The organism is Rhodococcus sp. YL-1, assembly GCF_001942025.1.
Taxonomy (GTDB): domain Bacteria; phylum Actinomycetota; class Actinomycetes; order Mycobacteriales; family Mycobacteriaceae; genus Rhodococcus_F; species Rhodococcus_F qingshengii.
On the sequence record NZ_CP017303.1, the window covers coordinates 287,512 to 345,182 of the forward strand.

Annotated in this window: 46 protein-coding genes and 2 pseudogenes (1 of these 48 running past the window's edge); 24 read left to right on the plus strand and 24 right to left on the minus strand. The window is 61.5% G+C overall.

All coding sequences use genetic code 11. From position 1 onward, the window contains the following. The first annotated feature begins 1,116 nt into the window (after nucleotides 1-1,116). Together BH682_RS33565 and BH682_RS33570 are read left to right on the plus strand one after the other, a co-directional pair. Nucleotides 1,117-1,446, plus strand: a complete 330-nt coding sequence (locus tag BH682_RS33565) for a recombinase family protein (protein WP_083954819.1) — start codon at nucleotides 1,117-1,119, stop codon at nucleotides 1,444-1,446. Between the two features lie 184 nt (nucleotides 1,447-1,630). After that, nucleotides 1,631-1,876, plus strand: coding sequence for a hypothetical protein (locus tag BH682_RS33570; protein WP_075836301.1), 246 nt, complete (start codon nucleotides 1,631-1,633; stop codon nucleotides 1,874-1,876). Between the two features lie 15 nt (nucleotides 1,877-1,891). On the opposite strand, the gene BH682_RS33575 is transcribed toward BH682_RS33570, so the two are convergent. From BH682_RS33575 to BH682_RS33585, 3 genes are all read right to left on the minus strand, one after another. Then, nucleotides 1,892-3,178, minus strand: a complete 1,287-nt coding sequence (locus BH682_RS33575) for a hypothetical protein (protein WP_075836303.1) — start codon at nucleotides 3,176-3,178, stop codon at nucleotides 1,892-1,894. Nucleotides 3,179-3,607: 429 nt separating this feature from the next. Continuing rightward, on the minus strand, nucleotides 3,608-3,928 hold the full coding sequence (locus BH682_RS33580; protein WP_075836305.1) for a hypothetical protein: 321 nt from the start codon (nucleotides 3,926-3,928) through the stop codon (nucleotides 3,608-3,610). Further along, entirely contained in the window at nucleotides 3,925-4,422 is a 498-nt protein-coding gene (locus tag BH682_RS33585) for a hypothetical protein (protein ID WP_075836307.1), read from the minus strand. Before BH682_RS33585 ends, BH682_RS33580 begins: the two co-directional genes overlap by 4 nt. Before the next feature lie 1,104 nt (nucleotides 4,423-5,526). Between BH682_RS33585 and BH682_RS33595 the strand changes: the two genes are divergently transcribed. Together BH682_RS33595 and BH682_RS33600 are read left to right on the plus strand one after the other, a co-directional pair. After that, nucleotides 5,527-5,973, plus strand: a complete 447-nt coding sequence (locus BH682_RS33595) for a helix-turn-helix domain-containing protein (RefSeq protein ID WP_223304596.1) — start codon at nucleotides 5,527-5,529, stop codon at nucleotides 5,971-5,973. Nucleotides 5,974-6,191: 218 nt separating this feature from the next. Then, the gene (locus BH682_RS33600) at nucleotides 6,192-6,557 is read left to right on the plus strand and encodes a helix-turn-helix domain-containing protein (protein ID WP_075836309.1); all 366 of its coding nucleotides are present in this window, start codon (nucleotides 6,192-6,194) and stop codon (nucleotides 6,555-6,557) included. Here BH682_RS33600 and BH682_RS33605 read toward each other — a convergent pair. Genes BH682_RS33605 through BH682_RS33615 form a run of 3 tightly spaced genes read right to left on the minus strand, consistent with a single transcriptional unit; the run spans nucleotide 6,554 to nucleotide 8,723 of the window. Next, entirely contained in the window at nucleotides 6,554-7,156 is a 603-nt protein-coding gene (locus tag BH682_RS33605; RefSeq protein WP_075836311.1) for a phosphatase PAP2 family protein, read from the minus strand. The genes BH682_RS33600 and BH682_RS33605 overlap by 4 nt on opposite strands. After that, the gene (locus BH682_RS33610) at nucleotides 7,153-8,238 is read right to left on the minus strand and encodes a hypothetical protein (protein WP_143542568.1); all 1,086 of its coding nucleotides are present in this window, start codon (nucleotides 8,236-8,238) and stop codon (nucleotides 7,153-7,155) included. Before BH682_RS33610 ends, BH682_RS33605 begins: the two co-directional genes overlap by 4 nt. After that, nucleotides 8,235-8,723, minus strand: coding sequence for a hypothetical protein (locus BH682_RS33615; RefSeq protein ID WP_075836315.1), 489 nt, complete (start codon nucleotides 8,721-8,723; stop codon nucleotides 8,235-8,237). Before BH682_RS33615 ends, BH682_RS33610 begins: the two co-directional genes overlap by 4 nt. Before the next feature lie 158 nt (nucleotides 8,724-8,881). Here BH682_RS33615 and BH682_RS33620 point away from each other — a divergent pair, with 158 nt between their 5' ends. After that, nucleotides 8,882-9,928 (plus strand): DUF3068 domain-containing protein, encoded by a 1,047-nt coding sequence (locus BH682_RS33620; protein WP_075836317.1) that lies wholly within the window; start codon nucleotides 8,882-8,884, stop codon nucleotides 9,926-9,928. Between the two features lie 123 nt (nucleotides 9,929-10,051). Here BH682_RS33620 and BH682_RS33625 read toward each other — a convergent pair whose 3' ends face one another. The 8 genes and pseudogenes from BH682_RS33625 to BH682_RS33660 form a co-directional block, all read right to left on the minus strand. Continuing rightward, on the minus strand, nucleotides 10,052-10,648 hold the full coding sequence (locus tag BH682_RS33625; RefSeq protein WP_075836319.1) for a hypothetical protein: 597 nt from the start codon (nucleotides 10,646-10,648) through the stop codon (nucleotides 10,052-10,054). A gap of 14 nt (nucleotides 10,649-10,662) precedes the next feature. Further along, nucleotides 10,663-11,247 (minus strand): hypothetical protein, encoded by a 585-nt coding sequence (locus BH682_RS33630; RefSeq protein ID WP_075836321.1) that lies wholly within the window; start codon nucleotides 11,245-11,247, stop codon nucleotides 10,663-10,665. Between the two features lie 220 nt (nucleotides 11,248-11,467). Continuing rightward, nucleotides 11,468-13,078, minus strand: coding sequence for a peptidoglycan DD-metalloendopeptidase family protein (locus BH682_RS33635; protein WP_075836323.1), 1,611 nt, complete (start codon nucleotides 13,076-13,078; stop codon nucleotides 11,468-11,470). After that, nucleotides 13,075-13,908: a hypothetical protein gene (locus tag BH682_RS33640; RefSeq protein ID WP_075836325.1), complete on the minus strand. Its 834-nt coding sequence runs from the start codon at nucleotides 13,906-13,908 to the stop codon at nucleotides 13,075-13,077. Before BH682_RS33640 ends, BH682_RS33635 begins: the two co-directional genes overlap by 4 nt. Further along, nucleotides 13,908-16,067 (minus strand): hypothetical protein, encoded by a 2,160-nt coding sequence (locus tag BH682_RS33645; RefSeq protein ID WP_075836327.1) that lies wholly within the window; start codon nucleotides 16,065-16,067, stop codon nucleotides 13,908-13,910. The genes BH682_RS33640 and BH682_RS33645 overlap by 1 nt, the downstream gene beginning before the upstream one ends. Next, nucleotides 16,064-19,137, minus strand: a pseudogene (locus BH682_RS33650) (ATP-binding protein). The gene BH682_RS33645 and the pseudogene BH682_RS33650 overlap by 4 nt, the downstream one beginning before the upstream one ends. Further along, nucleotides 19,134-19,532 (minus strand): hypothetical protein, encoded by a 399-nt coding sequence (locus tag BH682_RS33655; protein ID WP_075836329.1) that lies wholly within the window; start codon nucleotides 19,530-19,532, stop codon nucleotides 19,134-19,136. Before BH682_RS33655 ends, BH682_RS33650 begins: the two are co-directional and overlap by 4 nt. A 32-nt stretch (nucleotides 19,533-19,564) precedes the next feature. Further along, complete coding sequence (locus BH682_RS33660) at nucleotides 19,565-19,873, minus strand: hypothetical protein (RefSeq protein ID WP_075836331.1); 309 nt, start codon at nucleotides 19,871-19,873, stop codon at nucleotides 19,565-19,567. Between the two features lie 1,164 nt (nucleotides 19,874-21,037). Here BH682_RS33660 and BH682_RS33665 point away from each other — a divergent pair. From BH682_RS33665 to BH682_RS33725, 12 genes and pseudogenes are all read left to right on the plus strand, one after another. Beyond that, nucleotides 21,038-23,188, plus strand: coding sequence for an FtsK/SpoIIIE domain-containing protein (locus BH682_RS33665; RefSeq protein WP_075836333.1), 2,151 nt, complete (start codon nucleotides 21,038-21,040; stop codon nucleotides 23,186-23,188). 41 nt (nucleotides 23,189-23,229) lie between these two features. Then, nucleotides 23,230-23,577 carry a hypothetical protein gene (locus BH682_RS33670; RefSeq protein ID WP_075836335.1) on the plus strand — a complete coding sequence of 116 codons (348 nt, stop codon included), beginning with the start codon at nucleotides 23,230-23,232 and terminating at the stop codon, nucleotides 23,575-23,577. A gap of 2 nt (nucleotides 23,578-23,579) precedes the next feature. After that, a complete protein-coding gene (locus BH682_RS33675; protein ID WP_075836337.1) occupies nucleotides 23,580-24,986 on the plus strand; it encodes a hypothetical protein in 1,407 nt (468 codons plus the stop codon). A 105-nt stretch (nucleotides 24,987-25,091) separates the two neighbouring features. Then, a complete protein-coding gene (locus tag BH682_RS33680; RefSeq protein ID WP_075836457.1) occupies nucleotides 25,092-26,276 on the plus strand; it encodes an insoluble domain protein in 1,185 nt (394 codons plus the stop codon). Between the two features lie 22 nt (nucleotides 26,277-26,298). Beyond that, nucleotides 26,299-27,015, plus strand: a complete 717-nt coding sequence (locus BH682_RS33685; RefSeq protein ID WP_087503850.1) for a hypothetical protein — start codon at nucleotides 26,299-26,301, stop codon at nucleotides 27,013-27,015. 24 nt (nucleotides 27,016-27,039) lie between these two features. Beyond that, complete coding sequence (locus BH682_RS33690) at nucleotides 27,040-27,564, plus strand: hypothetical protein (RefSeq protein ID WP_075836339.1); 525 nt, start codon at nucleotides 27,040-27,042, stop codon at nucleotides 27,562-27,564. 299 nt (nucleotides 27,565-27,863) lie between these two features. Further along, entirely contained in the window at nucleotides 27,864-29,870 is a 2,007-nt protein-coding gene (locus BH682_RS33695; protein WP_075836341.1) for a cutinase family protein, read from the plus strand. Between the two features lie 571 nt (nucleotides 29,871-30,441). After that, nucleotides 30,442-31,242, plus strand: coding sequence for an N-formylglutamate amidohydrolase (locus BH682_RS33705; RefSeq protein WP_075836461.1), 801 nt, complete (start codon nucleotides 30,442-30,444; stop codon nucleotides 31,240-31,242). Beyond that, nucleotides 31,235-32,398 carry a hypothetical protein gene (locus tag BH682_RS36955; RefSeq protein WP_223304594.1) on the plus strand — a complete coding sequence of 388 codons (1,164 nt, stop codon included), beginning with the start codon at nucleotides 31,235-31,237 and terminating at the stop codon, nucleotides 32,396-32,398. Before BH682_RS33705 ends, BH682_RS36955 begins: the two co-directional genes overlap by 8 nt. A gap of 98 nt (nucleotides 32,399-32,496) precedes the next feature. Continuing rightward, nucleotides 32,497-32,619: pseudogene (locus BH682_RS37235) on the plus strand (Lsr2 dimerization domain-containing protein); the annotation flags it as partial. A gap of 43 nt (nucleotides 32,620-32,662) precedes the next feature. Then, nucleotides 32,663-32,854, plus strand: a complete 192-nt coding sequence (locus BH682_RS37240; protein ID WP_332328463.1) for an Lsr2 family DNA-binding protein — start codon at nucleotides 32,663-32,665, stop codon at nucleotides 32,852-32,854. Between the two features lie 12 nt (nucleotides 32,855-32,866). Beyond that, the gene (locus BH682_RS33725) at nucleotides 32,867-33,526 is read left to right on the plus strand and encodes a TetR/AcrR family transcriptional regulator (RefSeq protein ID WP_190287637.1); all 660 of its coding nucleotides are present in this window, start codon (nucleotides 32,867-32,869) and stop codon (nucleotides 33,524-33,526) included. Nucleotides 33,527-34,328: 802 nt separating this feature from the next. Here the strand turns inward: BH682_RS33725 and BH682_RS33730 are convergent. Next, the gene (locus BH682_RS33730) at nucleotides 34,329-34,739 is read right to left on the minus strand and encodes a hypothetical protein (protein ID WP_075836345.1); all 411 of its coding nucleotides are present in this window, start codon (nucleotides 34,737-34,739) and stop codon (nucleotides 34,329-34,331) included. A gap of 126 nt (nucleotides 34,740-34,865) precedes the next feature. Between BH682_RS33730 and BH682_RS33735 the strand changes: the two genes are divergently transcribed. The 3 genes from BH682_RS33735 to BH682_RS33745 all read left to right on the plus strand — a co-directional run bounded on the left by BH682_RS33735 (nucleotide 34,866) and on the right by BH682_RS33745 (nucleotide 39,041). Further along, nucleotides 34,866-35,741, plus strand: coding sequence for a hypothetical protein (locus tag BH682_RS33735; RefSeq protein ID WP_075836347.1), 876 nt, complete (start codon nucleotides 34,866-34,868; stop codon nucleotides 35,739-35,741). A 325-nt stretch (nucleotides 35,742-36,066) separates the two neighbouring features. Next, complete coding sequence (locus BH682_RS33740) at nucleotides 36,067-36,324, plus strand: hypothetical protein (RefSeq protein WP_075836349.1); 258 nt, start codon at nucleotides 36,067-36,069, stop codon at nucleotides 36,322-36,324. 1,655 nt (nucleotides 36,325-37,979) lie between these two features. Then, entirely contained in the window at nucleotides 37,980-39,041 is a 1,062-nt protein-coding gene (locus BH682_RS33745; RefSeq protein WP_075836351.1) for a hypothetical protein, read from the plus strand. Nucleotides 39,042-39,531: 490 nt separating this feature from the next. On the opposite strand, the gene BH682_RS33750 is transcribed toward BH682_RS33745, so the two are convergent. The 5 genes from BH682_RS33750 to BH682_RS33770 form a co-directional block, all read right to left on the minus strand. Continuing rightward, nucleotides 39,532-39,813 carry a hypothetical protein gene (locus tag BH682_RS33750; RefSeq protein WP_075836353.1) on the minus strand — a complete coding sequence of 94 codons (282 nt, stop codon included), beginning with the start codon at nucleotides 39,811-39,813 and terminating at the stop codon, nucleotides 39,532-39,534. Between the two features lie 52 nt (nucleotides 39,814-39,865). After that, complete coding sequence (locus BH682_RS33755) at nucleotides 39,866-40,249, minus strand: hypothetical protein (protein WP_075836355.1); 384 nt, start codon at nucleotides 40,247-40,249, stop codon at nucleotides 39,866-39,868. A gap of 251 nt (nucleotides 40,250-40,500) precedes the next feature. Beyond that, complete coding sequence (locus BH682_RS33760) at nucleotides 40,501-41,097, minus strand: hypothetical protein (protein ID WP_232354275.1); 597 nt, start codon at nucleotides 41,095-41,097, stop codon at nucleotides 40,501-40,503. 532 nt (nucleotides 41,098-41,629) lie between these two features. After that, nucleotides 41,630-42,913 (minus strand): IS256 family transposase, encoded by a 1,284-nt coding sequence (locus BH682_RS33765; RefSeq protein WP_075832375.1) that lies wholly within the window; start codon nucleotides 42,911-42,913, stop codon nucleotides 41,630-41,632. Nucleotides 42,914-42,949: 36 nt separating this feature from the next. After that, on the minus strand, nucleotides 42,950-43,240 hold the full coding sequence (locus tag BH682_RS33770) for a hypothetical protein (RefSeq protein ID WP_075836358.1): 291 nt from the start codon (nucleotides 43,238-43,240) through the stop codon (nucleotides 42,950-42,952). Between the two features lie 228 nt (nucleotides 43,241-43,468). Here BH682_RS33770 and BH682_RS33775 point away from each other — a divergent pair, with 228 nt between their 5' ends. From BH682_RS33775 to BH682_RS33795, 4 genes are all read left to right on the plus strand, one after another. Beyond that, nucleotides 43,469-44,008: a hypothetical protein gene (locus BH682_RS33775; RefSeq protein WP_075836360.1), complete on the plus strand. Its 540-nt coding sequence runs from the start codon at nucleotides 43,469-43,471 to the stop codon at nucleotides 44,006-44,008. Nucleotides 44,009-44,918: 910 nt separating this feature from the next. Beyond that, nucleotides 44,919-45,923: an AAA family ATPase gene (locus BH682_RS33785; protein WP_075836362.1), complete on the plus strand. Its 1,005-nt coding sequence runs from the start codon at nucleotides 44,919-44,921 to the stop codon at nucleotides 45,921-45,923. Next, nucleotides 45,923-48,478, plus strand: a complete 2,556-nt coding sequence (locus tag BH682_RS33790) for a S8 family peptidase (RefSeq protein ID WP_075836364.1) — start codon at nucleotides 45,923-45,925, stop codon at nucleotides 48,476-48,478. Before BH682_RS33785 ends, BH682_RS33790 begins: the two co-directional genes overlap by 1 nt. Before the next feature lie 604 nt (nucleotides 48,479-49,082). Next, entirely contained in the window at nucleotides 49,083-50,777 is a 1,695-nt protein-coding gene (locus BH682_RS33795; RefSeq protein WP_143542641.1) for a hypothetical protein, read from the plus strand. Between the two features lie 11 nt (nucleotides 50,778-50,788). On the opposite strand, the gene BH682_RS33800 is transcribed toward BH682_RS33795, so the two are convergent. The 4 genes from BH682_RS33800 to BH682_RS33815 all read right to left on the minus strand — a co-directional run. After that, the gene (locus BH682_RS33800; RefSeq protein WP_075832375.1) at nucleotides 50,789-52,072 is read right to left on the minus strand and encodes an IS256 family transposase; all 1,284 of its coding nucleotides are present in this window, start codon (nucleotides 52,070-52,072) and stop codon (nucleotides 50,789-50,791) included. A gap of 408 nt (nucleotides 52,073-52,480) precedes the next feature. Continuing rightward, nucleotides 52,481-53,233, minus strand: a complete 753-nt coding sequence (locus tag BH682_RS33805; RefSeq protein WP_019747367.1) for a DUF305 domain-containing protein — start codon at nucleotides 53,231-53,233, stop codon at nucleotides 52,481-52,483. Beyond that, nucleotides 53,230-55,695 carry a heavy metal translocating P-type ATPase gene (locus BH682_RS33810; RefSeq protein ID WP_019747368.1) on the minus strand — a complete coding sequence of 822 codons (2,466 nt, stop codon included), beginning with the start codon at nucleotides 55,693-55,695 and terminating at the stop codon, nucleotides 53,230-53,232. Before BH682_RS33810 ends, BH682_RS33805 begins: the two co-directional genes overlap by 4 nt. 363 nt (nucleotides 55,696-56,058) lie before the next feature. After that, nucleotides 56,059-57,671: the 3' portion of a heavy metal translocating P-type ATPase gene (locus BH682_RS33815; protein WP_047270630.1), read on the minus strand. 691 nt of this gene lie beyond the right edge of the window; the window shows 1,613 of its 2,304 coding nt (coding positions 692-2,304); its start codon lies off the right edge, out of view — the gene reads right to left on this strand; it ends in the stop codon at nucleotides 56,059-56,061.

Here is a 57,671-nt window from a genome sequence, read left to right on the forward strand (position 1 = left end):
AGCCTGGAGGGCGCAGGAACGACGGTGAAGGTCCGCGCCGTCGTCTCCCTCGAAGCTCGATACTGCCTCGACGTGCTGGTTACGGTGACGGGATTTGCTGACTCGACGTTCTTCTGTCACCGGACCCGACGGGGAATTCCGATCTACACTCCGGCCTCAAAGTCGTGATTGCGGAGGTGCTTGGGCGCAACCGCGGTTGGACGAGCATCGCCGGATCACTATCGGTCCGGCGAGTCGCAGATGGGGCTGGGTAGTCGTCGTCGAGTTTTTCCGGGCAGTGCGTTGATCGTGCTGGCGGGAGTTTCTGCCCGAATAGGATGCCTTCTACCGGCCAATGGACGGGACCCCCGGCGCCGTAGAGGCCGCCGGGGGTCTGGGTTGAACTTCCATTACACAACTGCACTCTTTCGAGCTTCCGGACTCGTGGTGACGTCCGGGAGCCGCTCTGAAAGGGGCTGCCGAGACCACACACAAACATCAACTTTTCGGTCTCGGCGCTACCCTGCCCTGCGGTACTGCTTGCGGGCAGTTCATCTCTCCCGCGCTTTGTTGCTTCATTCTTCGCTTACGAGAGAAAAGATACAACACCCATCTGAGAATGTCTACCCCAACGGCTGTAGATATTTTCCAGTGAGTGGCGGGGGTATCGGTGACCGGGGAAACGGCTGGTCGTCTGCGGTGCTGCTCGCAGGTTGCAGGCCGCGGCGGCCGTTCTGGGAGAATGTTCCGATGAGAAATACCCCGAAATCAGAATCTTTGCTCCGCATGCGGGCGGATCGAGAGGAATCCGACAACGCTCAACGGGGCCACGGCGCCGCGGTATCGAGCTCGAATGAGGACTCCGAGGTGCCGGAGCCCGGTTCGCGTGGCCGGGGTGCCACGATGCGGTCGGCTCGGGCGGAGCTTTCGGCGCATGCGCGTGGGGTGGAGAGCATGAACGAGGCACTGCACCCTCGGCGAGAGTGATAGTCCGGGACAGCTCCGTGTTGGTGGGCGAGAGGTCCCCGAAAGATTGTGCTGCGATGTCACCGAGCTCGGTGTGTGAGGTCTCGAACGGTGGCCTTGTGAATGCACCGCAATCTGTCGAAAACCTTGAAAGGAGGCTATTTTCGTCAGATGTTGCGCCGGGTTTCGGGCGCAGATCAGAATCCAGCCCATCAGGTCGACGCCGTGGTGCGGGCAGCTATGGACACCGAGAACATCCACACCGACCGCGCGGGCGGCGCGAAAGCCTCACGCTCACAACTTGATACGGTCCTGGCGTGGCTGCGTAGCGGTGACATCCTGGTCATCGCCCGCCTGGACCGGCTGGGACGCTCGGTGCTGCACCGGATCACCCTCGGTGCTGACCTGCGCGACCGCGGAATCGGATTGAAAGTCCTCGAGCAGGGCATCCACAGGAGCCACACCGCCACCGTGACTGTTGCAGCAGCGCGCTCCGACTGACCTCGGGGTCGATGCTGATCGTGCCGCCCCTCGAAAGCGGAAAGGTTGGCTTCGGCGGTGCTGCCCGACTGAGACCAGATATAGAACCACTTCACTACGCGCACCCCTCAATACCAGTCCTATCCGTCGCGAGTTCGTGACGGATGGTGCGCGCGAGTAGGTGTGGTCGGGGGAGAATCCGAGGATGAACGAACAGAACGACAAATCCAATAGCGCGTTGGCTGTTGGCTCTCGGGTCACGGTTATGGTGCCTGGTCCCGGCAGCGGCGGCGTGGCATGTACCGGTGTGGTGATCGAGGATTATGCGGACATGGTCATCGATTCGGAGTCCGTGGGACGCGATTGGGCCCCGGTACATCGGTGGGCCATCGCCTTGGATGACGGAAGGCTGATCTTTGCCGACGACGAAGATCTTGCGGCCGCCGACTGATGGATAGCTCGTAGCTCATGCGGGCGTTCTCGTCGAGAGCTGTTCCCTCAGGTGTTGCATGATTTCGGCGCGAGTGTGAGCGTGAGCGATGTGTGAATCCCGCTCGTGCGTCTCGTGCCGACGTGTTGCTTGTTCGGCTAGACGAGTTCGATCGTTGTCACGGGCACGTTCTGCCGGGGAAGGTTGTGACCAGTCGATCTGTGCCAGTCGCCAGCGCAGGAACGCAGTCGGTCGTGTGAGCTGTGCGGGCCAGACCCAACCCCGAGATTGGGTGTCTCTGGTGAGTTCGCGGGCAATGTCGCGACCCGTCCATCGGGTGGTGTCGATGCCGGCTTGGTCGAGGACGTCGCAGATCTGGCCGATGTGCCTGACCGTTTTCAGTGCCGGGATGTGGGCGATCAGTTGGGCTGCGGTGCGTTGCAACTCGATTGGACGTGGGTTGGTTCTTTGTGCGTTCTTCGGCTTGCCCGCTCGCGCTTGCGCGTGCGTTGGTGAGAACTTGAAAACAAGAGATAGAAGAACAAATCCCCCAGAGGGGGATAGGGGGCCACGGCCACTCGGGTGTGGAGAAGATCGGGAGGCTGTGCGGGCGCGGTATGCGGCGCTGCGAAGTGTTGCGCGAGAGGGTTTTCTGGACGTCTTGAAGGGCGCGGTGATGGCAGCGACCGCGGTGCGGGGCGAGATCAGGGCCCACACGGATGCTGCCCGGAACTGCCGATGGCCGTGGTGCGCCTCGGCGGCCATCGATTCGAGTGTGGTGAGGTAGCGGCCTCGTTCTTGTTCGACGGCCATGCCGAGGGCGCCCAGGACGCGTCTGGCTCGTTTGACGACAGTGACGCTGACGCCGGCGCGGTTGGCGATCCTCTCGCGTGAGGCGGTGACGCCGCGCCCGGTCTTTCCCTCTGCCAGGGAGGCGTGGATGACGGCGACAGCGAATGCTGCTTCGGTGCTGATGGTGTTTTTCTTGCAGAGTTCGGTGCCGGTGGGGGAGTTGAGGAGTGTGCGGACTTGGTGTTGCCATTGGGTGCGACCGGACCAGATGGGGGTTCGGGCGTTCTTGCCAGTGGCTACCGGTAGAGCCCAGGAGTTTCCTCGCTGCCCACTTTCAGCGTTCAGCGCTTCGATGCGGGCGACGTTTTCGGTGGCCACACGTACTGCTGTGGCCCATGCATCGGTGTCTTCTGTCGTGGGTCCGGCAGCACTCGTGGCGGCAGCGTCGGTATCCGACGCGCCGAAAGCGCTGTTTTTGTGAACTGTTGTGCCTGGTTCAGGGTGTGAGCTACCCTGAGACAAGACCTGCACGGTTTTGTCCCTTCGGGGATATGCAGTACCGAAGTCGAAGCGCCAAACTTCTTCTTCACCAGTTACGACCGGAGCCCTGCCAGGGGCTCTCGTTTAGCTCGACGAACTTTGTTTCACAAACCCCCGCAAGGGGGTTTCGTCGTATCTGGGGTGGTACTGCGGCTATGGAGTTAGATATCGAGGTCGTTCACATGCGCGTACTTAGTGGTGCGTGAAAAGCCTTTCGGTAGATGGACATAGCCACCCCACATCACAGCACGCGCAAGCACCTTTTTCGGGGAGCCACGCGGAGCCGGATTCAGCCATCGGGGCAGCTCAAGCACCTTTCCGGGGATGGTGCATTGCATCGTCATGAGTGAGCCTCAGACAGCGAAAACAGTGCTCCGACAACGCCTGCCAGCCCAAGAACCACAGTGAGAATCAGAAATGTCATCGCTCACTCGCAGTCGCACTCGTGTGGCGATCGAGGATTCCCCGAAGCACGGACGCGACAATGCGAATCTGCTCGACCGAGGCGGTCTCCGGGTCGGATGCGACCAGGTCGACCGTGTCGATGATCGACGCGAACTCGTCGGCAACCGCAGGGTGGGTGGGGGAGAGGATCAGCGGTCCGTACATGTCGACCAGTTCGGCGAGATCCATCACAGCTACGGGTGCGGTACCGCTCAGGCGATGGACTTTCAGGGTGTTGCCGATGCTGAGGATTACCCACGTGTGTCCTTCGCGGTCCGCTGCAATCTGATGGTTCATGCTGCCTTCCGATCTCGTGATTCGATCTGGCGGTCCCACGCTGCGCACGCGTCGCTGATGAAGGTCGCTGCGATCGTCTCGGGATGCCGATGGAGAAGAGCTTCGAGGGCACCGAGCACGGTTTCAAGTCCACCGAAGTCATTTCCCGCAAGGTGATCGCGCGCATCAACGCAGGTGTCACTGAGCGCGTTCCACGCCATCCTCAAGCTGTGGGTATCGGCTGTGGCAAGGCCTGCGGCGGAGAGGGTTTCGAGTGCAGACCACTGTTCGAGCGTGGCCGCTTGCATCGCTGTAGCACGGCATGCCATTGCCGCCTGGTCGGCGGCGATCCGAGGGAACTCGGGAATGACAGCCACCAGTCCCCACGTCCGATCGGCGTAGAGGTCGGCGAACCAAGCCCACCGATCGGCCGCTAGATGGGAGTCGCTGGCCGGGGCTTCGACGATGCCTTGCGCGAGTGAGTCGAGTAGTGCGAAAGGCCAGCGGCCCGTCATGCTGCCGCTACTTCGAATAGTGAGAGCTGCGATTTCTGGGCGGGTAGCGCTGGAACAGCAGTGGGGGCTGTTATCGGGGGCGCGGGTTTTTGCTTCCGGGTTTGTCTCTTCGCATTCTTCGTCCGGCCCCGAGCAACGGCGAACTCTTCGATCTTTGCGGTCGGAATCTCCCTGCCGGAGAGGGTGAAGAGTCGGCCAGCTTGAATCTGCTCGCGAACTGTTTTCCCAACAGCGAGTCTGTTCTCGAGTTCTACTGTGCACTGGGCAAGTAGCGGGCATACCGAGCATGCTGCAATCGCCCGCTTCCACGGTGCTGATTGGTGCCCGCTGACGGTCCAACCCATGCCCTTTCCTGCGCACAAACCTTGATCTGGCCGGGGCTGGGTCGCAGGCGAGCTGCCGCGGCTTTCGAGTTCTGCGGTGATGCGGCGCGATGATGGGCACTTCCGCATCTGAGCGGAGTAGATGAATCCGCAGCGCTGGCACCGGCCCTCGCCGGTGTGCTTGCTCGCCATCGCGCGCAGTTTTACGGTCGTGTACCCGGAGAGAGGCGACTTCGGGGTATGGGACCGGGCGTCGCCGAGGGACAGCTCGCGCAGAGCAGTAGCGACGGACGGGCATAGCGGGAGGGTTGGGGTGTAGGTGAAGTCACAGACCACACAAGTCTTGCCGTCGGCGTTTGGAAGATGTTTGGCGAGAGTTTCACGGAAAGGTCCGCTGGCCACGCGATCGTGACCGTCGATTTTGCCTTTCGGGCCATGGGAATGAGCATCGGCTAGGCGAACGGCCCTAGCGCCATCTAACGTGTTCATTGCAGGTCCTCACATATCTGCATGGGGATTGTTGGGCGGCTAACCCACCAGTCCCGCGGCTATCCGACTGTGGCTAAACGGTCGGCGGCTGGATGGTCCCCTGACTGTGGCTAAACAGTCAGGGGACCAGTTACATCAGTTCATTCCTTCCCCCTTTTTTGTTCGTTCCGTGTACGCGAACGTCATTATCACGTTTAAACCTAACTTACATTCTTAAGTTATGTGCGAATGTTAATAGCGGGAGGGCATGGTGTCTAGTGAATCTGCAGGCAGTGCGATGAAAAGGGTGAGCGTGAGTCGACGTGTGCTGCGTGGCTTCGAGCCCGCGCGCCTGGTCGAGCTTCGCACTGCCCACGGTCTTTCTCGTCCCGACCTCGGCCGGATCGCCGATGTGTCCTTGCAAACCATCCACAAGTGGGAATCCGGCGGCCAGTCCCCTCAGATCGACGTCCTTATGCGTGTCGTCCAGGCTCTCGGTGCTACAGTTTCCGACCTCGTCGACATCAAGCCGGAAGATCGTTACCCGGGAGACTGGCGTGTCCTTCAGGGGCTGACGCAACCGGAGTTGGGCGCAAAGGCCGGCATCAGTACGTCGATGGTTGGAGCGATCGAACGAGGCGACTCCAGGCTGACCGATAATTTCGCGCAGAAGCTTGCCGCCGCACTGGATATTCCGGAAAGTGAGCTCCGTGCGAGCTACGAACGTGTTCGGAATCGACCGCCAGGAACTCCGGCGTAAAGCAGACAAGCCCTCCGGCGTCTCCGCGCAGTTCGTTTGCTGTCCCACTGCGAGCCTCTCTCATTCGAACTCCATCCCGATGGTGGTCAGCGTATGGCGGCAAGCTTTCAATCGCAAGTTGCTAACGTTTTGCGCGATTGCGAGGATAGACCTCAGTGAGATGAGTTAATGGGTTCGACAGATCAACGCGACACAAGACTGAAAGGTTGGGCAGATTGATGAGCACCACTTTTGCTGAACGGCTCCGGTACCTCTTCGACAATGTTCACCCACGAAGTCGTGGGCCGTACACACAGACAGAAATCGTCGACATACTCCGCTTCAGTGGTAGCAAGATGACCACCGGGTACATGTCTCAACTGCTCAGCGGGAAGCGCACATCACCGGGCGTGGAGGTAGTTCGAGACATCTGTCGGGTTTTCAAGGTCCCGATGGACTACTTCGGAGACGAAGAAACCTACGAAGAGGTCAAGCAAACGATTGAGTGGATTCAAGGGCTGCGTGACTCAGCAGATGGAAACATCGCAGCTCGGACCTACGATCCATTCCGCAAGTTGGCCAACCGAGACGACGACGACGCCTAAGCGATCACGATGTAAGTAAGACCGGCTGCGATTGCCCCAGCGATTGCCCCAGCAATGACCTGCCCCTTTGTATGGTCCCCAAGGTGAACCCGAGACCATCCGATCATCGGCGTAAACGTCAACGCCAATATCCACCACGGCGAGACCGACAAGGCCAGGACCACTGCAATCGCAGCTGAAGCGCCGGTATGGCCACTGACTTTCCAATGCAAAGCACTTGTGATGACCGCAGCTACAGCCAGCGCGGCCAGACCCGAAGACAAGAACGCAATCATCTCGATCGGCGCATCAGCAACGATCTGAACTATCAGTGCACCCAGGGTGACAACCAGCAATGATGCGATCAACATGTGGCGTTCGTTGATCCTTGTGACGTGATGATCACTGATCTTTGCCCGCCGCATACCCACCAGAATGAAGATCATTGGAACGACACCGCCGAATACGGCGACGAAGACTCCCCAGCCCGGTGCGCCCACAGCTACACCGATGATCATCGACGCAACGATATTAAGAATCCACGGCGCCCCGACTTCGGTAATAACGCGTGCGGCTTTGTCGGCCGTGGTGCGAGGGACTCGGGTGTCGATGTCTGTCATTGTCCTGCGACCATCTTTCGTTCGTTCTCAATCGTGATTTGATATGCGCTGCCCAGCGCCGCTGCCCATGCAGTATCAGTCGTGTCGGCGCCGGGGAAGAAACTGTTGTAACCCAAGCCGTCAGCCACTCGTCCGGTTACGAGCCAGTCTGCGATTGCCGACGCTGCGACTGCTGGAGGAAGCTGGGTACCAGTCGGCAAATTGCTTTGCTCCACCTCGAGGCTGAGCGCATCGAGCACTTCGGCCGCCTTGTCGTTGACTTGCTCTGACGCACTACTGCCCGGCTTGGAGCCTCGTTCGGCACCCGGCCACCGGATCAGCAGCTCCTCGCGTAGAGGAGTGAACTGCTGGAGGGCGTTCCTCGCACGAAACCAGTTCAATGCCAGGGCAAGCGACATTCCGGCCCCAAGAAACAAAACACCAGATAGTGCCAGCAATCGAGAGATCGCGAAGGGCGTGGGCGTCGGCTCCATGAACCCGTAGCGCGCGGCGAAGAGGTACCCGATCCGCAGCGCAGCGTAGGCGGTGAGGATTGCTGCGCCAGGGGTGACCAGGAGTAGTGCCCGCCCTGTGACGGTCTGACGATCTGCCTGGGTAATAGCGACGACCGTCACCATCAGCGCCACCAAGAATGGATAGGTCATCCCCAACATCAGGCCCTCGGCGAAGCCGGGAAGGAATGCGTACTCGTTGTCGAAAGTGAGATTGTCGACGTTCGCCGGCCACGGGCGACTGAAGAAGAAGATGAAAGCGAGTGAGCTGGTGAGGAGCGACAGCGTGATGTGGGTGCGAATGAGATTTTTGCGCAGACCGACCTTGCTCGTCGTCACGTCGGTGAACCCGATCGCGGTGCCGGCGCAGATGCCGCAGACCATCAACATTTTGAGTGCAGCGGGAAAGCTCTCTCCGAATATGTTGCTGACGAACGCTTCCACTGGCCGGATGTTGACAAGCATGTGGATCGACATGCAGGAAAGCCCGAGAAAGGCTCCTGCGAGAGTCAACGAACGCCGAAACCACCACCGGTGCAACCGGGTTGCCGCCACCACAGCCAGTAATGCCGCAGCCAATACAGTGATCAACCGAAAGCCTCGTCAAGTCGTGACCTGAGTCCAGGGCTCCGGTTGATGCGGCTGCCCCCGTTCAGTCGGTGTAGCAGCAGGTTGCCAAACGCCTCCGCGTCGGCTTCTTCCGGCGATTTCGTGTCTTCGCAATCGCGTTGCAGCATCAGAGCGGCGAGGTCGTGGCGCTCCGGAGGCAGGACCTCACGCGCGAGTTCGATTGCCGGCTTCCCGACGTGCCCCAAAACGATATGGCCAAGTTCATGGGCGATGGTCCGTTCACGAGCGTGGACCCATCTTCCGTACTTCACCTCGTCGTAGTCCGGATGTCGGACCCATTGGCCGAAAATCCGATCCGGCAGATCGGGGCCCTCGTGGATCACCAGAGGGCGACCTCGGTGGCGTGCGAGTGCTTCGGCAAGACCGGTCAGCGACCTCAATTCGTCACCTTCGGCTATGCGGAACAGGCGGTCAACTGCGCGAGCCACCGTCGACGTATCTGCCACTTCACGATCCTCCTATCGTCAGCCCCTCTGTCGCCGACCGTGTAACGGTAGTGTCCTGTTTGCGAATTTCGTAGTCGGGGTGCACCCTGCCGTTTCTGAGGTTTGACCCCGGTTGACGTCGTACCGCCATATTCATGCGACCCATTAGGGTCTTCACAATGTCGATCAGCTTGCGTCCATCCCGCCGCGGTACAGCTTGTGTCCTGATAGCGGCAGGAGCCTTCTTACTGGCAGCCAGTGCGCTTACACCCACCTACGTCGCGGACAACCTCGTGAAGATCCCGCTGAGCATCGAGGCAGCCACTGTCTCCACCGGAACGGCTGAGTTACTTGACACCGCAACTCTCGCCAAAGGAACGCTGACTGTCGACGCGAATGTACCGATCACGGTCAATCAGCTTGTCACCGTTCAGGAACCGTCCGACGCGGACCTCGTGACCTTGCAGTCTGCAATGCAGATGACACGCGACGACCGGTCCGGACAAGCGGCGATCGTCAATGCGAGCATCGACCTTGTCACCGTCGACCGGCGCACAGGGAGCGCTGTCGCCGAGCCTGTCGGCTCCATCCAGTCGTCGTCCGACAAACCAGCGGACCCCGTGGCGCATGAGGGTCACCAGTTCAAGCTCCCCTTCGACACTCAGAAGCAGTCCTACCCCTACTTCGACACCACGTTGCGCGAGAGCCGTGACCTGGATTTCGTAGATGAGGCGGAGCTCGAAGGCTTGCCGGTCTACCAGTTTCACCAGGAAATCGAACCGACCCTGATCGGCGGCACGGTTTCCGTGTCCGCATCAGACTTGGGTCGAGACGGGACTTCCCCGGTGACCCTGAAGCGCTTCTACGGCATTACCCGCGACCTTTGGGTCGAACCGGTCACCGGAGCCGTGGTGCAGGTCGAACAGCATTACCGCCAATACCTCGGCACGGATGTCAACGATCCGCAGGCAATCACCATCATCGACGTGGTACCGAATTTCGACCCACAAACACTCAGTGCGCAGGTCGCATTCGCGAACAAGTACAAGAACCTCATCCAATGGGGGACCGTGTACGGTCCGGCGTTCGGGGCTGTGGCGGGACTTCTCTTTCTCGCCGGCGGCATCTACCTCGGTGTGACGTCGGGGCGGCACCGTCAAACCCCGCCCCTTTTGATCGAGCCGAAGCTGACCGCAGCGGAAAAAGCCGAGCTAATGCTTTCCTGACACACAGGTTTTGCGAACGCCCGCCCCGACCAGTCGGGCGGGCGTTTTTGTACCTGTCGCTCGAATAGGGCACGAAAAGTGCCGTCTACCTCACTAAACGACACGTCCCCTTGCAGGATCTAGTTACTGCGTTCCTCGAAGTTCCTCGTAGGCAGCCTGAGCTTTAGGGAGGGCCGCAGTGTACTCCGAATTAGCGGTCTCCCCGTTCTTGTAGAAGTGTTCCTTCTCGTTGTACCCGCGAGGATCTGCATGCTGAACAGCCAGAGCGTAGGCAACCGGATCAGCAGCGTTGGTCGAGATGGTCGAGGCGTTGTCCATAAATGTGTCCGTCGCGGCTCTGACCGCATCTGTGGAATCAGCTGCAATGTTGTATCTGAAGCGCCACCCGAATACGTCGCGGATATCTGTTGCCGGCGCGGCCATCGAAAGACCCGACGTCCAACCGGTTTCAGCTTCGCTCGCGAGTAGCGCCGCGAGTGCCTGGTCCGGTGTGCCGCCCCGCAACTCCACAACTTCGACGACTGCTGCCGCGTTGTCCCGTTCGATCTTGACGCCGAGATCGCTGATGGCTTCGGCGCCGAACGGGGAAACGGTCGTTGTGGGTGCGCTGGTGGTAGCAGGGGAGCGAGTGGCAGGCGGTGGATCGTCGCTACCGCATGACGACAGTCCGACAGCGAGACCAGCAGTGATCAGAGCTGCGATGACGCTTCTTCGGTACAAGGGGTCCTCCGGGATCAGTAGCGGATGTCGTCGATGAGCCAGCGGTCGCCTTCTTTGACGAGGGTGACCCAGACCGTGGTGTCAGGTTTGACCGTAGCGGTGCTGCTATCGGCAATCGCGGTCTGCTTGATCGTGGCCACGCGTTGGATGGTCGTGTCCGTGTCCTGGGGGCAGCCTGAGCATTCGACACTGACGTCAGCGATGACCTTCGCCTGCTGCTGCGCCCACTTGTCCCACTGCACACCTGGGCCGCGATCGGTGCGGGCGTCGATGATCATGCGGGCCGCAAGTTTGTCGGTCAGCCACTCTTGGGCCCGTCCGTATGCGTCGTTCTGGGTCGTATCGGTGGCCGGGTACCAGGTGAATACCACGGTCAGTCCCTGGCGGGCGATTTCCTCTGCTGTCTGAGCTTCGGTTGGGGGTTCGGTGGGCTCGATGTCGGTCGGCACTTCGGTTGGGGTACTCGCGGGGGTCGACGTGGTCGCAGATGGTGCGGCGGCCGTGGTTTCGTCGACGTCTTTGCGGGAGATGAACGAGTAGGTCAGGAAGGCGACAACTGCCACTACCAGCACAACGATAACGAGTGTTCGTGCTCTCATCTGGCTCTTCCCCCTTGCTTCGATTAGGCCGTTTAGCAGGATAAATGACACGTCCCCCAAGTTCCGAAGGGGTGTCTGCCGTGTGCGATGACTGCGCGCCGCCCCAAGTGATCGGATCTGGGGAGAGGACGGTCTGGTGGCCACCTGTGCGAGGAAAAAGGGGGAACTCGCCTCAGACTCGCCCAAAAATGGCACTTGATCTGCGTAGACGGCACGTCCCCTACATCACGCGTCGGGCCTTCATCCCTGACTGAAGTGGAGCTTCCTTGACGACATCACCAGTTGTAGGCGCGTGGATCATCTGCCCATCGCCGGCGTAGATGCCCACGTGGCCCGGACCGTTTGCTTCCCAACCTCCAAAGACCAAGTCTCCGGCCTGGGCTTGGTCGATCGGGATCTCGACTCCGACGGTCCACTGCTGTTCAGAGGTCCGGGGGAGGGAAACCTTGCCGGCGCTGGCCGCATAGACCGCGTAGGACGTCAAACCTGAGCAGTCGAAACCTCCACCTGTCGGGCCTCCTGTTCCGCCGCCGCCCCACACGTACGGAGTTCCGAGGTACTCCCTCGCAGCCATCACAGCCTGCATGTTTCCGCCTGTCGAGGTAGGAACGAACCGGCCGCGAGAGTTCGGGTTGGTGAAGGTCGCGCGCGCCGCGGTGATTTTGGCGACGTAGTTCTGAGTCTCGGCGTAGGGAGGGATTCCGTTGTACTGCTGAACGGCTCCAGGACCGGCGTTGTAGGCCGCGAGCGTTAACTCGATCGCATCGCCGGGAATGCCGGATACGTCTTGGTGGAGAGCGCACATGAACTCTGCCTGCGACATGACCGCATCACCGATCGAGTTGGGGTCGATCTTCCCGTCGCCGTCGTGGTCCTTGCCCCAAGTTGCCCACGTTCCGGGCATGAATTGAGCTGGACCCATCGCCCCGCTGAGCGATACAGGGGCGTTGTCGCCGTGGCGGAATCCGTTCTCTTGCTGGAGCTGTGCCGCCAAGAGAGGGGAGTCGATTTCCGGGCACACACTGCCGGCCCGTCGAAGCCACGGCTCGAATTCGGCCGGCACGATGTTGAATGCCAGCTCGCCGCCGCCGGCCATGCCGAAACCGGCGCAGTCGGCGGCAGTCGATCGCGCTGCGACGAGCTGCACATTGCTGCTACTGCTGACCTCGATGTCCGGGCTGCCCCCATCGCTGCTCTGGCGAGAGATGTCCGGAAAAACAGAAACTGGGTCAAGGGCGGTTCCGCCCTGCATCTTGCCGCCTTCCCAATACTCGAAGTGCAGATGAGGACCAGTCGACGAACCGGCGTTTCCGATGTTGGCGATGTGGTCACCGGCTTTGACCTGTTGGCCTGTCTTGACGAGGACGCCGTCGGCGAACATGTGGCCGTAGACGGTGCTTACGGGTTTTCCTCCGACGTTCGAGTCGATGACCACCCAGTTCTCAAAACCGACACCTGGACCTTCTCCCGACGATCCTGCCGCGACAACGTTGCCGTCGAGGGCGGCGAGGATCGGAGTGCCGACGGGGCCGGCCAAGTCGACGCCGCGGTGCTGCGCGTTCCAACGCTCACCGAATCCCGAGGTGAATGTGGCGGTGCCGGGTTTGACTGGCATCTGGATGGGCCCGGCCACAGCCAGTTTCGCGAATCCAGCGGGCGGCTGTGTGACGTCGTCGCTGCTCGCGCGTGAACCGTTGTCGCTGTTCGAGGTGGCGCTGCGGCACGCATCCCGTGGAATGACCGGTGCACCAGTGGAACACGCGGAAGTGCCGATGACGATGGACGCTGCTCCGGCCAATAGAAGTGCCCGCTGAAGGCTGCTGGTCTTCACAATCCACCCGGAATCGGGGTGTCGAGGTCTGGGATCGGAATCGGACCTGGAACGGGTGTCGGAGTGATGCCGGGAGCCGTAGTGGTTGCTGGTTCGTCGAGATCGAAGGTCGGTGCAGGTGAGGGCGTGGACGCACTCGACGAGGACGGCTGCGGCTCTGTCGTCTCGGTCGCGCTGGTCGTTGACGTCGCCGATTTTTTTGGCGCGGTTGTGGGCGCCGGCGGGGCGATCTTTACGACCTTGGACAGATCAAGTGTCGGTAGAGGACTTCCGACCACCCACCGCTTCCCTCCGCTCGTCTCTTCGACAGCGAGCGAGACCCGCATATCACCGGCTTGCGTCGGAACAATCACTTCAGCGGTACGCGCGCCGTCAGGGGCGGCCGTAAGTGTGCTGACGGTCGGGCCGGTGATGACCACAGGAGTTCGTGGTCGGGCAGCCAAGACGTACTCTCCGGGCTTGGTGGAGGTGTATCGACCGATTGCGTTGGACCACTTCACATCTGATGTGGTGGTGTCGATGAAAGCGTGCGCGTAGGCCATTGCAGTTGCCGGCGCGTTCGATGCAACCCAGGCTGCGGTTTTGGCGACGACCAGAGACTCACTCACCTCGTCGAGGTCGTAGTTGATCACCTCTGCCGCCGTGACCGGTTCGGTGGTGCTGTCGGCCTCCTGAGCTGTCGCACGCGGCATCGGGTCTTCTCCGAACACCGTGCCTAACGCGAACAGGAGCACCATGACACCGGCCACAGTGATCGCCAGGTGGGTGCGTGAGTAGAGCATCCACCGACGAATAGGTGCGAGAACGGGATTGGTTCCGGACTGAGACATCAGATGTACCGGTCCCTCGTGGTCGTGTCGGACGGGGCAGCGGCGGTCCAGACTTTCGCGTTCGGTGCCTCACTTGCTGGTGAGCGGTGGGGCGTGGACGCGGCGGACTGGCTCGTCGAGTGCTTGTCGCGGGTAGGGGTGTAGACCTTCATCGGCGCGATCGCGGAGCGGTCCCCACCGTCCCAGCGCTGTCCGACGCTGGCGGTCAGCAGTTCCTTGCGCGCTTTGCGTTCCTGGGCTTGGCTGTTGGCCTCGTCCTGGTCGAGAAGCTTCCATGCGCTGGCGCCGGATTTGATTGCGCGCTCGGTGTCTTGACCGTCTACTCCGCTCTTGCCTCGGGGCATGTCGTGACTGGCCACGGCTGAGATTCCCGCAATACGTGCATCGCGCTCAGCCGCTGCGTCGCCTGCTTGGCCCAATCGAGCTGATCTGCTCTGGCCCTGCGTTTTCCGGGCGTCCGCGCGGGACTGGGTCAGTGCCTGCTGCCTGCGATTGTTGAGTGCGCGGCCCTCGGGCCTGGTCGAGGTCTCGCCGTCGCTCTCACCGGTTTTGCCGTGTCGGCGTTCCCAGCGCTCACCGGCCTTGTCGGCGAGCTTGCCTAGGGCGCCACCCGCCGCCGGACTACCAACGACGCTGGCGGTGGCAGTGAATGCCTTGCGTTTGATCGCTTGTTTTGCTCCGCGGGCCTTGCGGTTGACCATGGTCGCGCTGTTCTGACTGAACGTCTGGCTCATGCGTTTGAACGGCCGCATGATGGCCCAGCACACGACGGTCAGCAGCACCATGAACCACAGCCGCCAGGACCCGTCGACCGTGCCGTTGGCATTGACGTACAGCTGCACCAGCGCCATCAGATAGAGGGCGACGATGACAGCGCCGGCTACTCCCCACATGTAGGCAGTGGCGAGCATCCGCAGGATTCGGGCCAGCCATCCTGGCGCCGCGACCGCGAAGGGAATCCAGACCGGTGCGAACAGGACCGCGAACCGGATCGAAAGCAGCGCTACCAATTTCAGGAGGGATGCGCCGATCCACAACAGCGACGGCATGCCCAGTTTGAGCATGCTCATGAAGCCGGTGGACGTGCGCCCGGAGTCCTTGCCCTGGAACTGTCGGTAGGAGAGCTGATAGTCCGAGTCCAACTTGTCGACGATGGTGCGGAACTTGTCGGCCTTTTCCTCAGCGAGGGTCTCCTGCGCCTTCGGATCGTCCTTCACTTCCTGCTGCTGCTCGTACGTGAACGCCAAGGAATCTCGCAGATCCGGGCCGAGTTTCGCTTTGTCCTCGGGGTCGTAATTGGTGCCGAACCAGCCCTTACGCCAGTCCGGGAGGAAAATCTTGTCCACCAGTACGTTTCGCGGATCTGTGCTGCCTCCGGACAGAGTGCCGCCATCTGGCCCATCCCCGAATTGCACCGAGAAAATCTGGTCCTGTGTCTCAGTGATCAGCGAACCGAAGGTGTCGTCGGCTACCTGAAGGGCCTTCTGTGGAGCACCGACCATCAGTGCCCCGAGAGCCAAGCCGACGGCAGCGACCCCCGTGATTTTGGTGATCCCGGCAGAATCTGAGTTCAGGGCCTTCCACAGGATCATTGCGCTGACGATGACGAGCGCAATCCCTAACCACTGGCCGTAGATGCCCCGCATGCCCTCGCTGATCGAGAAGACGATCTTGTCGAAATTTGCCAGGGCAGATTCGACTCCGGCATCCGCCGCGGCTTGTCCGGTCGTGGTTTGGTCGTCGAGCCAGAACGCCGCCGCAGCCATCGACTTGCCGATAGTCAGGAAGGTGTTGCCCAAGGTGGTGTCGCCGACTGCCCCGGGTGCGCGTACGAGGTCTTCGCCGCAGCCGAGGTCGTAGGTGTGCCATTTGAGCCCGGCCCACCCGTACGTTTCGTAACCGGTACCGCCGGAAGAGGAGCGTTCGGCGCTTGTTGAGTCGAAGGTGGTCTCGAGCACTTCGTTCGGGAACTCCGGTGACGGGACGTCCTTGCAGTCGAATCCGCTGGCGGACGCGACACCACCGCCGAGGCCGATCTGTGAGACGGCGGCGAGCATCAGTATCACCAGAACGCGCCCCACAAGCCCTGTACGCCACCCAAAACGGCGTGGGTCTGTGGATCTTCCGGAATGCGTGTTCCGGGTTCTCGGCGGGCTCATACCGCATGTCCCATTGCTGCTCGGGTGGCCCGCGAGTCCAGGGCGTCGAACACGTGCGCCAGGTGCACGAAGTGCGTCCAGTCGCTGCGAATCAGTTCGATGTCGTCGGCCATCTTCACGATGAACCGGCGTGCCTGGTCCAAGTGATCGGTGTTGGTGTCCTCGTCGAGGGTGTCCTCGCCGCCGCCGCCGAGATTGGCAAGTAGCGACTCGTAGCCTTCTCCGATGGGCAGGTTCAGCAGTTTCAGAGCACCCTCGATCGCGTGTGCGTTGCCGCCGAGATCGCCGATGATGACCTCGTACGTCAGTGCTGATTTGTCGTCTGTGCCATCGACTCCGGGTAATCGTCGGGAAGCTGCGAGCACACCAGCGCGCGAACCTTGTACTTACGGCTGTCACGCGCGATCCGCAGGTTCAGGGTTCGGCCGGCACCCGTCTGCTCGAGGTATTTGTTCTCGTCGAGGAACAGCACCTTGCGCTCGTAACGCGGCAGTTCGTAGACGAGACGGTTCGCAAGCCATGCGGCCATGTGCATCAGCGGGCCAGCCATGCGCTGCTGTGGAGTCCACTGCGATGGGTCTGTGCCCTCCGGTGGCAGTTGCAGGCCGGGCATCGTCAGGACCGTCAGGCGAATGCGGTCGTCGATGATGTCGTCGACGTCGCCGGTGGTACCGCGCTCCGGGAAGAGCACTCGGGCTTCTGCCAGATCGGACATCATCGCCAGGTCCTGATGCAGACTCTTCGCGCACGACCGCAGATCGACATTGTCGTCGTCTTTTGCGATTCGTTCGATGGCGTCGAGAACTTCGCGGAGGTTGTGGTGCCGTTCGCCGCCGACCATGTTCGCTGCGCTCTGAAGCACGGTCTCGGTCCACTCGTGTTCGAGGCGGGCAGGGGTGAGCATCATCTTCAGAACAGAGACCGCCACCGAGATTCGTTCGGCGTTCGCGGCACGCATATCGGCCTCGTATTGCCCCTGCGCTGCCGCTTGAGGGTTGGGGTCGTCCTGGTAGTCGATGCTGGCCGGGTCGTACTCCGGATCGTCGCGGCGCGGGTCGATGATCACCCTGTACGGGTTGAGCGAGCCGGGGCGCGAGGTGCGACCGGTCAACGCTTGCACTTCGGCGATGCCGCGGAACTCGGGCAATTGAGCGAGCTTTTTCAGCGGGCCGGACGGGTCGAGCACGACGCCGTAGGCACCGGCGCGCACGGCTTGGTAGACGAGTACACCGGCGAGGAACGTCTTGCCAGATCCGGGGACGGCGACGATCGGCGTCAATCCGGACTTGTGCTTCTTCTCGTGCGCTGCAAACAGATCCCATACGGCCGGCCGCGGCGCGATCGACGCCGTTTGACCGACCACTACGCCGGTGCGGTCACCAATCCGGTCACCGACCGCAGCCATACCGGAGGAGAGGGCTTCGACGTTCATCCGCCGGCAGTGCGCGATATTGGCCAGGGGCTCACCAGGGATGAACTCGCGCAGAAGTTGGTACTGGCCGTGTTCTTGTTCGAGGCGAATGCGGGGCGCGTACATCTCCTGCAACATCGAGACCTTTTCCTTGGCCTCTTTCGGCGTCGAACCGACGATGAGAACCCGGTACCAGCCCTCGGTGCGCACCGACAAACCGGAATGGTCTTCCTCGATGTCGGAGATGACCTGCCGTGCAAGCGCATGCTGCTCAGCAAGCTCCTGCGGTGGAACCTGGTCGTGCTCGATTGTGTAGTGGTCGAACTGCGCCTCGATCTTCGACGTCAACCGTCGCAAGTTCCGCACGGTTTGGCTTTTGGTCTTGAGCTTGATCCGTTCCGACCACTCCAGCGGCTCACCGGACGGATCGCCGAGCACCTGCCACGGCAGCATCTTCTCCGGAATTGGGAGGGGCGCCATACGCCCGACCGTGAGGACGATCGCGTAGCCGGTGTAGTTCCGGCCACCAACCTGACCGTGCACGGTCGTGTAGCCATCGCCGGGAGTGAGTTCGAGGTTGGTGAGGTCTTCGAGCGTCGCGACGTCGGACTCTTCCCAGCCGCCCCCACCGGAGATAACCCCTTCTGCGTCCAGTGGCAGTCCGAGAGTCGCCGAGCGCAGAAGTAGGTAGTCCATTTCGGCGGGGGTCGCGGGCTTGGCGTTGACACCTTCACCGGACAGATGCCGCTCGATCGTGGCGAGGTGATCGGCGATCGCCTTCTGCTCACCCAGAAACGAATTGCGTGCCCACTTGCCCACAAGCTCAGCGATCTTGCCCAGTAGCGGCACGTCGATCACCGGAACAAGCCATTGGCCGAGCCTGTCGAGCCCCTGGGCCATTGCCGAGCGCTTCGGCAGTTCGATGCCCCAGTAACGGCCCTTCTGCGTGGGGTTGCCCCACAACATTGCGTGCTGCTGCCCGCGCAAGTAATCCGCCCATGACAGTGCTCCGGGTACGTCCGGAATCGGTTCGGCCCACGCGTCATGCTTCTGCGCCCACTGGCGCACCGGCCACGGAGTGCGCACGAGACGGCGGTGCATCCCGCTCACGCCGGATTCGGCAAGGTTCGCCAACACCATGCCCTCGTTCTGAATGTAGCGGCGCTGCTTGCCGACTGGGCGCATGTTCCACGGACCCGGCGACTGTACGAACCATGCCGTTGACTGGTGGCGCGTGCGAGTGACGTTGCCCTCCACTCCGACCAGTTCGAGACGCACCGCTTTGCGCTCCCCATCGGCACGTTTTTTCGCCGCAGTGCGCTGTCGGGTGAACTCCGCATCCGAAGGGGTGTTCTTGTTGCGTTTCTTCCCGCGTCGGCTGCTTTTTCCGGTCGGCTCCGCTTCCGCCTCAGACGTCGACATGAAGATCGGTTCAGGCGTCGCGATGCCGATCTCCGGGGCCTGCGACCATGCCAGTTCCCGGACGGGTGCCGGAGCAGAGGCAGCAGCTGGCGCGGACCGGATGGTAGACGCACGGTTCGCAGCCATAGCGGCCGCCCAGGACGGCGGCAACGCGCCCGGCGGAACGATGGCCGGCTCGGGCTCGTCGAAGTTCGGATCGAACAATGCGGCGATCTCGTTATCAGAATGCAAAGTCATCGGGGGGACTCACCTTCGATTGGCGTGATGGCGGGTGTGCGACCAGTGGCGCGGGAGATGGTGGAAAGACGGAGCGTGACCGTCTGCCCGGGCTTCGGAGGGCGCGGCGCGTTCAGGTCGTTCCACGCGGCCCGGATTACGGATCGGACCGGGCGATCGGCGTTGACGACTTTGGTCACTTTCGAGGTCAGGACGAAGACAACCCCGATCATCACGATGAGGGAGTTGAAGCCCAGCGGAATGTGTACGACACCGCGCACGATGACGAAGACGATCACCATCAGTGCGGCTCCGAGTCCAAGTGCTGAATAGTGAATCCGGAACGGAAGTGTGAACCCGGTCGGTCCGAGGTAGTGCTGATCCACCCGGTGCAGCAAATCGTCGTTGTCAATCACAGTCGGCTTCCTTCGCTCGTAGCGTGGGTGGATCAGACCTGGACGCCGAACAGGCTCAGTAGCCAGTTCCCGATGCCGGTTGCAGCGGTATCGCTTTGTGCGATACCGAAAAAGGCAAGTCCAACGAGGGCCAGTCCGCCGACGGTGAAGACTTTCGAGAGGTTGCCTCGCAGACCGCCCATCAGAACCGCACACGCGATCAGAACGAGGATCGTGACAACGACGTTGTCACCGAGCCAGGAACGGACGCCTGTGGTGTTGACATCGGTTGTTTGGGCGAGCAAGTCGACGGTTCCGGGGGGCATGGTCGTCAGATTGACGACCGTTGACGTGAGAGACATGAGAACGCTCCATCGCTGAGTTCGGTCAGTGCACCTGAATGTGGATGCGCGCGACCGTAAGTCGATTTCGCTTTTTATCTCAACGGGGTGTCTGCGCCCGGAACGGTTCATCGGCAGGGTTTCCGCAGCGGAGCTGCGTCCGGAAAGTCGCCCAAGGGATATGCGCGCAGTGGTGCGCCTGCCGATTTTCGCAGTGGCTCGCGGGCATTGGGTAAACGGTGCTGTGCGCGAGAGTAATTCGCAGTGGATGTCAACAGGACGAGCGGGTGCGTTTTGGCGAGGCAGTGAGGGCCTATGGGGCGTAGGGGATATGGGGCGCTCATATAGGGGCTAGGGGGTCTAGGGGATATGGGCAGGAATATGGACCCAGTCAAAGCGAGATGGGGCAGGTGCTCAGGTGTGCTCGCTGCACGCCCTGAAAGTGCGTTCTGGCAACGAAGGGTCAGAGTGCGCCCACAAAGCGCGAATGAGGGATAGGTGCGCTGAGGTGCAGAGAACGCGCTCAGATGCGCGGAGAAAATGGCGCCGGATTCGGAGCCGGAATTCGGTGATGGATTCGAGCGCTCGAAAAAGCGCTTCCCGCACCCACCCCCTCCGGGGGTCACTCCCCCCGGCGTTCCTTGGGGGGAGTGTACTTCAGAATTACGCTCAGCGCCAACGCAATTCGGAACGCCCTAGTGAAACGCTATGCGTAGTGCCCGAGGTCGCGCACTGACGACCATTCACCACTCGCATGCCGCCACGCGCTCCGCCGCGCTCACATTACCGCTTGCTCTTCCGGATGCACCTACTCGCCACATCGCCTCATTGCAGCGCCCGATCGAGCGCTGAAATGAGCGTTAGTCGCAGCGCTTGAAAACGCCCAGGAGACGCGCTCGGCGAGCGATGAACGAGCGTAGCGAACAGTGTCCGATGAAGCGCTATGCGAACCGCTGACATCACCGCTCGCGAATCGCTGATTTCGGCGCCCTCGAACGCGAGGAGTCGAGCGTTCGCCAAAGGGCATGTCGAACGCATTGTTGCCCAAGAAACTCCGGGGAAGTGGGAAGCACCGAGGCAGGGGGGACACCCCGTTGAGGAAAGTTGCGGGTTTCTGCCACTGTGCACGAAGACACCCCACGGACGGCGTTGGGAAGACATCGGAACAAACGAAAGGCGCAGGCGGTGAACGGAAATCAGGACCCACTCAAGGACTGGCTGGTCGCGACGTGGCGTGACCTTTTCGGTGAGTCCAATCAACGCGGCGAGGATGGGAAGCAATCTCATATCGGCCGTTTCACGCCACTCTCGCCGATCATCGTTGTCGCCGCCGGCATTGCTGTGTACTCCCCGCGAATCATGGCGGCGGCGGCAGGCAATGCAACGGTTGTCGACGTACTTGCCGATTTCCATAGCTACCGCGGATTGCTCGTTGTCGTTGCCGTCGCTTTCATCGCGGTTGACGTTCTGCGTTACCGCACCCGCAAGTGGTCACAGGTACTCGAATCGGTGGTGCGCCAAGGCTCCGGCCACCTACCAAAAAAGACCACGGTCGGCTTTCCCTCAGGGTGGCGAGTGATTCGCCGCGCGACGATCAAGATGCAACGCGGCGCAGTGATCCGGCCGAAGCAATTCGAGGAACTCTCCCGCGCGATCGAAGCCGCATTCCCCGGCAACGACAAGTGGGAGGTCAAGGTTCGCCACGAGGCGCAGCACGACCGCATCGTCGTCGCCCGCAAAGTGATCACTCCGGACACGCGCTCCGACCGGCAGAAGGTGCTTCAGTCTGCGCTCGATGACACCTCGATCTTCAAGGGCCCGAAGGTGACCGTCTCGGCGCGGGACCAGGACGGCGTCGAGACCGGATACCGGATCTCGTTCGAGAAGTCGATGAACGCCGGTGCCAAGGGCTTTCAGATGAAGGTCGAGGAAGCTCTTACTTCTCTCGCCGGTCAGCATGAGTCCGGCCGCAACTGGACCTCCGACTGGTACCCCGACAAGGGCTACCTGAACATGCGACTCGTTGCGCCGATGCCCTCGCGCATCGACCACCCACTCGACCTAGTCGACGAAGACCTGTGCCACTTGCCGTACGCGACGGGGATCGCGGACCGGACCATGTATTGGGACGTGTCCACCAGTTCCAACAAACCGCACTGCCTGATCGTCGGCCCGACCGGTGGCGGTAAGACATCGGTGATCCGAACCCTGCTGACCGAAGCTGCTCGGCGCGGAATCCCTTTCGTCGGAGTAGATCCGAAAATGATCGAACTCGACGGACTCGAGGGCTACCCCGGCTGCGGCGCAATCATCTACGACGCACTACGCGCAGCGATGTTCGTTCGTGCCCTGCACTCGGAAATGGAAGCGCGCAACGCCTACATCCACGACATGAAGATCGAGGGCTCACAACTGCCGCTGATGATCGCGGTCCTCGACGAGTTCTTCATCCTCTCCGGAAAGTGGCAGCGCTTGATGAAGTCCGGTGACGACGAGACCAAGACACAGCTCAAGGAACTCGACCCGCTCGGTGCATGGGCAGACCTCGCCGTCCTCGCCCGCTCGGCCGGCATTCGCCTGCTACTCGGTGTGCAACGCCCCGATGCGTCATTGTTCGGCGGTGCGTCTGGTAACGCGCGTGACAACTTCGGCACGCGCATCAGCCTCGGCAATCTGTCGCAGGACGGCGCACTGATGATGTGGGGCGACTCCACTGTGGGCCGCGAAGTCGACACCTCCGTCAAGGGGCGCGGCATCGCGATCGGCGACGACGGCATCCCCGTCGACGCACAAATGTGGTGGACCCCCAACGTCGACCGCCACCCGAATAAGTGGGGCCAGCTGTTTGAGGAGGACAAGGCGATCATCAACGGCCTCGCCCCGACCGAAGCGCCCGGATTCACCTGCTATTCAACCGCTCTTGCCGAGTTCATCGCGTCCGAGCGCGCTCTGGCCAAATATGCCCGCAAGAACGGGAGGGCGGTCGAGCCTGTCGTCATCGGTACCGGCGACGAGGATGCCAGCGGTGCAACGGCTCCGGCACTTGCTGCCGAGTTCGTCGCAGAACTCAAGCCCGAATTACCTGTGGACGACGATTTCGCGGACGTCATTCCCGCATCTGCTGTCGAGGCCGGAATGACTGTCCTGATTGACGACGAAGGCGGCGAACTTGTGCCCGTCACCGTCGACTCGGTCGACGTCTCCCGAAACGCGAAGGGCGACGTCACCGAGACCGTTCTGATCGTTGGCACAGGACGGGTGAAAACCCGTATCACCTTCGACGGCACCGGCGTCGTCGTACTCCCCGAAGCCGACCTCGTAGCAGCGTCGGTGTGACCCCCACGTTGTCCGTTTCACCACAACCGAAAGGAATCTCAATGACCCGTCGTATTTCCCAGTCGATCACCCCGACTTCCGAAGACGTCGCCGCGCTACGTGGACCGTTCATCTCCAAGGGGGCGAACGACCCCATCATCAAGGCGCTGAGGGACTACTTCAAGGACTCCGCCCCCGCGTGGCTGGCCAAGCTCAGTGAGGAACAGGAACTGACCCGCGAACGGCTCGCAGAGATCCGCGACGCCTCAGCCAAACGGCGCATTGTCATCGAAGCGTTGCCCGAGGGAACAGCCCGCGACAAAGCGCTCGCTGAACTGGAGGCGACAGAGGCCGTCGTCGCCGACATGGACACGGCACTGGCCGGTGCCAGTGCCTTCGGAGTCAGCTAACGATGACGACGCTGACAGTAGATGTCGAGATCACCTCCAAGACCACGGCCCGTGCAACTCTGCCGGACGCCGACGTGCCGCATATGGATCTGGAGGCCACCGAGAACAGGTCTCTCTCGGCAGTTGTGCACGAGTTCCTGACCAACATCGCGAAAGGACAGGACTCTGATGTCGAGGTCGTCTACCGGACGGGAAAGGACACCAAGTTTCTGACCGTCAGCCCGAACGGCAAGGCGGAAGAGCGTGCCCCGAGCGCGCCCCTGCCGATCGTCAGGAACACGCCTGAGCCAGCGGCGGCAGAGCCCGTCTCTACGCCGCTGGCCGGGCCGGTGGTGGTGGCGGCTGAACCGATCGCATACGAGGCAGCCCCGCAAACTGTCCAAGCGCCGCAGACGGTCGTTGAGCCCGTCCCGTCCCTTGCCCTTGCGGCGCAGCGGCCAGTAGAGCCGGTCACAGGGCCACTGAGCGGCCCACTGCCCGTGCTGTCGCAGCTGTCTGCTCCGCGCGCTAACCCTGCAGAAAGCGATCCTGCGCGGCTTGGTGTGCGGGGCCGGCTCAATGCCGTGCTCGGACTCAAACTCGCGCCGAAGTCGCACTCGCTCGAGATGCGGTTGCGCGGTGCACACACGACGATCGAGCGCGCTCTCTCTGAAGGCGCGATGATCACCTTCGCCAACGTCAAAGGCGGCGTCGGTAAAACGCCGATGTCGATCAGTCTGGCTGAGGCGTTGGCCGAGCACCGAGGCCCGGCAACCGTCACCTGTCTAGATCTCGGTGAAGTCGGGGGCAGCTTCGCCGACCGCGTGGCCGTTCCTCCGGCTGCGGGACAGGACGTGGTCAGTCTGCTGGTCGGTATCGACCCGGCCGCTACTGACGTCCCGCCGTCGAGGGTGGCGCGTTTCCTGACTCGTCAACCAGCCGGGTCCGACATCATCACCGGGAGGGCGGGAGCCGCTGCGGCCCTGACCTACGAGGAAGCTGCCGCGCTCGGAACAATCCTTGGCCGGCACCGCGATGTACTGGTTGCCGACACCGGCAACTCGAGTCTGTCCGAGAGCTGGCAGTGGGCGATCAAGGCTTCGCACGCGGTTGTCATCCCGGTCCCGCTGCGCCGGGATGCGGCAGTGGCAGCGCAACGCACACTCTCGACGATCGCTGCCGTCCGCCCAGACGTTCTCGCCCGCACGGTCGTGGTCATCACCGACGGCCCTGGCGATGCGCCGATGGTCGAAACCGAGGCAGTCGACGCGTTCTCCACGCTGGGAGTGCCGGTGTGCAGGATGCCGTTCGAGCCGTTGTTCGCCTCCGGCGAGCGCATTGCGCTCAGTCAGTTGCGGAGAGAGACGCAAGACGCGTTGACCGTGCTGGCTGCGACCGCAGTCGACCTGATGGTGGGCGCCGTGGACTGATGCGCTGGCACAGCCCACACCGGCAGTGACCCTCCTACCTCAGATCCCACTCCACGAAAATCCCCGGCCCTCTCAAAAGTCGAAACCAGATGAAAGGCGATGCTCATGAGCAACGACATCACTACCGGTAACCGAGCTGCACGCCGGAACTCGGGTGGTCGCCACCGCAAAGCTCAGCACCAGGCCACGACCGCGCTTCTCGTCGCCGCAGCAGTATCCGCAGGGATTGTGTTCGCGCCCCTAGCCGGTGCCGCTCCGACTCAGGGCGGCACCACAGGTGGAGGCACCCAGGGCGGCACCACCACTACTCCTGCTCCCGTTCCTTCTCCCGCGTACGTGCCCGAGGCCCCCGCCGAACCGATCTACTGGACCGCGCCCCCGGCGCAGCAGCCGCAGTACACCGCGATCCCGAACTACGACTACGGCACCGGGCAGTACACCGGAAACACCAACTACGTTGCACCACTCGACTACTCGACGTTGCATGCGCCTGTAGCGGTCGAGGCCGCGCCGATCTACATTGCGCCCCCGGAAAAGATCATGATCGGCGACTACCACCTCAATCAGGCGAACTGGATCACCGACGAGGACCGCGAGCGCACCAACAACACCGCCGGGCTGATCCGTTCCCAGGTGGCCACGGCCTGGAAGTCTGTCGGTGTCGAGCCGGACCGTGCCGACCGTGTCGCCGCCGCGCAGATGACAGGAGCCGTCACCGGTTTCATTGCTGCAGGCGCAGCGTGTGCGGTTCCGGGTGCGCTACTCGGTGGCACAGGTGGCGGTCTCTACGGCGCAGCGCTCGGCGGTGTAGTTCCCCTGCCAATTCCGCTGCTCCCCGAGGTCACCACAGGTGTCGCCGGCACCGCACTTGGCGCGGTCGGCGGCGGCTTGATCGCCGCAGCTCCCTGCGCCCTCGCCGGTGGCGCGGTCGGCTTCGTCGGCGGAACCGCATTCGGTGCAGGCGACGACGAGGGACAGCCGATCGAAATCACCATTCCCGACGTCGACCAGCCCACGATTACTGACGAGACCGGGACAGTCCTGGACCAGTGGGAGCAGTCCGGCCCGGCCGGTGAAGCCACCGCATCCGCTATCCGCGACGTTGTCGCCGCAGCTCCCGCGATCGACCAGCAGGCCCGCGACTGGGTCGCCGTGCAGCCCGGTGGTCAGCAGGTCATCGAAGCAGTCGACGGTGCGCTGGAGACGTTCTTCGACGGTTCCGCTGGAACGGCCGCAGAGATGATTTCGACCGCTTTCGGCCTGGGCGCTGGAGCCCCGGCCACTGCCTGACCACGAAAGGTGGGTGGACACCATGAAGCTCAGCAATAAGCCCCAACGGCACCCCGCCGTCGTCGACCTTCTCGGTGGCACGCCCACCACCGCTCAGCCGGGCGCAGCTGTTAATGCAGCTGCGCCCGGCGGGCCGGTGGCCCTGCTACCCTTGGCCGCACCACAAGCCACGTCAGACTCGCGAGACGAGGAGCCGCGCCGATCAAACAAGAAACTCGTGCTCGCCGGTATAGCCGGACTCGCTGTCGTGGCGATTGTCGGCGGCACCATGTGGGGCGGAGATGGAAACCAGCCCGAAAACACAGCGGCCGCGTCCACCACCACGGAGAAAGCGTCCGACACGCTGCCGATCCTCGACCTGCCGGAGACGAGCGCCACCACCACGCCCGCGTCCTCCGACGTCGACGACGACGACGAATGCCGCGCTGACCGTGGCGATCAGAACAGCGGTGCAGGCGTGATCGCAGCGTGGAACCACGCCTACTACATCGCACGCAACGCGGTCACAGCTCGTGCGCTGGCCACGCCGAATTCCTCTGTCGTTCCGGCGGACCAGCTTCAGGGATTCATCGACTCCGTACCCGTCGGCACCAACTACTGCATGCGCACCAAAGCATTGTCCGAGGACGTGTATCTCGTGGATCTGTCCGAGCTACGACCCGAAGGCGCAGAGCGCATAACCCAAACCGTCACCACCAAGAAGATCGACGGCAAGTGGTTCGTCGACGTCTTCAACTGACTGGACACACGACAGGACACCCGAATGCCTTTCTCACACAACACCTTCACCAAAGCCGCCGCCACAGCCGCCGCGCTCGCCAGCGCCGTGATCCTGGTCGGGTGTGGAAGCGACGACACCCGCGATGCAGCCTCGGTCAGCACATCGACCAGCGGCACCATCGTCACCGACACCAGCACCGACCTCGGCAGCATTGTGATCGGTTGGGGTGAGCAGCATTCCGACAGCGAAATCACCACACCCAAACCCGAAGACGTCACCGCGCGCTGCACCGGACGCGGCGACGACCTGGCCGTCGACATCACAGCACCGCCCGGCTGGAAGATCCACGCCAACCACGGATCTCAGTCCCTCACTATCGGCAACGCCGACCAAGACCTCCCCACCGCAGATATCGACACCACCAACCAGTTCCTCGAAATCCTCGAGTCCGTCGACTGGTCCGAGAGCGACCAGCTCGACATCGCCGCCACCACCGACGCGCCTACCGACTGGAAGCCCATCCACAGCGGCCGCGTCCAACTCTCCATCCACATCGACTGCCGCTGAACAGCACACACGACACGTCCCGCCCAGTGGTTCTCGCCGCCTTCTGCTCACGGTCCGGCTAACGGAAAGTGCCCCGCTCCGAACTCCGGAGCGGGGCACTTCGCTTGTTGGACACACGCCGACTGGGATCAGCCATCAATGGATTGTTGTCGCAACGAATATCAGGCCCTCCGGCTCCACACGGATGTGCTGGTCAACACCTATTACACGAGTCAGGATTGCCCCGACACCCCGTTGAGGTGAAACGCCGAAGTGGGGGACTGTAGGCGCCTGTGTCCCTTCCGGCAATTGAGGTGCCCATGCCCGTCAGATATGTGAGAAGCCACCGTGCCGTTGCACTGATCGCCGCCGCGACCGTTGCAGGTGCCAGCGTCGCGCTCATCGCTCCTGCGATTGCCCATGCGGCGCCGACCACGTGTGCAGCGACGTTCAATCTGTTCATTCCCGGCACCTGGGAAACGACCGAAGATGCTGATCCTTCAGTGTCGGTCGGCATGCTCAAGCCCGTTGCCGATGCCCTCAAGAGCGCGCATGGCAGCGACGCCGAGATTTACACACTGCCGTACATGGCGCGCGCATTCGACAACGGCCACACCTACGCAGACAGCAAAGCCGATGCCCTCGCCAAGTCGAAGCAGATCTTGTCGAAGGTCGAGAATGAGTGCCCGAAAACGAAATTCACTATTGTCGGCTACTCGCAGGGTGCGGACGCTGCCGGCGACTTGGCGTCCGAGATCGGGAATGGCAAGGGCCCCGTGGACGCTGGTCGAGTCCTCGCAGTCGGCTTGCTCGCTGATCCTGGTGCCGGAACGAAAGGCTCTGCGACGGTCGGGCCGCACACTTGGGGCCGCGGCATCGCCGACCCGCGCCCGCAGGGGATGGGGTCGCTCTCTGGCCGCGTCGCCTCGATCTGCGCTCCGGGAGACCTGTACTGCTCGATCGAGAAGGGCTCGAGCCCCCTACTCGGTTCACTCGGCTCGATCCTGACCAAAAGCCCCAGCGATGTCGCGACCGACGTGCCGGCCGGAGGGAACAGTCAACTCGCCACCGCGTTGACGTCGGACTTCTCCGGCTCCGATCTGCCTGCACTGGCGGCGAACGTGGCCACTATCGGGCAGCAGCTCGCAGAACCGACCGTCGACATCAAACAGGTGGCCATGGCTGCAACATCGATCGCGAAGACTCTCACTCCACTGGCGGACCTCCTCGACTCGGGAGCGGCGAACCCGCAAGCGAACGGCCAACTCGCGGCCGCGCCTGTTGGTACCGCCGAATACAACGCGTCCGAAATCCTCACCAACGCGGGGCAATCCGACCTGACTGCAGCTCTCGATACCGCTACGAACCTCGCCGACACCGCGAACAAGCTGACCGGCAATGACGGCAGTAACGGCGGTGGCTCGCTGCGGCTGCCGGCGACGTCGGCGGAGGTGCAGACCCTGGCGAAGGCCGCAGAGGTCCTCGGCGTACAGGTCGCTCCACTCGCGTCGACCCCCACCGATGCACTCACCTCGGCCACCAGCGTGCTGTCGGTACTCAAACCGACGGTGGTGGTCAATCAGGTGCTCAATGTCGCCACCGGTATCACCTCACTCGACATGCCCGGCATCCTCGAGAATCTGACTGTGCTGCCGCAGAAGGTCGCCGCACTCGATGCCCGCGGTGCCCACGACATCGCGGGCCAGCTCAACAATCAACTCTCCCCACTGATCACGATGGCAGCAGCCGTTGATCTGACATGGGTCTCACAGGTGCTCTCGGTCATCCCCGACCCCTCCGGCGCCACCCAGATCGCGGCACTCGTCGCGTCGATCCTCGCAAACGTCGACGTCATCAAGTTGGCGAACATCGTCGGGCAGATCCAGGAGATCGCGTGGGCTGCTGTCGAAAAGCTTCTTCCTCCGCCCGGGCAGCTGCCCGACCCGCTCGGCGCAGCTGCGACCATGACGGGTCTTGTTCCGGTCGGCCTGGATCTGGCGTCGGTGGCGATGAACATGCTCTCAGGCAAGGCCACCAAGACCTCACCGGCACTGCTGGGTAAAGCGACGAACGCGGTCTCCACGAGCATCACCACGCAGGCGGAGAATCTGGATTTGCCGCAGTTGTCGGACTCGTTGGTCAAGCTGTCCCAGTCACAAGGGGCCGAGGACCTTGTGTCCTTGGTCGGCGAAGGTTTGCGCGCCGCAGACTTTTTCACCTCCGGTGCCCACACCAACTACAACGCCCTCGTCGTCGACAACGCCGGACGTAGTGCCATCGCGTGGCTCTCGGACTGGCTCAACCTCCAGATCGGACGTGCCGTATGAGCCCCCGAGCCCACAACCCCGCTGCCCGATGGACGACGTGCGAGAAGTGCGGTCACCGCGGCTATCACACACGTGGTGATGCGAAGGCGGTTCGCAAACGCCACCACGGCGCTAAAGGAATGGCCGTGTTCGCGTGCCCGCACACCGAGGGCTTGTTTCATGTTGGGCACCGGCCGAATGCGTTGAGCAGCGGGCAGATCGACCGCAACCTGCTCCGAGTACAAGCCCTGAAATCCGCCACCGCAACACAGGATTTCAGTATCGGGCTGGTCTCGACATGCCCTGCGCAGTTGACGTCATCTTTTGAATCCCAATCCGGCCCGGCAATAGCCGCCGAGCCCATCACCGCGGCCACCGAGGCCCGCCGACTGGAACGCACCCGTCGGATGCGCACCGCACCTCTGTGTCCCTGCACTCCGACGGCATCTGACCAGAATAGGGAAACGACAGAATGAACTCCGCGAACTCCGCTGAGACCGAACGCCATGCCCACCTGCACGATTCGCGTCCCGATGATCGTGTCGCTGCCGGCCGGCAGGATGAGCGCTCCGAGAACAACAGGGGGATTTCAGTGCCGGACACCTTCACCGTGATCCCGGGCGACGAAGGATCGCCGGTCGTCATCCATGTTCCGCATTCCTCGCGCCTGATCCCACCCGATATCCGCACCGACCTGATGCTCACCGACGAGGAACTCGCGGCCGAGCTGGATGAGGCCACCGACATCGCCACCGACGAGATCGCGCTCGCCGCCCTCGCCCACGTCGGTCTGCGGCCCACGATCGTGATCAACCAACTTTCACGTCTGGTGATGGATCCGGAACGGTTCCCCGACGGCGACCTGGCTGAGTCGTTCGGCCGCGGCGCCGTCTACACCCGGACCTGCACGGGCGCGCCGCTGCGCGCCGAAGCCTATCCGCGTCGGGCGGAACTGATCGACGCTTATTTTCGTCCCTACACAGACGCCGTCACAGACGCGGTCGAGAACCGGTTGAACGCGTGCGGGCGGGCGGTCGTCATCGACCTGCACTCGTATCCGGAGAAGCCGTCCGCGTTCGAAGACTCCAGTGCGGCGCGGCCACCGTTGTGCATCGGCACCGACCCCCGACACACCCCGCCGTGGCTGACCGCTGCTGCCCGTGGCGCTTTCGCGTCCCTCAGCGAGATCTCCGAGAACACGCCCTACAGCGGAACGTACGTGCCGCTGCGGTACTACGGCACCGATGACCGGGTGTCGTCGGTGATGATCGAACTGCGCCGCGACACCTACCTGACCGACCCGCGCACGCCACACCCTGAACGCATCGCGCAGCTTGGCCGCCATCTCGCTGCCCTCATCGACGTAGTCAGCGATCGAGCCACCGATGTGTAAACCCAAACCCGGCCCACGCTGCACCCCGCACATCCGCAAGCGCCTCGGCAACGCCGCCGCCCGCATCGATTCGACCCGCGCCAAACTCGACAAGAACCCCAGCGACGCGCGCCTGCAACGGCGTGTTGCCGCCGCCGAAGCCGCCCACCGCGACACCCGCGCGCTCTACGACTCCACCCCCGGCGGCCAAAACGAACTCCGCACGGCGATCGCCGCTGAACCTGAACCCGACCGCCGGGTCGAGCTGACGCGGCGACTGGCGGCGGGGCAGCAGCTGCGGGCCGAACAAACCGAGGCACTGCGCCGCGCGCAAGGAGGCGTGGACAATGACAACGAGAGAAACGAGAGAGGGGAACACGATGGACGAACCGATGACGCAGGAACGCCGCGAAAAGTTTTGGAGGCAGTACGGCTGGAGTCCGGAACTGCCGGAGGCCAAACGGGCGGAAATCGAGAAATACTGGTCGGATCCGGAGATCGAGGAAGCCCAAGCCCTCGGCTTCTGATAGGCGACCGCCAGATCCAACCGGTCACCGACCACACTCTCTCCGCTGACGAACGCGAGAGCTTCGCCGCACGCGGATTGTCCGCACCGACGCTTTACGAACTGGACCCTGCGGACTCCGGCGTCTACCGCGAGCAGATGCTCGAGCTCACCCGAAAAAACCCGCATGCCGCGTCGGTCCATGTCTACGACGAATCCGAATACCGGCAGATGCGGCTGTTGGTCACCGACGACGGAAAAGCCGGCGTCGCAATCAAAGACGACGAAATCGTCTCGGCATTCGCGCATAAGGACTGCGCGCATCCGAGGTCGGTGCAATCGATGCTTCGCCAGGCCACCGCCCTCGGAGGTCATCGTCTGGACTGCTTCGACACCGTCCTTCCCAAGCTCTATTCGGACGCCGGATTCGTCCCCGTCGCACGCCTGGCCTGGAACGACGACTACGCACCTGAGGGCTGGGACTACCAGCTGTTCGACACTTTCAACGGCGGACGACCCGACGTGGTGTTCATGGCGTATGACCCCGGCCGTGTCGGTGGCATCTACACCCCGGGGACGGGGGAGTACATCGACGACTACGACGTCGGTATCACCCGCGCCCAGGCGTACATGCCCGGCATGTCGACAACAGGGGGAGCGAGCACTATGTAACGACACGGCCGAGGACATCAGGAGTGTCCTGGATTATCAGATACTGCGGATAACATGAACAAGATATTCATTCAGCAATACAACAAAGAGGGTTCTCTGTGGCCGAAATCATTATTCGCCAACTTATCGACGATCTCGATGGGAAACCCATCGACACCGGATTGGGACACGAAGTCACCTTCTCCTACCAGGGCGTTGATTATCGGATCGATCTACGGCCTACCAATGCTGACAAGATCGAAGCGGTATTCGCCCCGTATATCAATGCGGCGGAGAAGGTTTCCTCTGCTGGCAAGCCCCGTACGAAAACCTCGGCCGTGGTCAAAGCGTCGGGTTGGTCGATCTGTCGAGCAGCTGAAAGCGATCCGCGACTGGGCCGGCAAGAACGGATTCGACGTCTCCCCACGCGGGCGGATCAAAGCCGACGTCGTTGATGCGTTCGACGCCGCACATTAAGGACCTGTGACCGTGCACGATCATATTGACCACGCCTCAGCCGTAAGGACATGGACAAGGCGGAGTGCAACCCAGCGGCGGCCTCAACGGAGGGCGATCGCGACACGGGACGGCATTGCTGCGGCTGCGGCCGAACATTTCAACACGGTCGGGTACGCCGGGGCGAGGATCGCTGACATTGTGGCCACAACGGGGGCCTCGAAGGGCTCGATGTATCACCACTTTCCGTCCAAAGAGTCTCTGGCGCAGTACCTGGTGCAAGGATGGGGCACCGTCCTTGTCGACACCATCGCCGACGTCACTGCCGCAGACGAGCCTGCTCCGCGCCAGCTCACGAACGTCCAGCGCACACTCGCGGAGATCATCACGCACGATCACGTCGCGCGAGCCGGATTGATCTTGAGCCTCGAGCGAGCTGTCGACGAGAGCGCAAAGGTGTACACCGCATGGACGAGCGCCGTCAGCGTCATTGTCGAGCAAGCAATTCGTACCGGCCAACTCGACGACACGGCCGAACACTCGCGGCTCGCAGAAACCTTGTGCGCGGGTTTCGTGGGCGCCGTCCACGTCGCCACCAGTCTCGGCGAACCCGAGACGATCAGTCGCCGTGTCGATGATCTTCAGATGCTTTGGCTCGGCAGCGATCCTGCAATGCCGGTGGCTGCCCGATGAGAATGAACCAGCCTGCGCAGCAGATCCGTCCGAGACCCGCCTCTGTCACCGAAATACTCCACCGGGAATTGTTTTCCGATTTCCAGGAACCACCGGCTGCATTGTTCGAAACCAGCCCGGACCGGTAATGCCGAGGCATCTAACACCCGCACGGACGGCCCGCCCCGGCCCGCAGGTCGCGTACCTGGATTCCCTGAGCGCGCCAGATGTGCTGCCGCGGCACCGCTGACGCGATGCCTTGCCCTGTCACAACGGGCTGGTGACGTCAGTTAAGTGGTCGAGCTGCCATAGGGACATCGGTAGTTCGAGCGGATGAGTGCTTGATAGGCGCCCGAGAAACATTCGATTCAGACATTCTCGGGTGAGACGAGTCCACATAGTGAAGAAACGCACGGATACCGTCGAGCAGAGTTGCTAGGCAGTCGATCTCGATCGAAACCACACCACGCCCGACACGACGATAATCACGAGACCCATGAAAGCCACGACATTGGCGGAGTCCGACTTGAATCGACGAGTCCTGAGGCGCCGTACTCACGCGCGCGTAGCCGATCTTCATTCCCGCTCCCGATTTTCGCCGTTCAGACGTCCCGGACACAAACTGTCCGCTAGAACCTATGCCCTACCGGACGAATCCAACGGACACATAAACCGGACGAAATCGCGAGAATTTCCCCACGTCAATTTCACGTAGAAGACCATTTGAGATCGTCCGGTATGACGATCGCTATGCCGGACGATTTGCAGTGCCCCACGTCTATCGCCGATACCCAGTAGAGGGTCTCTCGGCGAGATGCGTGCGTCAAGGATTACGGGGCGGAACCAGAACAGTCAGGTCGAGGTCTTCGTCAAATTCGTCGGCGATTCCGCTTCGCGGCCACGTTTCGATCATGGTTCCGATGCAAATCAGTGCAACGGTTTCCGGATCGTTCGGCTGGAAGTAAGAACGTAGGGCCTCCAAAGCGAACTCGAAGGAAACGCGAGCAGACCCCTGACTGCGAAATACTCTGACGACCACAGTCAAGGATCCCCCGGCCAAAGTTGCGCCCTGAACTTCGAGGTACCTTTCTGCTTCCCTGCTGGACACACCCTTGAAAAGCGCTGAAGCGAACGTCAGTGACCAGTGATCGAAGGTCCTGTCCGATGTATCGACTGGGCCTTGACTGTCAAGATTGGGAGTGTAGATGCCGCGATATACTGCGTCCTCGTTCATGATCCCTCTCGATAGGGTGTAGCGTTCATCTCTTCGTCTCTGTACGGAGTCCTCAGGAGCGTACCTACGTGACGAGACACCACGAACGGATCCGAACTCCGCTCACCGACGACGTAATTGCCTGGCATGGGTGAGTTCGGCCCGGTGCCCGTCGGGGACAACGGCATCGATATCCCCGCAATCCTGCAGGGCAGCCCGATTCCCGGCGGCGGGTATTTGTCAGAAGTGGGCGGCGAGCCGGTCCGGATTACCGTGAACCGACGCTGCGTCGACGACGACGGAACCTTTGTGGTCGCAACAGGTAACAGGATGCTCCAGTTCGTTGTCACGGGTGCCGTGCTGCGACCGTCGACTGCCGTCGACGTCGTTCGGGGTGCCGCACCGGTAAGCCTGGGAGCGATCTACATCTACGTCTCCGACGTCGAAACGACGCAGTCGATCTATGTCGTTGCAGCGTTTTTCTCGGATTCGGGTTCCATGATCGACGCTCCGCCGGAATTCGATTGGTGGAAGCACTCGAATCTGCATCGAGATTTCTCGGTGCACCGTATAGGCGGGACTCTCGACGCGTTGATGCCGGTGTACCGATCCTTGAACCACCGTTTCTACCTCCCGCACATGGACCGGCGAGGAAGATACTGGAAACTGTGCGTCGTCAGGCCACCCGAAAGTTCTGGTCTCGGTGCAACCTTCGCCGCCACTGTGAGTGCTCTGTCCCGCAGGTCGGCGATCAGTAGCGACATCAAACCGCTCGCACTCGAATGGCTCCATGACGGAATCGCATTGTTCACCTTTCAGCGAATCCGGAAACAGCGCTGCTTCCAGCTGGAGATCGATCTCCCCGACCACAACCAGATGACGTTCGGCGGCTTCTTTCTACCCGCCGGCGGTCCGATTATTCGGGAACCAGCCCAGTTCGCGGCGGGGCTGACCTCGCGGTTGCGTGAATTGTCGGCGGCCTCGTATTCGTTGATGGGAACCGAATGTGACTGCATTGAGTGAGCATCCGGATGCCAGCTGAGCCTTCGAACTACAAACAGAACCTTATGACGGTGACGTTGCATCCGCCGGCGAATAGGACTCGGAGAAATCTGAACCTGTTGGTCTGGAGCTGTTCGCTCGACGTAGGACAACGAATCGCAAGGAGGACCACTTCCGACAACAAGGAGCTACATTGTCCAAACGCCGCCGTACCCCTCCCTACGAAATTTCACCGGCCTCTGGGGAAGAGCGAGAGTATTCAACGTATTTCGAACCCTGGACGCTGCGATGCGCCGCGAGTTTCCTCGCTGGACTGATCGGCTTCCAAGAACGAGGCGGCTTGCGGGTGCGGTCCTTCGAAGTGCTACCCAACGAGGACACCGTTGCTGCCGTCATCGAGTACTACGGCAACAACGAGCGTCCCAATGCTGTTGTGGGGTACACATTCCTGATCTCACATCTACGACGGATGATCGGCGACACGGACAACCCGGCCGCCGCAGCTTTCGCTTATCTGCACGACATGGCAGTACAGCCCACAATCCCCGGCGACAAGGCGCCGATCGACGGAATCCACTGGATCACTTTCCCTCACCACTCGTAGTCCGCGCACCCGGTTACGAACCCGACCGGAAGTCTCCGGACTCGCCGGTGTGATTCAGTACGCTCGCAACATGAGTGGACTAGGGCGACGTTTCAGTTCCGCCTACGAGGGTCCGGAGCCACCAGCATGGACCGCGCACCTTGAGTACAGCGCAAGAATTCTGCGGCTCGCAGGGTTCGAGATCGAGGACAAAGCGCTGCTGGCACGGGTAGAGCGCGAGGATCACGAGCGGCAAAACGCTACTCCCCGTGATCGTCGACGGACCCTGCCGGACTTTCGGAAGCATCCCCCTCAAACAGAAGAAGCACTGTTCGCCGTTGATTTTTCACGTCGATTCAAATTCACCGAGAATGTAGACATCCGACTCGAGCGTTTCAGGGTTTTCCCCAATGGCGTCTCATTTCAACTAGCGGATCGACAGCCTGGCTCTGAGGAGGGCCAGGGAATCGCGACTGGAAATGAAAATGTGAATCTCAGCGGCCGAATCAGGCCAGGGCAGCAGCACCGCATCAGGTTGGTGGTCAGCGTGGATCCCCGTCATGGTTCGTACGGTTTCCATGGGGGCGCCACACCTCACAATGCCGCAGAAGTATCCGCATTTCCGGATGATCCCGAATTATTTTGGCTCGCCGGGGGCAGTGAGAGCCGAGGTCTCACTCAGGAGGGTGGTGTCGAGTTCGCTGCCTCCTACTTCTTGAGCCCGTGCCGACCAAGGGCACCTTGATTTTCACGATCGGGTACCCGGAACTCGACATTGAGCCGACCAGCATCAGTGTTAGCGCGTCAAAATTTGCTCTGAAAACCGGCTGACTACGGCCAGAGACGTTCATCGCGTAGTTAAATCGACCGAGCCTCGACCGTCGCTCCTATCGTCGCATTGTCAACGATCCCCCCTCGCATTGAACATGTTCAACCATCCTCCGGAACCAGAACGCTCTCAGCTCCTTCCTGCGGGCTCGCGCGTGCGTTTGACCATCGCTATGCCGGACGATTTGCAGTGCCCCACGTCTATCGCCGATACCCAGTAGGGGATCTCTCGGCGAGATGCGTACGTCAAGGTTTACGGGGCGGAATCCGAACAGTCAGGTCGACCGCGTGCGCCCGGCATTCAGCAGCCCGATCCGCTCGCCGTCCACGCTCGCTCCCGAGTCTCCACCGGCACGCAAATACTGGCCTTGACCAGTATTGATGCACACCGGGTCGACCGGTCATGTCCGCATGCGTATCCAGGTGCTGCTGGTGAAAGAGGCCGTTGGCAGCGACAACTGCGCCAACAGTAGGGGTGCGCTGTTTGTGAGGGACAGAGCAGCCACTGTTTCGGATCTGCTGCGAGGCGTCGGACCCCGCGTAGAGGCGACAGCAGCCATGTATGGCGTAAAGCGTGCACAGACCAGATTCAGTGAAGACGCTCAGCGTGGAGCTTTCCGACCTGCCCCGAGCATTCGAAGACTCCGACGTGGGAGTCATCGACGTGGACATACAATCGACTTGACCGTTGCGAATCATTCGCTAGTCAAGGTTCCGCCGTTATGTCGCGGCGAGCAAACCCAGAATCAGGACTCTCTTGCGAGGGCCAAGGCGTGTCGGTGTCCCGACGTAACATAGCGGTGCTCGGAGGTTGCCGGGCAAGACATCTTGGTGCGAGGAGCCATTCATTGAGCGCGAACCAGTATCGAAGCCAGCTCACGAGCAAGCGCAAGCAGCGCGTCGACGCCGAAAAGAAGGCCGGTGAGTTCCGGACCAAGGAGTCGAAGAAGCGCGCCGAAGCCGCAGCCGCGCGACTGGCGGCCTCGAAGTCCAAGAGCGAGTCGACCGTGAAATCCAAACTCCGCGAGGCCGAGCGCAAGGACAAAGAGGCTGAAACCGCCGGGAAGGAAGCTGGCCGGTGGCAGCTGAAAGCCAGCGGCTATGCCAAGAGCGAGGCCGAACTCCAGGGCAATCTCGCCAAGGCGGAGAAGTCCGAAGCCGATGCCGCCGAGGTCAAGCGAAAACGAGAGGAGCAGCGGGCTCAGCGTCTCGCCGCTGGCCAGCGGGCGGAGCTCGAATCCCGGGTCGCGACTACTGAATCCGCGGTGGAGCATGTGCTTCGCCAGCTGCCCGCGCCCAAACCCGAGAAGCTGCGAGTGTTGATCCTTGGGGCCGCAGGCGAGGGCGATCTTCGAGTGGGCCGCGAACAGAAGCGGATCCGTGCAGCCGTCGAGTCAGCTCTTCATCGCGATCAGATCGAGTTCGATGTTCGCCCTGCGGCGACGCCCGCGGACCTGCTCGACGGGATCACCAAGTTCCGTCCTCATGTGGTCCACTTCTCCGGTCATAGCGATGACGATTTCCTGGTGTTCGAGCAGGACACCGACGATCCCAATTCGGGTATGGATGTCGCCGCTGGTGCGTTCGCCCGTGCGATCCAGGCGACCGACAATCCACCGCTGCTGGTGCTGCTGAACTCGTGCAACTCCGCAGCTCAGATCGATAACCTTGCCGCCGAGGTGGTGCCGTTCGCGATCGGCATGGCCGACGAGATCGACGACGGTGACGCGATCAACTATGCCGCTCAGTTTTATGCCTCGATCACCAACGGCCAGTCGATCAACTCATCTCACCTGTCAGGGCGATCGGCTCTCGAGCTCGCGGGGTTGAGTGGCGCCGATCTGCCGACTCTCGCGTGCGCCCCGGACGTGGATCCGAGTGTGACGATCCTGGTCAAGGCCATGGAGTAGCGCAATACCACTGAGCGCCCGGCGTTTACTTCGCACAACATCGAATCGGCGAGTGGACATACCCGCGCGGAATTCGTTCGTCCGAGATTCGGAAAACAACGGTGAGACTGTGACTTTCGGCTGAATATGGCGTGTTTTTTGATGCCGTGGTTGGCATGTTGTGGATGTTCGTCGCCGCTCTATTTATCATCGGCGAGAACACACACGCCAGGAGTGACCACGGACCGAAGGGGCCGGGCTCGATTTCGGGATGAGTCAATCCGGTATCTGCCGGGCGGGAGGGGGCGGCCATGTGTCGAGATACGGTGAGGTACAACAGCACGCGCCGATGATCCCGGATAATCCGAAGATGTACATCCATATTGGCGCCCCGCGCCTGAACTTGCACGAGATGGGCTGACCTGGTGGTCACCCGCTGACGTGACCACCAGGGCTGCTGAATCCGGCCACCGGAGACCGCAGCCCTGACATCACGCTCCTAGCGACTGCACTAGCTTACGGCTGCAGCCTTACTCAGCTGCGGGACAATGCCATCGATGCCCCATGTCAATGACAGTAGGCCGGGAGAATAGAACGCAAGCACCTTCTCGGTATCTGCGTACGTGACAGCGCCGGACCGGACCGCGCGTAGGTCCGCGAATCCAGGGATTGCCGCCGACAATTTTTCCTGATCACTGCCATGTGCATAGATCATGAGGTAATCAGCATCGAGCAGATCGGCGCGCTCGAGGCTGACCGGCGCTCGTCCGGATTGACTGGCTTCCTTGGTCACGGACTCCGGTAACTTTTGGGCTATGCGAAGGTCTCGACTGTGACTCTCGGAGTTATTTGGCATGTTCTTCCCTGAATTTTTTGGCACGGTGGTAGCCGTCAGACACTCTCACCGTGGGATCCTCGGTCGTAGTAGGAGGCGGGAGGTATCTCGGGCCTCTCACTGTGTTGAGATCCCCCAACCCGGCATCCTCAGAGCCCCCGAACAACTCCTCGACGCGGCGACTGTTCAGAAAACCACTGATCAACTGCCACAGTTCATCCGCGAACGCCGGGGCATCTGGACCGACCAAGCGAAGCAAGAACACGAACGCATCATCATCATCGAGCGCGGCCACGATGCCGTGCTCGGCGATCGCCCCCGCATCATCGGGGTACACCCCACCCAGGAACTCCAGCCCATGCAGATAATCGTCGAGGTACCTGTTCGGGCGCATCCCCTCATTCTTCCATCATGATCACTCCTGCAAGATCGGCAAGCCGGACCCACGTCATGGGCGATCGGTTGTCTCGTTCTTCTTCGAGCCTCATCGTGTCAGTCTCACCGATCCGACCTCGTTCGTTGGGAGATGCAAACAAATCGACAGGCAGCAACCGAAAACGAGCTGAGAGCAATTCTGCGGGTTTGGGTGTGCGTTTTGACCATCGACAAGCCGGATGATTTCCCCTCCACGCCACTCGCCAGCATTCAGTAGTAGCGGGGTGGGGGATCATTCGGGTCATCGGCTACCGCGTCGAGTCGAGGATCCGCAATGATGAGGTCGATCGCTTCGGCAGGCCCCGCGATCACCGCGAAGTGCGGATCGACATCACCCGTGACACACCAAGCATGATCCGCTGGCCACATGAACGCAGGATTCTGCACCGTCTCATACCGTTCCGTCTTGACGGCGCTCCCCCAGTCACCCAGATCCGTGAGTGCACCACGGAACAACCAGTAGTCACGGTTGGGGATCTTCACCATCGGAAGGTCGTCACCGACGGCGTCCCAGCCCCAACCGTCCCACAAGCAGAAGAAGCAGTCGTCAGGAGTGGACGTGTAGGGGGCCAATATCTCTGCGACGATCTTGAACTGGTCATTCTCGGTGAGATAGCCGTCGTCCGTAGGGGAAAGAGCGTCGGCCGGACTTTCCGCGTCGTTTTCTCTTTGACCCTCGTATGTCGGATCCGGGATGAAACGCAACCTCGCATATGCCGGGAACCCGACCGGACCGCTCGCGGTGAGTTGATACCACGGCAGATCCTGCCCGACCAACCAATCGGCCGCCGATATGTCAGTACACACGATCAGGCTCATCCGCTCATTCTCCCCAGACGACTTATCAACCGGTCGCATACGAACACAACGACACACCACCACAATCAAGTGGCTTCTGATTCCCTACGAGACCCCAGCAGCCGAATCGCTCTCAGCGCCCTCGTGCGGGTTTGGGTGTGCGTTTTGACCATGGTCAAAACGCACACCCAAACCCGCAGAAAAGCGTTCAGCCGGTTTTCGGTCGGAGTGGTTCGTTGATACCTGGTACCCGCACGGAGGAGTCACATGGCACTCAATCGTCGAGTGGACAGTCGAGTTGTCCGTCCACAACGCGAGGATGCCAGACGGAAAGGAGGGTGCCGCTGGCTTCGAGCTTTGATGCAAGATCAGCGAGAAAAATCCCGGGATCTTTCCACGTCGGCGAGGAGTCGAGTCCATCTTCTCCGTGGTACAGGCCGAGGGATCCTCGAGCATCGCCGGCCCGAAGATCGACGACCAGAACACTATCGGGTGAGCCTGCGGGTCTGTCCAGAAAACGGTGTAATTGATTGGTTTCTAACTACTTTCGTCCGGCAGACAGCCGTCCGTCGAACGTTATCTCGAAGGCATTCAGTGCTGCCTTCCATCGGTTGGACCAGCGCCTGCGGGCGGTGCCTTTGGGATCGAGGCTCATGATGGCCAGATACACGCATTTCAAGGCCGCGGCCTCGGTCGGAAAGTGTCCACGGGCCTTGACAGCCCTGCGGATTCGAGCGTTGACACTCTCGATGGCGTTGGTCGTGTAAATGACCTGCCGGATGGCGTTGTCGAATTGTAGGAACGGCACGAACTCAGCCCAGGCGTTAGTCCAGAGCCTGATGATCGCGGGATAGCGTTTCTCCCATTTGTCACTGAACTCTGCGAATCGGTCGAGCGCGGCCTGCTCCGACGGAGCCGTGTAGACGGGTTTGAGGTCCTTGGCGATCTCGGACCAGTCCTTGCGGGAGGCATAGGCGTAGGTGTTACGGAGAAGATGGACCACACAAGTCTGCACGATGGTCTGTGGCCACACTTGCTCGATCGAGTCGGGTAGATGCTTGAGACCATCGCACACGACGATCAGAACATCCTGCACACCACGGTTTTTCAGCTCGGACAACACCCGAAGCCAGTACTTCGCTCCCTCCCCGTCGCCGTGCTCACCGACCCACAATCCGAGGATGTCGCGGGTGCCGTCGACAGTCACCCCCATCGCGACGTAGATCGGCCGGTTAGCGACGTTGCCCTCGCGGATCTTGACGTGGATGCAGTCGATGAACAACACCGGGTACACAGGATCCAACGGCCGGTTCTGCCACTCGGCCATGCCTTCCATCACCCGCTCGGTGATCGTCGAGATCGTCTGCTTGGACACATCAGCTCCGTACACCTCGGCCAGGTGTGCAGCGATCTCACCGGTCGTCAAACCCTTGGCCGACAATGAGATCACCATGTCCTCCACGCCTGAGAGCCGACGCTGCCGCTTGGCCACGATCTTCGGCTCGAAGGAGGAATCCCGGTCACGGGGCACCTCGAGTTCGACCGGGCCGGCCTCGGTCAACACGTTCTTGGCTCGTCTGCCGTTGCGGGAGTTGCCGCTGCCCCTGCCTGCCGGGTCGCTCTTGCCGTATCCGAGGTGGTCGTCCATCTCGCCTTCGAGCGCGGACTCCACGACTAGCTTGGTCAGCTTCGACAGCAATCCACCATCTCCGGTCAACTGCAGCCCTTCGGCTCGCGCCTGCTCGACCAGCTCTTTGAGCCGCGCATCGCTGATACCCGGCTGAGCCGAGTTCGTCTCTGTCTCACGTTCAATCACGTCAGTCATAGTGGCGTATCTCCTTTCAGAGTTACACCGTTGTTCTTACAGTCCCGAGCCTGCTATCGGAATGAACTCGTCGACGAAACGGTATTGGAATGTACCGGCTTCTCCCGCGCCGTCGTCGGGTTGATCGGCCCACGCGTCGAGCATTATTTTTCGGAAGAAGAGCATCTCGTTGAGGGAGAAGAAGGGCCTGAGGGGAGTGATCATCATTCCGGGGGTGCCGTTCTGCACGGTGTAAAATTCTGCGAGGTTGGGGGTCCACGTGATCCCGGTTTCCTTGGCGTGGTGCTGCCAATCATCCGCGCTCGGGGGAAGCGATAACAAATCCATGCGTCCATCGTCTCGGTGACGCGTCGGGCGTATGCGGTTTCCTGCCCGCATTCGCAGCACTGATGAACATGGCCACGCCGGTAACAGTCCCAGAGCGGTGATCGGGCGTCGCGTAGTAGGTAGCCGGGGGTCTGTCCCGTTCGCCATTGCCAGGTCCGCGCTGCCACCAAGCGAGTAGCGTGACACAGCACCAGGGTCGGGAAAGATCCCACACGGGAAGCCAACGCCATGCGTCGTGCAGCAATTCGTCGTTCCTTCGTATCCCTGGCTGCGGTATCCGTGGCCATTCTCGCGATCCCGCTCTGTTCGTCCGCCAACGCGACAGCCAACCCTTCATCGGTCCCGGCAGCGACGACCACCGCCTTCCAGGTCCCGGTGCGGTACGCCGCAGGATGCCGAAGCAACTTGTTCATGTGCTTGAGCCCGCCGCCGCTTACGACCGTCACGCCGACGGCCACGCCGGGTGAACCGGGCATGGTGACCTTCGCAGCGGAGCATCCAACATCGACCTGGGTCAACATTTTTGGCTGTCTCGATGTGTCGGTGAACTGGCGAAACCTGACAACCGGCGCCGCCGGCACCACTGTCCTTCGACAGGCAGCCGACTACACCCGACCTGCACCGGAAGACCGGTGCCAATACACCCCCGCGCCAGCGGTCACCGGCAGTGGCACGATCGCCGCAGTCGCCGACATCGGCGCATACCCTCCGGCCGACGGGTACCAGGTACTGATCAACCCGGGTCTCGGCACCTTCCCGGTCCCGTAGAACGTGTGTGTGGCGCGCATACGAGATCTCCGATGACCTGTGGGCTGTGATCGAACTCGTCTTAACTGCCACGTCGGGCCACAGAGCACGTCCGTGGAATGGCCATCGGTTCACCCTGGAGGGGATCGCCTGAGGGAATTCGCGAAAACCGAACCCCTGACCGACAGCGTCGATCGCCGCGACGTGAATGGTGCGCGCTGGTTGCTCGCGCAATGCGCGTTCGAAACTCACCCAGAGGGGCGGTCACGTACATGACACCCACGGAGGGGAGTCCGGGCGGACCGAACGATGTGACATACCAACTCTGGCAACTGGTTTACCCTCCTCGCTGAGCGAGAAGCGCCGAACGAATCCGGCGAGCAGACAATTTCCTATGCTCCCCGGATTCACCTAGTTCAGTTGTTGGTCACCACGAAACCTTTGCCGACGGGGAACGGGCTGCTGGGAGTTGATCTCGCTGAGCACTGCCGAGAACTTGATGAACTCGAACACGACCTCACTCAACAGTCATCTTCTGACAGTGTCTCTTGCACAGCATATTTCATCGCCCGTGACGGCCGTGAAACAAAGACACCTGGCATGGGGTGGATATGGACTCGGGAAGATCCTGAACCGCTTAACCAAATGCGACCTGCCCCTTCGTTTCCCTTGGCAATGCGAAGATCCGGCCGGAACGGATGGGTTCTCGCAGCGCAACTCGTACTCGATCGGCGACAGATTGGCGCCGATGGTGTCCGTGGGTGGTGTTTAGCCAGGCTGACGGGTGAAAAGCTCGGACTAAGCTTGGACTAAGCTCGAATTCAATGGTGTAGACCGAGGCGCGCCTGATCAGGCATGAGGTCGCCAGCGATATGATCCGCATGTCTGCGCACGCAGAACCTTACGCACCTATGAGCTCCGAGGAGGGCCGATGGCGACGAACGACCAGCTCAAGGCCCTGATCAAGAGTCATGCCGACGGTGACGATCCTCAGTTCTACTCGGTGGCGATGCAGGTTGCAGCAAAGGCGGCGCGTTCCGGCCAAGAGCGGTTCTCTCATGAACTGCGCGACATGGTCGACGAACTGCGCAGGAAAGCGGTGCAGTCCACGCGCATCGCGTCTGTCGTGCCAGTCGCACAGCCGCGCGGTGAACTTGCCTCCTTGCTGACTGTGGCGTACCCGGACGCGCGCTTGTCCGATCTCGCCTTGGTTGGAGACGTCTCCGATCGACTGCAGCATGTGCTCCTCGAACAGCGCCGTCGTGAAGATCTCGCTCGGCATGGGTTGTCCCCCGTGCGCCGGTTGTTGTTAGTAGGTCCGCCAGGTACGGGCAAGACTTCGACGGCGAGGGTGATCGCTGGTGAGTTGGGGTTGCCACTATTCGCGATCCGTTTGGATACCATTATCACGAAGTTCATGGGAGAAACTGCTGCGAAGCTTCGTATGATCTTCGATGCTCTTGCAGAGACGAAGGGGGTGTACCTCTTCGACGAAGTTGATGCCTTGGCTGGCGACCGGATGGCTGGCAATGATGTCGGCGAGGTTCGACGCATCCTGAACTCCTTCCTCCAGTTCCTCGAAGAAGACACTTCGGACAGTGTCATTGTGGCTGCAACCAATCATCCAGAATTGTTGGACAGAGCCATGTTTCGTCGATTCGAGGCAGTCATACCTTTCCCTCTCCCCGATGAGGACGCGGTCCGGACGCTCATCAAGAATCGCCTCGCGAACTTCCGCCTCAGCAACCTGGGGTGGAAACGGATCATTGGGGCTGCCAGCGGCCTCAGCCACGCCGAGATCACTGTTGCTGCCGAGAACGCGGCGAAACGCATAGTCCTCTCCGGCGGAGAACAGATACGAACTGACGATCTGGTTTCGGCGCTCGAAGACCGCCGCCGACCCGGCTTCCACGGGAATGGGAATGCACAACCGTAATGGCAGAGAGAAACAAGTCGCATCTCGTCATCACCACACCGCCACAACGAGAGCCATTCAAACCTGTTGTATTGGGCCGTGACGGAGAGAAAGGGCAGTCATTCGACGGTGATCGTGCTGCACATGGGCGACGCCTCGAGCGTGAACTGGATGCGGCACTCGCGCCCGCAAACGAAGGTGACGACCCTGAAGGCACCTTCGTCACCTTCGTCTCCTTTGCAGGGCTGGAGTTGGCGCTCAAAAGCCTCGAATCCCAGGCATCCGGAGATCAGCCCGAGCTAGTCGTGGTCAAAGAAGCACAGACCAGCGCCGGGTCGATACAGATGGCTACTGTCTACATTCCGGACGGCAAGAAGGAGTACTTCCTCACGCGCTTGAGCGCGTACGTGGCCACGCTGCAGGAGAACACGGTCAAACATGCTGCTCTTGTTGAGGGGATTGCGTCGATTCGCCGCGCCACGATTCGTGAGTTGTGGACCGACCCTGATCGGCTGTTTCCGGCCGAGGACGGTGAACGCCGCTGGTGGGAGGTTTGGCTCCGTCACCGCGACGGAAACGAGCTTCAGAGACTCAATGAGCAGGCGAGGCAAAGAGAACTGCCTACCAGCGCGAGTTATCTCGGTTTCGCTGATCGAACGGTACTGCTCCTGCAGGCAACAGTCGACGAACTTTCCGGAATTTTCGAGTCGATCGACGACCTCGCCGAGTTGCGTTGGCCGCATGACATAGCCAGCGTCCTGACCGAGATGCCTGCCTCCGAACAGGCAGACTGGGTCAACGAACTCCGTGGCCGCGTACAAGCGGCGGGCAAGGATGCGCCGGCTGTGTGCGTAGTTGACACGGGGGTTCAGGACGGCCATCCTCTGCTGCAGCACTCGTTGCATGCGTCCGACCATTTTGTCGTGGATCCGACCTGGAAGAGCGCCCCTGTGTACGGACACGGGACGGAGATGGCTGGCCTTGCACTGTACGGAGACCTTCATTCTGCGGTCATGAACTCGCACGACGTACACCTTCGCCATCGTCTTGAGTCTGTGAAGTTTCTTCCCGACACCGGTGAGAATAACCGCGACCTCTACGGTGCCGTCACCGCTAAATCTGTTGACCGGCCCGAAATCGAATCCCCGCGCCGCAGTCGTGCGTTCATGCTTGCAGTCACGACACTGTCACCCCCACGTAGTGAAGACGATGCTGACGGTGGGATGAATGCAGGAAAGCCCACGTCCTGGTCTGCCGCCGTGGACGCGCTGGCCTTCGGGCGGGCAATTGACGATACTGCCTCGAAGCTCACCTATCTCGACCGCACCGAACAGCTGAAGCCTCGCCTTTTCATCATCTCAGCTGGGAACATTCGCGATATATTTCCTACAGACAACCACCTCGACCGTTGCGATAGCGAACCGGTCGAAGATCCCGCGCAAGCATGGAACGCGCTGACAGTAGGTGCGTTCACAGACAAGGCGGACATGGGAGGTGCGGACCCGATCTTCGACGGCTACACACCGTTGGCGCCCCGCGGCGAGCTGGCCCCGACGAGTCGAACCTCGGTTGGGTTCGAGGGCTCCAAGTGGCCGTTCAAACCCGACGTCGTGGCCGAGGGAGGAAACGTTGCGGTGTCACAGGACCGGTTGGCCGCGCACACTCCCGAGAGCATGGCGGTGCTGACTACCAGGCTCCAAGGACTGGAACAACGAGCATTCACGACCACCCGGGACACATCTGCAGCCACCGCTCAAGTCGCCGCGCTCGCCGGCCAGATCATGGCTGAGTACCCCGGACTCCGACCGGAGACCGTGCGTGCGTTAATCGTTCATTCCGCTCAATGGACGGATGTGATGAACCGTCGACTCGACTCGGCACCGAACAAGGCGGAGAAGATCAAACTTCTTCGTCGTTACGGAATGGGTGTGCCGAGCCTGTCCCGAGCTTTGCACAGCGCGTCGGATGCTCTGACGCTCATTGCCGAAGCGAAAATTCGGCCTTTCGAGAGAGACAACGGTACGGCTGCCGTCGGACGATCCCGCGAGATGAACCTGCACGAGCTTCCATGGCCGAAAGCTCAACTCGAAGCGCTCGGCGAAGTCAATGTCCGACTGCGCGTGACCTTGTCCTATTTTGTCGAGCCGAACCCATCCAATCGTGGTTGGGCCGGCCGATATGCCTATCCATCCCACATGCTGCGGTTCGCCGTCCGCAGGCCCGAAGACAACATCGACACCTTCAGAATGCGTGTCAACGCCCGTGCCCGCGCAGACGGCGAGAAGCCGATCTCGTTGGGCACCGAGCCGGGGTGGCTGTTCGGTGCCAACCAACAACAATCACACGGCTCCCTGCACACCGATATTTGGGAAGGCCCCGCAGCCAACCTGGCCAGTAAGGAAGCGATCGCGGTTTACCCGGTTGCAGGATGGTGGAAGGACCGACGCGCCTACGACCAAAGCGATCTGGGTGTGCACTACTCCCTCATCGTGAGTATCGAATCACCCAACGTGGAGGTAGATCTGTGGACTCCCGTTGCCCTGCAGATCACTCCCGAAATCGTCATCGAGACGTAGTTGCCGAGAGTGCACGCGGACAGCCTCAAGGTTGCCGTGTGGGTTGGGATCGTCGGTGTCGGCGGTGTCGGCGTTGTCGGTTTCGAGGCCGCGGACGAAGCGATGCAAGTTCGGCAGATCATCTGCCGAGACAGCAGACATCGTAGGTCACAGCAGTTCTCAGAACTCTAGAACGATCATCGCCCTCGCGATCCAAGTCCTACCGGAACGACACGTGTCGCGACGGTGGAGCCGTCACGGAAAGTGAGCCAGAACCAGTTTCACCTGCCGTCGACGTCCTTTGTCGATTTCGGGATAGCACGGCGCACAACGGCACTGGGTGTAATGATGAGGCGACTCTCTGTGCGGGCTCGTCGAACGGGGGCTGGAGCTTGATCTTGGGAACCGGTGTTTCGGGTCGACTTCCCAACGCAGGTCCCGTCGATGCTCACGACATTCAGCTCTGAAGTTGCATGCATTGCGACACAATCGCACCCGGGTATGCGGCGGTGGACTTACTTTGGGCGACATGGCCAGGTTGTGGGGTGTGTCGCTGGATTGTCCTAGAGTGTTCTTCGAAGCGAAGCGGTGGCATTCGCGCGTGAACCACAATCTGGAGATAGCGATGAGCAGCGCGAACGAGAACCCCACCGACGGTGCAGCGAAGACGGCTTTGTCTGGCGTGAACACGTATTCGACCGGTGGTGGTGGGGTCACCTTCGCCCACCGCGTCGCCGTCACCTACCTGGCGAGCATGCTCGCCTGCAGTCGCCGCAGTGAAATGAACGATCTTCCGGTTACCTCGTTGGCGTTCCAGACCGGGCATGCGCATCCGGTCGACGATCTCCTCGTCGGCGCCGGTGACCACTCACTCGCCGTCGCATGTCGAGCAACGCCGCGCTTCGTGCCCAGTGATGCGCCGACGGTCAAGTTGGTGAAGTCGCTGCTCGACGAAGTGGCCGCACACCCCAACGGATACGTCGCAGTGGCGGTTGCCGGCTGGAAGACGGAGTGGGATCAGGTCGCCAAGTTGTGCGACATCGCCCGGTCAGTTAGCAACGCCCACGACTTCCACACCGCGTCGGAAATAGATGGGCGGTGGTCGAAACCCGTCCGCGAGCGCTACACACACCTGCTCAAGATGGTTTCGCTAAACGGACGAGCATTTACTGACGTCGAGGTGCTCGAACTGACCTGGGTTCTGCTGAGACGTCTTCGTATCATCGGGTTCAAGTTGCAAAGCCCGGACGAAGCAGATTGGGCCGCGGTCGCTACTTCCCTGGACGGAATCGCGGCGACGACGGACGGAGTCGGGCTGCGTGACCGTCTCGCGGCGACAGCCGGACGTTATGACGCGTTGGGGGCCGTAGTCGACATAAACATGCTGCGGACGGACACACATCATGTGCATGTCCGAACAGCGGCCCAGACGCAGTCCGAGGTAGTGACACGAGAGGCATATTTGGATCGGATCGAGGCAACCTCTCAGCGCCGGCTCGAATCCCGCCGCGCCGGCGCCGGCCTGTCCCCAGATCAGATCGCTCGCAGCCTCACGCATCCTGTCTCCGTTCCCGAAGCACTCCACGCGCTCGCCACTGGTGCGCTGCGAGTACTGACGGGGCCACTCGGGTCGGGAAAGTCCGACATCGCGGAAGAATGGTTACGCGCGAGCTTGGCGAAGGCCCGCCAGGATTTGAGTGCGCCCGTGCCGGTGTGGGTGGCCGTCAGAGACCTTGATCAACCTCTCGGTGAGCATATCGCCACCGAGGTCGGAAGCGATACCCCAGCCCGGACGGGTGTGGATGTGGTCGTCGACGGCCTTGACGAGCGCACCGACAGAGCCGCGACGGCTCTTCGACAGGCCACCGACTTCGTCGTGCGATGGCCGAAGTCCCGGATACTGTTGACTTCTCGGGCTCCGGAGAAAGTCAACGAAAACCTTCTTGTTGAAATCCCTTCTCTGAGAAGGGAACAAGCTGACCGACTGATGACTCTCGTTGCTGGCCGACCTATTACAGGCCTTGGCCACGATCTCGAGGAAGCAATCGAACGTCCCTTCTTCGCGCTTCTGGTCGCCAGGCACGCCACTGCAGCAGAAGGCGCCACGAGCACCCAGGAGCTGATCGACCTTGTGGTCGAGGACGTGGTGACTGCCGAAGGTTTCGATCTTTACAACGGTTTGCGTAGTTTGGCCGCAGAAACGATCCGTAGCGGAAAGCCCGTGGACCCGAACCGGTTTACCACCGCAGACATCGCCGCCCAGATACGGACATCCTCGCTGGTCACTGGAACGGGTCTGTCCAGAAAACGGTGTAATTGATTGGTTTCTAACTACTTTCGTCCGGCAGACAGCCGTCCGTCGAACGTTATCTCGAAGGCATTCAGTGCTGCCTTCCATCGGTTGGACCAGCGCCTGCGGGCGGTGCCTTTGGGATCGAGGCTCATGATGGCCAGATACACGCATTTCAAGGCCGCGGCCTCGGTCGGAAAGTGTCCACGGGCCTTGACAGCCCTGCGGATTCGAGCGTTGACACTCTCGATGGCGTTGGTCGTGTAAATGACCTGCCGGATGGCGTTGTCGAATTGTAGGAACGGCACGAACTCAGCCCAGGCGTTAGTCCAGAGCCTGATGATCGCGGGATAGCGTTTCTCCCATTTGTCACTGAACTCTGCGAATCGGTCGAGCGCGGCCTGCTCCGACGGAGCCGTGTAGACGGGTTTGAGGTCCTTGGCGATCTCGGACCAGTCCTTGCGGGAGGCATAGGCGTAGGTGTTACGGAGAAGATGGACCACACAAGTCTGCACGATGGTCTGTGGCCACACTTGCTCGATCGAGTCGGGTAGATGCTTGAGACCATCGCACACGACGATCAGAACATCCTGCACACCACGGTTTTTCAGCTCGGACAACACCCGAAGCCAGTACTTCGCTCCCTCCCCGTCGCCGTGCTCACCGACCCACAATCCGAGGATGTCGCGGGTGCCGTCGACAGTCACCCCCATCGCGACGTAGATCGGCCGGTTAGCGACGTTGCCCTCGCGGATCTTGACGTGGATGCAGTCGATGAACAACACCGGGTACACAGGATCCAACGGCCGGTTCTGCCACTCGGCCATGCCTTCCATCACCCGCTCGGTGATCGTCGAGATCGTCTGCTTGGACACATCAGCTCCGTACACCTCGGCCAGGTGTGCAGCGATCTCACCGGTCGTCAAACCCTTGGCCGACAATGAGATCACCATGTCCTCCACGCCTGAGAGCCGACGCTGCCGCTTGGCCACGATCTTCGGCTCGAAGGAGGAATCCCGGTCACGGGGCACCTCGAGTTCGACCGGGCCGGCCTCGGTCAACACGTTCTTGGCTCGTCTGCCGTTGCGGGAGTTGCCGCTGCCCCTGCCTGCCGGGTCGCTCTTGCCGTATCCGAGGTGGTCGTCCATCTCGCCTTCGAGCGCGGACTCCACGACTAGCTTGGTCAGCTTCGACAGCAATCCACCATCTCCGGTCAACTGCAGCCCTTCGGCTCGCGCCTGCTCGACCAGCTCTTTGAGCCGCGCATCGCTGATACCCGGCTGAGCCGAGTTCGTCTCTGTCTCACGTTCAATCACGTCAGTCATAGTGGCGTATCTCCTTTCAGAGTTACACCGTTGTTCTTACAGTCCCGTTCGCGTACCCGATCAGTCCCTCGCTGGTCGATGGGCACGGTTTGCGCCTGAACCGTTTCAGGATGTAAATGAATCGATTCGGCTCGGTTTCAGGCGTCGGTTCCTTTGTGTTCGCGTTCCATCCTCGTCTTGAGGAACGACGAATGTGACCCGCGCACGCTGATCTCGAGATATCGGCGGATGTGATGACCAATCCCTCCACATGAGGTTGCCTCCAGACTGTTCGGCGTCCTCAGAGGGGTATTGGCCTGTCGCCGAGAAGGCTCGGTGCCTCTGCCGGGATCCTCGTCGAGCAGAGACACCGAGCCGCGTGCGCTCACATCCGAGTGAGATCTCGGTAACGACCGCCTGAAGTTGTGATCACAGCGTGGCGAGAATGTCTTCCATGGTGGTGATTTCCTCGTTTTGCGTGCGGATGATGTTCTGCGCCATGGAGATCGCTTCTGGATACTGTCCGGAATCAACTTCAGTTTGCGCCATCGCGACTGCTCCGCGGTGATGGTCGATCATCTGTGTGAGGAACAGTTTCGCGGCATCTGTTCCCTGCGCATTCTGCAGTGCAGTCATGTCCTCGGCGGACATCATCCCCTCCATGCCGGGCATCGTTCCCATGCTTTCGGAGGGCATGGGCATGTTCATACTGGTGGAGGGCATCGGCATGTTCATGCTGCTGGAGGGTGTCATGCCTTCCATGTTGTGAGAGGTGGTCGGCATATCCATGCCAGAGGAGGACGAACTCTGTCCCCAGCTGGTCAACCAGGCCTGCAGCTGCTCGATTTCTGGGCCCTGCGCCGCTTTGATCTGTTCAGCCAACGCTGTCACTCGGGGGTCGATACCGTCTTTGGAGAGGAGCATGTCGCTCATCTCGACGGCTTGACTGTGATGCGGGATCATCTGCTCGGCAAATGTCACATCTGCCTGATTATGAGTGCTCGCGTCCGCCGAGCTACTGGACTCGACACTCATTGACATCGGTGTGGAGGTGGTTCCATCGGAATTGGAACTGTTACATGCGGTGAGGACGAATAGTGCCGCAGTTGCTGCAGCGCTGATTGCGAGGATCTTCTTCATATCGGGGAAACCCTTTCGTTGGGAGATCGGTTGTCCGGTCATGAGGCGTTCTGTGAGGTCGTCTTCGGGGTAGTGCTTGGTGAAGGCCGGTGTTGATCCGGGGGAGAAGGGAGTCGTAGTCGCTTCAGCAGTAGTGCGTTGACGGCGACGATGAAGCTGGACCCGGACATCGACAGCGCTGCGATCTCTGGGCGAAGTACAAGTCCGAGGGAGGGTTCGAAGACTCCAGCGGCGATGGGGAGGGCGATGACGTTGTACCCGACGGCCCATCCGAGGTTCTGTCGCATCTTGCGGAGGGTGCCTCGCCCGATTTGTAGTGCGACCGGTACGTCGAGTGGGTCCGACCGCATCAGCACGAGGTCCGCTGTTTCGATTGCGACGTCGGTACCTGCGCCGATGGCGATACCGAGGTCCGCTTGTGCGAGCGCGGGAGCATCGTTGACTCCGTCCCCGACCATTGCAACTTTTTTGCCGGCATTTTGCAGCTCGACGATCTTGGCGGCTTTGTCGCCGGGGAGCACTTCCGCGATGACGGTATCGATACCGAGCTGGCCCGCGATGCGCTGTGCGGTGGCTTCGTTGTCGCCGCTGAGCATGACGACTTCGACGCCCAAGTCGTGCAGCGCCGCCACTGCGGCGGCGGAAGTCTCTCGGACAGCGTCGGCGAGTGCGATCACCCCGACGCCGTGTCCGTCGACGGCGACGAGTACTGCTGTTCGCCCGCTGGCTGCGAGGTCGTCGCGTGTGCCCATCAATGTGCCGAAGTCGACGTTTTCGGCGATCATCAGTTTGCGGTTGCCTACCGCCACTCGACGACCGTCCACCTCCGCAGCCGCACCGTGACCTGGCACATTACGGAAATTTGTGAGTGGAACTTCCGGGGCGCCGCGTTCGGCCGCGTAGCGGACGATCGCGCCGGCGAGGGGGTGTTCGGACTCGCGTTCGACCGCGGCCACAAGGGAAAGGAGTTCATCGGTGCCGATACCGTCGACGACGACGTCGGTGACTTCGGGTTCGCCTTTGGTGAGGGTGCCGGTCTTGTCCATCACTACCGTCTCGATGCGCGCCGAGGATTCCAGCGCGGTGGCATTTTTGAACAACACTCCTCGTTGAGCTCCGAGTCCGGTGCCGACCATGATGGCGGTGGGCGTGGCCAAACCGAGAGCGTCGGGGCAGGTGATGACAACGACGGTGATTGCGAACAGAAGCGCGGTCTGCACTCCTGCACCCGCCGCCCACCAGACAAGGAAGGTGCCGGTGCCGCCGATCAGAGCAACAAGGACGAGCCAGAACGCGGCCCGATCAGCGAACCGTTGCCCCGGCGCTTTCGAGTTCTGCGCTTCCTGGACCAACGCCACTATTTGGGACAGGGCGGTGTCGGCACCGACTTTGGTTGCTCGGACGCGAAGTGTGCCCGTCGTGTTGATGGAAGCCCCGATGACTGCGGATCCCGGTTCTTTGGATACGGGAAGGCTTTCCCCGGTCACCATTGACTCGTCGACTTCGGAAGTTCCGCTCTCGACCGTTCCATCGACAGGGACTTTGCCGCCTGGTCGGATCAGTAACAGGTCTCCGACGACAACGTCGGCGGTGGGAACTTCGACGGGTTCGCCGTCTCTCAACACGATTGCCAATGGCGGGGTCAGTTCGAGCAGTGTGCGAATCGCGTCGTTGGCTCCACCTCTGGCTCGCATCTCGAACCAATGTCCGAGCAGGACGAAAGCCGTCAGCACCGACGCGGCCTCGTAGAAGACCTCGCCGCCGCCGGTGAAGGTGACGGCGACGCTGTAGAGCCAACCCGCCCCGACGGCGACGGCAACGAGGACCATCATGTCGAGGGTGCGGGCCTTCAGAGCCCGATAAGCGCCGTCGAAAAAGATCCAGGCCGAGTAGAACACCACTGGCAAGCTCAGTATCAGGGTGAATACGTCGTCGCGGAGTCCGAACGGGGCGGGAACTGTGAATCCGAACATGTCGCGCCCCATCGGGGACCACAGCATGATCGGAATGGACAGAACGAGAGCGACGAGAAAGCGATTTCGCATGTCCCGGACCATGTCGTCCATCGACATTCCGGCGTGGGCGCCTCCGTGCCCCATCATGTCCTGTGCAGAGTGTTGAGCATGTGGTTCGTGCGCTGTGTGTTCGCCGTGAGGAGATTCGCCGGGGTGTTCGACCGGTGCGTCGGTTGATGTGTCGGCGTGGTCTGAATGAACGTGGTATTCAGAGGGCGTGGCGCTGGTGCTGTCGTTTGGTTCGGAGAGGGGGTCGCAGCTGTGGGAGGGCACTGATCGCCCTGCGCAGTGATAGCCGCAGTCCCGGATCCATTGGGACAGTTCGGGTATCGAGGTTGCAGCCGGGTCGTAGGTGACCGTGGCAGTTTGGTTGAGGACGTTGGCCTCAGCAGAGACGACGCCACGTCGGCGAAGGAGAGTTGATTCGACTGCGGCTTTCGATGTCGCCCACTGCAATCCTTGTACTTCGAGAACGGTGGTTCGATTCATCTCTGCGCCCTCTCGTTGTGACCGCCATTCTTGCGGCAGCGACTGTGCGGATACCTCGGTGGCATGTTCCCGTGTTGTGGCAGATCGTCGGCACCTCTGGGGCGTGATGTTGTGGGGTCCACGTGTGTCTCAATACTGAGCCTGCCGGTGGCGGATATGCCTTGGTTAGATGTTTGGTGAAGATTCGATGAAGGACCATGGTGTCCCAAGCAGTCGACGACTGCCCTCGTCCGTGATGGTGGTCGTCGTGAAGTGAAACCTTTGGATTCGTTGCGGGTGGACAGTGGGACCTCTCCCGCACATCGCGTCCGAAGAGTTCAGGGCAGACGGAAGGTCATCGGGGCAGTCGAATTCGGGATCAAATCAGTGATCGGAGCTTGTGGCATGACTGGTGAATCGTCGTAGGCGCAAACTGTTCGTGACGACGAAGATGGAGCTGAAAGCCATGGCAGCGCCGGCGATCAGCGGGTTCAACAACCCCAGCGCCGCCAGAGGCAACGCCGCCACGTTGTAGGCGAAGGCCCAGAAAAGGTTCCCTTTGATGGTTTTCAACGTCGAGCGCGACAGACGGATCGCATCTGCGGCGGAGCGCAGGTCGCCTCGGACAAGGGTGAGATCGGAGGCTTCGATGGCGACATCGCTGCCGGTGCCCATGGCCAGACCTAAGTCTGCTTGTGCCAGAGCAGCGGCGTCGTTGACACCGTCACCGACCATAGCGACTGTATACCCACGGCTTTGGAGGTCTTTGACGGCGCTTACTTTGTCCGCGGGCAAGACTTCGGCGATGACATCGGCGGCTTCGATCCCCACTTGTTTTGCGACGGCGACGGCGGCGCGAGCATTATCGCCGGTCAACAGGATGGGACGTAGTCCCAAGGTTCGGAATGCAGTGATGGCCTCTTTCGAGGTGTCCTTGACAGTGTCCGAAACGACCACGATTCCGCGGATCGAACCGTCCCACGCAACCCACACCGGGGACTTTCCGTCGGCTTCCGCGTCGTGTGCGGCCACTTCCAGATTCTTGGGTGCGACGAGAGACCAGTCCTGCTCTAACCAGGTTCGCCGACCTATAGCAACGGCTCGGCCGTCTACGACACCGGAGACGCCTCGGCCGTCGTGGTTGGAGAAACCTTCGATTCTCGGCAACGGCCGGCCGTCAGCCCGAGCTGCAAGAGTGATGGCCTGCGCGATCGGGTGTTCGGAGCCGTCCTCCAACGCTCCTGCGACAAAAAGTAATTCGTCGATATTCTCGCCATCTGCGCCGACTGTCGAATCGACACTCATGCGCCCGGTGGTGACGGTCCCGGTCTTGTCGAGCACGATGGTGTCGACCTGACGGGTGGATTCGAGAACCTGGGGGCCTTTGATGAGAATCCCCAACTGGGCGCCGCGGCCCGTTCCGACCATCAGCGCCGTCGGTGTTGCCAACCCCAATGCACAGGGGCACGCGATGATCAGCACGGCAACGGCGGCGGTGAACGCCGTCACCATCGAGTGACCGGTCAAAAGCCACGCACCCAACGTCATCAGTGAGAGAACGATGACGACCGGGACGAAGATTCCGGAGATGCGGTCGGCGAGACGTTGGACCTGAGCCTTGCCGTTCTGTGCATCTTCGACCAGTCGTGCCATCTGAGCGAGCTGAGTGTCGGCGCCGATACGAGTTGCTCGAACGAGGAGTCGCCCTCCAGCGTTGACGGTGGCGCCGACAACGGCGTCGCCAGGGCGCACTTCGACTGGCACGGATTCGCCGGTCAGCATGGAGGCGTCCACCGCAGATGTGCCGTCGGTGACGATGCCGTCGGTCGCGATCTTTTCGCCGGGGCGTACGACGAAGATGTCACCGACCACCAATTGTTCGGTGGGAATTCGGATCTCGGTGTGTTCCCTCAACACCGCTACGTCTTTGGCTCCCATGTCCATCAGTGCGCGTAGGGCTGCACCCGACTGCTTCTTGGCGCGGGCTTCGAAATATC

What these genes read in the sequence shown, in the direction of transcription:
- BH682_RS33580 (WP_075836305.1), bottom strand. Translation starts at nt 3,928, where the DNA reads ATGAACCATCAGATTGCAGCGGACCGCGAAGGACACACGTGGGTAATC.
- BH682_RS33810 (WP_019747368.1), bottom strand. Translation starts at nt 55,695, where the DNA reads ATGAATCGAACCACCGTTCTCGAAGTACAAGGATTGCAGTGGGCGACA.
- BH682_RS36955 (WP_223304594.1), top strand. Translation starts at nt 31,235, where the DNA reads ATGTGTAAACCCAAACCCGGCCCACGCTGCACCCCGCACATCCGCAAG.
- BH682_RS33660 (WP_075836331.1), bottom strand. Translation starts at nt 19,873, where the DNA reads ATGTCTCTCACGTCAACGGTCGTCAATCTGACGACCATGCCCCCCGGA.
- BH682_RS33685 (WP_087503850.1), top strand. Translation starts at nt 26,299, where the DNA reads ATGAAGCTCAGCAATAAGCCCCAACGGCACCCCGCCGTCGTCGACCTT.
- BH682_RS33630 (WP_075836321.1), bottom strand. Translation starts at nt 11,247, where the DNA reads ATGAGAGCACGAACACTCGTTATCGTTGTGCTGGTAGTGGCAGTTGTC.
- BH682_RS33695 (WP_075836341.1), top strand. Translation starts at nt 27,864, where the DNA reads ATGCCCGTCAGATATGTGAGAAGCCACCGTGCCGTTGCACTGATCGCC.
- BH682_RS37240 (WP_332328463.1), top strand. Translation starts at nt 32,663, where the DNA reads ATGCGGCGGAGAAGGTTTCCTCTGCTGGCAAGCCCCGTACGAAAACCT.
- BH682_RS33670 (WP_075836335.1), top strand. Translation starts at nt 23,230, where the DNA reads ATGACCCGTCGTATTTCCCAGTCGATCACCCCGACTTCCGAAGACGTC.
- BH682_RS33795 (WP_143542641.1), top strand. Translation starts at nt 49,083, where the DNA reads ATGAGCAGCGCGAACGAGAACCCCACCGACGGTGCAGCGAAGACGGCT.
- BH682_RS33640 (WP_075836325.1), bottom strand. Translation starts at nt 13,908, where the DNA reads ATGTCTCAGTCCGGAACCAATCCCGTTCTCGCACCTATTCGTCGGTGG.
- BH682_RS33570 (WP_075836301.1), top strand. Translation starts at nt 1,631, where the DNA reads ATGAACGAACAGAACGACAAATCCAATAGCGCGTTGGCTGTTGGCTCT.
- BH682_RS33605 (WP_075836311.1), bottom strand. Translation starts at nt 7,156, where the DNA reads ATGACAGACATCGACACCCGAGTCCCTCGCACCACGGCCGACAAAGCC.
- BH682_RS33620 (WP_075836317.1), top strand. Translation starts at nt 8,882, where the DNA reads ATGTCGATCAGCTTGCGTCCATCCCGCCGCGGTACAGCTTGTGTCCTG.
- BH682_RS33645 (WP_075836327.1), bottom strand. Translation starts at nt 16,067, where the DNA reads ATGAGCCCGCCGAGAACCCGGAACACGCATTCCGGAAGATCCACAGAC.
- BH682_RS33800 (WP_075832375.1), bottom strand. Translation starts at nt 52,072, where the DNA reads ATGACTGACGTGATTGAACGTGAGACAGAGACGAACTCGGCTCAGCCG.
- BH682_RS33770 (WP_075836358.1), bottom strand. Translation starts at nt 43,240, where the DNA reads ATGGATTTGTTATCGCTTCCCCCGAGCGCGGATGATTGGCAGCACCAC.
- BH682_RS33680 (WP_075836457.1), top strand. Translation starts at nt 25,092, where the DNA reads ATGAGCAACGACATCACTACCGGTAACCGAGCTGCACGCCGGAACTCG.
- BH682_RS33785 (WP_075836362.1), top strand. Translation starts at nt 44,919, where the DNA reads ATGGCGACGAACGACCAGCTCAAGGCCCTGATCAAGAGTCATGCCGAC.
- BH682_RS33735 (WP_075836347.1), top strand. Translation starts at nt 34,866, where the DNA reads ATGGGTGAGTTCGGCCCGGTGCCCGTCGGGGACAACGGCATCGATATC.
- BH682_RS33790 (WP_075836364.1), top strand. Translation starts at nt 45,923, where the DNA reads ATGGCAGAGAGAAACAAGTCGCATCTCGTCATCACCACACCGCCACAA.
- BH682_RS33730 (WP_075836345.1), bottom strand. Translation starts at nt 34,739, where the DNA reads ATGAACGAGGACGCAGTATATCGCGGCATCTACACTCCCAATCTTGAC.
- BH682_RS33675 (WP_075836337.1), top strand. Translation starts at nt 23,580, where the DNA reads ATGACGACGCTGACAGTAGATGTCGAGATCACCTCCAAGACCACGGCC.
- BH682_RS33805 (WP_019747367.1), bottom strand. Translation starts at nt 53,233, where the DNA reads ATGACCGGACAACCGATCTCCCAACGAAAGGGTTTCCCCGATATGAAG.
- BH682_RS33600 (WP_075836309.1), top strand. Translation starts at nt 6,192, where the DNA reads ATGAGCACCACTTTTGCTGAACGGCTCCGGTACCTCTTCGACAATGTT.
- BH682_RS33755 (WP_075836355.1), bottom strand. Translation starts at nt 40,249, where the DNA reads ATGCGCCCGAACAGGTACCTCGACGATTATCTGCATGGGCTGGAGTTC.
- BH682_RS33690 (WP_075836339.1), top strand. Translation starts at nt 27,040, where the DNA reads ATGCCTTTCTCACACAACACCTTCACCAAAGCCGCCGCCACAGCCGCC.
- BH682_RS33775 (WP_075836360.1), top strand. Translation starts at nt 43,469, where the DNA reads ATGCGTCGTGCAGCAATTCGTCGTTCCTTCGTATCCCTGGCTGCGGTA.
- BH682_RS33585 (WP_075836307.1), bottom strand. Translation starts at nt 4,422, where the DNA reads ATGACGGGCCGCTGGCCTTTCGCACTACTCGACTCACTCGCGCAAGGC.
- BH682_RS33565 (WP_083954819.1), top strand. Translation starts at nt 1,117, where the DNA reads ATGTTGCGCCGGGTTTCGGGCGCAGATCAGAATCCAGCCCATCAGGTC.
- BH682_RS33765 (WP_075832375.1), bottom strand. Translation starts at nt 42,913, where the DNA reads ATGACTGACGTGATTGAACGTGAGACAGAGACGAACTCGGCTCAGCCG.